Origin of the sequence: Pseudoalteromonas sp. SWYJ118, from assembly GCF_015864505.1 — a bacterium.
Classification (GTDB): Bacteria; Pseudomonadota; Gammaproteobacteria; order Enterobacterales; family Alteromonadaceae; genus Pseudoalteromonas; species Pseudoalteromonas arctica.
Genome location: NZ_JADYXC010000006.1, coordinates 1 through 57,671, shown reverse-complemented (window position 1 = coordinate 57,671; position 57,671 = coordinate 1). Strand labels below are relative to the sequence as shown.

Below are 57,671 nucleotides of genomic sequence, written 5' to 3'. Positions count from 1 at the left end.
GGCACCGATATTTATTGGGCGCGTCAGCAAATTGGTGAGCGTATTCAAAGTATTCGCTCCGACTTACCTAATAACGTAGAGCCAAACTTGGGTCCTATTGCCAGTGGTTTAGGCGAAATATTTACTTATAGTGTGCACGCCGCGCCTAATGCGTTAAAAGAAGATGGCACTGCTTACAACGCCGAAGACTTACGTACTTTACAAGATTGGGTTATTCGTCCGCAGCTTTTAAAAGTAAAAGGCGTAACCGAAATAAACAGCCAAGGTGGTTTTGAGCGCCAATACCAAGTAGCGCCAGTGCCCGAAAAACTCATTGCCTATAAGCTTACTATTAGCGATGTAATTAGTGCACTTGAGGTTAATAACAGTAACCGAGGCGCAGGCTATATTGAGCGCTTTGACGGGCAATATTTAGTACGCTCGCCTGGGCAGCTTAAAACGCTAGAAGACATAGCCAATACCGTTATAGCTAAGCGCGACGATGCACCTGTACGCATTAAAGATGTGGCTAACGTGCTTTTAGGCAAAGAGCTTAGAACCGGCGCGGCCACTTATAACGGCGAAGAAACCGTGCTCGGCACCGCCATGATGCTAATTGGCGAAAACAGCCGCATAGTGGCAAAAGCCATGGCTGATAAGTTAGTTGATGTGCAAAAAAGCTTACCCGCTGGCGTTATTGTTGAGGCAGTTTACGACCGTACAACTCTTGTTGATAAAACCATAGCAACCGTGCAAACCAACTTATTTGAAGGTGCCGTTTTAGTGATAGTTATTTTGCTATTACTGCTGGGTAATGTAACGGGCGCGCTTATTACGGCAATGGTTATTCCGTTAAGTATGTTGTTTGCCGTTACAGGTATGGTGGGTAATCGCGTATCGGGTAACCTAATGAGCCTAGGTGCAATCGACTTTGGTTTAATTGTTGATGGCGCTGTAATTGTAGTTGAAAACTGCCTGCGCCAATTAGGTATGGCTCAGCATAAACATGGCAGGCTACTTACCTTAAACGAGCGTTTAAATGTAGTGACCGCAGCCACCAAAGAAGTATTTACACCGGCTGTATTTGGCATTGTTATTATTATGCTGGTTTACTTACCTTTATTTGCACTAAGCGGCGTTGAAGGCAAAATGTTTCAGCCAATGGCATTTACTGTAGTTGCGGCGTTAATTGGCGCGCTTATATTTGGCGTTACCTTTGTACCCGCTGCTATTGCAGTGTTTGTTCGCGGTAAGGTTGATGAAACCGAAAACGCAGTCATGCGCGGCGTTAAAAAAGTGTATAAGCCATTACTTGGTATATCGCTTAAATTACCGTGGCTGATGGTGGGTATTGCCACTGCATTAGTATTAGTGCTTGGTTTTAAAGTTAAAAACATGGGCGCAGAATTTTTACCGAAACTTGATGAGGGGGATATTGCTATGCACGCGCTGCGCATTACTGGCACCGGTATTGAGCAATCTGTGCAAATGCAAAAAGAGCTTGAGCAAGCCATATTAGATCAGCCTGAGGTTGCTAACGTATTTTCAAAAATTGGTACTGCCGATGTAGCAAGCGATCCTATGCCGCCCAATGTTGCCGATACTTTTTTAATACTTAAACCGCAAGAAGAGTGGCCTAATCCAGCACTTACTAAAGCAGAATTGGTTCAGCAAATTCGTACCCGTGTTAACGATGTCCCTGGTAATAATTACGAATTTACACAACCAATAGAAATGCGCTTTAATGAGTTAATTGCTGGCGTGCGCGCCGATGTGGCACTGCGTATTTATGGTGACGACTTAAGCGTACTTAAAGAGTTTGGCGAAAAAGCCACAGGGCTAATGCGTAATATTGCAGGTGCTACCGATGTACGTTTGGAGCAAATGGAAGGATTGCCAACACTTTCGGTAACACCAATGCGCGACCATATGGCGTTATTGGGTTTAAGCGTAAACGATATTCAACAGACACTTGCCGCCGCTGTTGGTGGTGTGCAAACCGGACTAATTTACGAAGGCGATAAACGTTTTTCGTTATTAGTACGCCTTGATAAACGTTGGTCTAGCGATGTATCAGCACTTGCTCGTTTGCCAGTTGCTTTACCTAAAGATAGTAACCCAGAACTTGCGTTTGTACCGCTTGGCGAAGTGGCAACAATTAGCATTGAAAAAGGGCCTAATCAAATAAACCGCGAAAGCGGTAAACGTAACGTAGTGGTAACTGCCAATGTGGAAGGGCGCGATTTAGCAAGCTTTGTAAGTGATGCGCAAGCAAGCATGAATGAATCACTTAACTTACCAAGTGGCTATTGGCTTGAATACGGCGGCACGTTTGAGCAGCTACAATCAGCAAGTAAGCGATTGTCGTTGGTTGTGCCGGTCACTTTACTGCTTATATTTGGCTTACTGTATAGCGCCTTTGGATCGCTTCGTGATTCATTGATTATATTTAGTGGTGTGCCACTGGCATTAACGGGTGGTGTGCTTGCGTTATTGCTGCGCGATATGCCGCTTTCAATATCAGCGGGTGTCGGCTTTATTGCCCTAAGTGGTGTCGCGGTATTAAACGGCGTAGTTATGCTGTCGTTTATAAAGCAGTTACGAAGCGATGGTTTAAGTTTGTTTGATGCAATTCACAGCGGTGCATTACAGCGCTTGCGCCCAGTACTGATGACGGCGCTGGTGGCAAGTTTAGGCTTTATACCTATGGCGCTTAATTCGGGAACGGGTTCTGAAATGCAAAAACCTCTCGCGACAGTAGTGGTTGGCGGGATTATTTCATCAACTTTACTGACACTGTTAATATTGCCTGCGCTTTATAAGTTAGTACATTCTAAATTTACTAAAAAAGCAGAAGCTGAATTAGCTTAAATACTAGCTACTGATAATGTAATAAAAAAAGCAGCTGTACTTACAGCTGCTTTTTTATTTGGGTATTATTTAGCAAAAATACTACATTAATTATATTGAAAAAGATTATCCCAACGCTCATCTAATATCGTTTTTGCGTGTTCTAAATTGATTGCGCTATACACATCACTAGTGCACGTTACCAAACGCATACGTACCAGCTTTTCAAGTGCGTCGCTAATTTCAAAATCAAGATCGCACTGGTATTTGCTTTTAAACCAATGCTCTATTTGTTCATCAAGCGTTTGGGCGGTTAAGCCGCTTTCTGATTTTAGTAAAAAGGTATACGCAAGCAGGGCTTCTTTTATGTCTTCTTCTTCGGCAGCGTCAATAAGCGTGTGAAAAACACCCGCGTTATTATCAAGGTTTTTAAAGTAGAGGTTATCGCTAAGCGCTTTCATAAATTTAATTTTACGGTTTTTAAACTTACTCCATTCTTTAAAAATAAAGCTGCCAAATACTCCCATGCCAATAGCAAAGGTAATAAAATGTTGTTGGGTCATTTCTACAGCTTCACTTCTAAAACCACCCCAAAAAGCAAACAGAGCAAGCAATAATACGATTGATGCGCCAAGTTTAGTTATAAGTACCACTGCACCGCCAACTAAAGCCGATGAGCCAATAATTGCTTTATCAATAGGGCGCATGCGTACTTCGCTATTAGGAAATAGCATTTCGAGATCGGCCTTTGGCACATTTTGAAACAGCTTTACTATGGTTGAGCTTGGCTCAAATCCCATTGGCGTTTTATTTTTAGCTTCAAAATAAGCGCTGTCTTTAAAGCGAATAAACACGGCAACACGGTCGTAATTAGTAAAGTGCAGCGGTTTTTTACGAAGGCCCCAAAAGCTGGTAATGGTTTCAGTGAGTTGCGACTCGCCACGGCGATAAAAAACCACTTCTTCAAAGTCGTCAAATTCAACTTCAAGGCGCACCTTAAATAGTGACTCTTCGTTTAATGCATCTTGTAAGTCTTCATTGGTGATCACTTCAAAATTAGCGGCATTAAGCACCTTAGCAAAATCTTTAGCAAACTCATGTTGGCACTGCGCTTTTTGATCCGCCGATACTGGCGCTAACGATCGCGTGTCACTGTTGGGATCAAAAGGGGCGTAGTTGTTTTTAAGTGACTCAAGTGTTGAGTGATAATCGTAATGAATAAGGCTTGCTAGTAAATCGCAAAATTGTTTAAACGATGTTTTTTGTGTACTGCTTTTAAGCTCTTCGCTACACATATCAACAATATCTTGCTTTCTAAAGGGAATAAAACGCGCACTTTGCATAAATTAATAACTACTGTGATAGGGAATCTAACTGCATGGGCACATAATAAAATATTCTTATAAGTATTGCGAATTTGTTAATGATAAATAGCTGACTAACAAAGTTAAGTATTTTCAGGCTGTATTAACCTGATTGTGTAATGATTAAAGCCGTTCATACTTACTTTCGCCACGATAAGGAATGCATATGGCCATTCAAAAAAAGCTAAAAGAAAAAACGCGTAATTTTATTGACTCTAAGCATATGCTTAGCGGTATTACTGTGGCATCATTTTTAGAGTCAACCATAGTTCCTATTCCACTCGAAGCTGTATTAGTACCACTAATGCAAGCTCGTCGTGAAAAGCTATGGCTTATTGCGCTAATGGCTACTTTAGGCTGCATAGTGGGCGCATTGTTTGGTTATGCGTTGGGTTATTATTTATTTGATGCGGTTGGCGATTGGATTATTAATACGTTTTCGAGCCCTGAGCAATTTGAAAACGTTAAACAGCAAATGCAAGATCAAGGTTTTTGGTTTGTTATAACACTAGGCATAGTGCCTATTCCGTTTCAAATAGCGATGCTTGCAGCTGGCGCGACTAAGTACTCTATTTGGCTGTTTTTGTTGGCCTCGGGTATTGCGCGTTCTATTCGTTACTTTGGCTTAGCTATTATTGTTTATTATGCAGGTAATGAAGCTGAGCGAATCATTAGTAAACATAAAACTAAGGCAATGGTTTTAATAACCTTACTTGTGTTAGGAGTTTGGGGATTAAGTTTGGTGATTTAAGCTCATTATTAAAGGTTATTAACCAGCTTATTCTAATAAGCCTTTTTGGTAATGTGCTATAGTTTTTTAATATAGTATCGAAAAGCTTAGGGTTAATATGATTGAAACTGTAAAACTCACTATCAGGCTTTCTAATTTTTTTAAAATGAGCTGGAAAAATAAAACTGTAAGCCTATTTTTATTAGCTTATATTGTTATTTTTTCAGCCTACTCCCTAACTAACTTTCCTCCTTTACAAGTTCAAAATAATGTTTACGGTTTTACTACCGATTTTATTAATTTAATTGTTCTTATTTTTTTATTTTGGATGGTTCAGTGCTCCAAACTTTCAAAGCTTGCATATACATTTTCGACTCTCGGATTAATGCTTTGGTCCATGGGTAATACAGCTGATTTAATCGATGAGATAGTGAGACAGCCTTACTGGGTAAGTATTTATTTTGAAGATTTATGCAGAACCAGCGGCATGCTTTTAACTTCCTATGGTTTATTTAAAACGATGCGCTTTGTACAAAGTATTAATAATCGATTAGCGCGTGAGCTAATTATTGATGATTTAACCAAGGTACATAACAGACGTTATTTTTATCAGCACGCTAAAGATGCTCAGAACTCGCCTTACGTTATTTTAATTATCGATATAGACCACTTTAAAGCTATTAATGACGAATTTGGTCACGATGTCGGTGATTTAGTACTTAAAGAATTAGCAACCAAATATGACAATGCTTTTGTACATAATAATAAATTTTCTCGCTTAGGTGGTGAGGAGTTTGGTGGCTACTTACCTATAAGCAACATATTGCAAGCTTGTGATTTTTCACAGCAATTAATTACCATTGCGCATACTATTAATATTCAAAATATTCGCCACTTAACAGTGAGTATAGGTGTTGCAATGCAAATGCCTAATGAGCCTTTAGATAAAGTAATGAAACGCGCCGACCAAGCTTTATATTTAGCTAAAAAGAATGGTCGAGATCGTTTTGAAGTTGCCCCGTAAGCGTTTTTAATTATATAAAAACACGTCCTTATTGTTTGCACATTTACTACACTTTTTAACGTTTTCGTAAGGAAATGTCAGTGAGGGTAATGCTTTGTAAATCATGAAATTAAAATAGAATGTTTGGGTCATAATGGGGATATTAATAATAAGGAATAACCTTAATGACCAACTCCCTTTTAAAAGCTGCATTACCCTTAACTCTAATTACTGTTTTGTCGGGCTGTGGCTCTGATGATAGCTCAAGCTCAACAGGCTACATTCAAATGTATAATGGCTCGTATAACAGCCCATACACACGTCTATTTGTTGAAGAAACAGAACGTTCAGGCGCTGATTTTGCCGATGTAACTACTCGCCATAACTACAGCACAGGCACTTATGATGTAAGTTTTGAGTACCTAGATGCTAACGACAGCTATATAACAATTAGCGACCAAGAAATTTCTATTAAAGGTGACAAAACACAGTTAGTAGTAATGAGCGGCAATTTTGATGAGCCTACATTTACAGAGCTTAGCGTACCTATTACAAGCGATACGGGTGAGTTTAACTTAGGGTTTTATAATATTGCAGGGGAGGATACTAACTACGATATTTACTTAGCAACTGATGATGGCGTATTTGAAAGCGCGACACTTTTTTCATCGGCTCAATATTTAAGTGAGTTAGATCTGCAAAGCGTTGATGAAGGTTATTACACTATTTACATAACCGAAGCGGGCAGCAGTGATGTTGTGTACGAGTCGTCATCTGTTTATTTATACGACGAAGCAAGCTATGTAGCAATGATCCGCCCAAGTTACGCTACAGAAGAAGGCGGTATTACGCTTGATGTAGTAACCGATAACAACTACGTTACTGAGCTTAAACATCAATCTGCCCTGGGGCAATTACGTTTTATAAATACGGTTGATGACTACTCGCCAGTGAGCTTTTCTGCTACACGCGGTACAACTGTAAACACAACAAATATAGTCGCTAGTGACTCTTATACCGATTATGTTGAACTTTCGCCTAATAGTTACAGCGTAGCGATGTACGACGAAGAAGGTACAAAACTAGCTGATAACTTTTTAATGACGCTAGAGCGTGAGCAAAGTGCGGTGGGTATTTTTTATAACGACGTTGATAACGGTTTACGTATGTTGAGCGTTGAAGAAAACCTAACACCAAGTAGTTACAGCCATACGGTATCGGTTGTAAACCTAATTGAAAGCTACGCAGGGCAATCGGTTTCAGATGTAGATGTGTACTTTACACTTAACGGCGAAACGGTAGACGACACCAGTAACGTAGTCGATGGCCTAGATAAGTATGACCAAGAAGAGCAGGTTGTAGATAACGAAATTTACACGGTTTATGTTGTATATGAAGATAATGGCCAGCAAATTGTGCTTATTCAGCAAAGCGATATGGACTTTACACAAGAGGGTAACTACATATTGATTTTAGAGCATGATGAAACAACAAGCTCAGGTTATAAAATGACCCTAGAGCGCACTATTACCGATAGTGTTGAATAAATCTAAACATATTAAGTAGCATAAAGCCTAAGCACTTTAAGTACTTAGGCTTTTTTATTGAACAAAATTTACCTACTCATTAATAATTAGGTACACTCAGGGCATAATAATTAATAAGAGTGTGCCATGGATGATTTAGTTGGGTTAGCCGTCATAGTAATACTGGTTGTAGTTGCCGGTGCTATTTGCGGCTTAATAGCGCTAGTGCAGTTAAATGGATTAAAACAAGAAGTGGCTGTTTTAAGAGCCAAAATAACACATCTACAAACACATAAATCGATATCGCAAAGAGAACCTCAAAGTGAAGCATCTACGGCTCAGGCAGCGCTTTCAAGATCAGAGCCTATTGCTCATAAAGCACAGCCAAACTTAACGTCCCAAAACTTGTCGCCACCTGTAATAAATCAGCCATCAGCGCCTCCTAAAAAAGCCAAACCAGCTGAAGCATCAGCCATAGAATTACTATTTAATAAATTACGTGCAGGGTTTGAAGAGAACTGGATGACCTGGATAGGCGCAATAGCGCTTGCGTTTGGGGGCATATTTTTAGCTAAATATAGCCTAGAAGCGGGGTTACTATCGCCTGTAATGAGGCTGAGTTTAGGCGGCTTATTTGGGCTTGGCCTAATTGCAGCCGCGGCTTATTTACACCATAAACGCATTGTATTTGAAGGCTTTAATAATTACATACCCGCAGCGCTTGCAAGCGGCGGGTTTATTACCTGTTTTGCTTTAACGCTTTTAGCTTACAGTAGCTACGATATGCTTAGCTCTACCGTGGCATTTTTTGCACTGGCAGCTATTGCAATTAGCGCAAGTGCAATGGCGCTTAGGCTCGGCCCATTATTGGCTGTACTAGGTATTATTGGCGCTTATAGTGTACCAATATGGGTTAGCACTGGCAGTGGTAACTTGTTTGCATTATTTATGTATGTTGGCTTTGTAAGTTTGTCAGCCGCGTTAGTTGCACATAAAGTACAACGTATTTGGCTATGGTATTTACTATGGGCTGGGCACATTGGCTGGTATTTAGTTGGTTTTACGCTACTTAAAGTTAATACCGTTTGGTTAATGGGAACGTTTGCTCTACTGAGTATTATTGGGTTAATTGCTATACCGCGATTGGGCTTAAAATTGAATGTTATAGAGCACCGCCCACACAGTTTAAAACGCTTAATTAAAGTGCTTCCAGATCATGCATTATTACTCGCCTTTATAGCGCCCTTATTATTTACCATGCTAATAAGTCACTTTGATATGCAGTGGCAAACAATCGGTGTGTTGAGTATTGTACTAATGTTATTTTTAGTCCTTAAAAATAGCCGCTGGGATATTTGGCAGGGCGTAGCGTTAGTTATTTCAACACTATTAGTGATAGGCGCTCAGCGCACGCATCTTTCGCCAAACCTATTTGATGACGCCCTCTTTGTATTCAAAAATGAATACGGTTTGGGTTTATTACTCGGATTGTTACTTACCGCTTTTGGGCTTTATTACGGTAAAAAACAGATTAAGCGTTTAGCGTTTCATATTACGGGAGCATTTAGTGTATTTGTAATGATAGCGACTTTATATACGCTTATTCCTAATTCCGCGTTAAGTACTGCATATCCACTTTGGGCCGTTGTATTGTTTGTAGTCGCCGCTATTTTAATAAAGCTCGCGCAACATAATACAACGCTATTTCAGCGTTTTACTTATTGGGTAGGCGCTAATGCCAATATTACGTTAGCAATTACCATGCTACTAAGTGACAGCGGCTTAACCATTGCTCTTGCTGTGCAAGTGTTACTTATAAGCGTACTTATTAAGCGCTATAACGTGCCTATGCCGCATTGGCCTATAAAAGCCTTGGTTGCTGTGTTATTACTGCGCTTAACGCTTTCACCTTGGACGCCAAGTTACGATGCACTTACGGTATTTGGTTTGCATTGGAGTATTGTGGTTTATCCGTTATGTATCGCGTTATTTTTTGCCGCAGCTAAGTGCTTTGACTCATCAAAACTTAAAATATGGCTGGAAGGTGCAGCCCTTCATTGTTTAGCGCTTTTTATTACAACCGAAACAAGTTATCAGTTAGTAGGGCATTATCCGCAATTTGATTCACTTAACTTTTACGAACAAATACTCCTTACCTGTAACTGGCTGGCATTAGGGTGTGTGTATTTACACAGAGCAAAACTTGCCGGTACTTTAGCTAAGTTATACCAAGTGGCGGGCTTTGCACTTGTAGGGTTAGCAGGGCTTTTTGCTATTAAAACACTGCTTGACGACAACCCATTATTTGAATCACTTTACATAGGTGAGCTGCCAATATTTAACTGGTTATTACTATTGTGGTTAGTACCTGCAGGATTAACGCTTTGGCTGGCCAAGCTTGTAAAACCAATAAACGCTAAAGCTACGCCATTTATATTGGCCGTTGCAGGTGGGTTTATATTATTGGCAATAAACAGCTTTATTCGCCAATACTGGCAAGGGCCTTATATTTACTTATCAAAAGGGGCGAGCAATGCAGAGCTCTATAGCTACTCTATTATTTGGTTAGTATTGGGTGCGGGTACTGTTATTTTTGGTCATTTAAAAAATCAATTATTAATACAAAAAGTAGGCTTAGGCTTACTAGCTGCAGTTATTGTTAAAGTGTTTTTAATTGATATGGCTAACTTGGAGGGCTTACTTAAAGCGCTTTCGTTTATTGGATTAGGGCTTTCGTTGGTGGGGTTAAGTTGGTTGTTCCAAAAGCTTAGAAGCCGAGTAAATCCAGTTTAACTTTATGAATACTTTATAAAGCAAAGCCCAGTGAAGATACTGGGCTTTTTGTTTTACGCTATTACTTGATAGCTTTTAACTAGAGCACTTTTTACTAGAATACTTTTAACTAGATGACTATGTACTGTGATTAAGCAGTGCCTTTAGTTTGCCCGGTTTAATTGGTTTACTTAAATAATGAATATTAGCGGCTTTGGTTTCTTGTTTAAGCTCGGTGTCGCGTACTGCGGTAATTAAAATAGCGGGTACTTGGCTTTGCCAAATTTCGCGCAGGGTTTTAATTAGCGTTATGCCATCGCAGTCATTGCCTAATTGGTAGTCCATTAAAATAACATCGGGTGCACCGTTTTCTTTAGCATGCGCCAGTACATTATTTACATTATCAAATAGCGTGTAATTAGCTTGCCACTTTTTAAGTAAGCTTGCCATTGCAGCTAGGTTTTCAGGGTCGTCGTCTACGGCAACAATATTAATTGCTGCACGGTTTTCTATTAGGCTGTTTGTCGTACTTTTTTGTTGTACAAACGGCTCGTCACCATAAGGTACCTCAATGCTAAAACGGCTACCTTTATTTGGCTCAGAATGCACATCAAGCGGCAAACTTAATAAGTCAGCCATACGTTTTACAACACCTAAGCCTAAGCCTACGCCTTTGTTATCGCCCGACTCAACACGGTAAAAGTCGTTAAATATTTTAGCTTGCTCTACTTCGCTAATACCAGGGCCTGTATCCCATACTTCTATTCGTAAATTGTGCTTTCGGTTCCTACAGGCAATTAATACACGGCCATTATCGGTGTATTTAACTGCATTAGAGACCAAGTTTTGAATAATTCGGCGCAAATAGGTTATATCGCTATGCACAATTTGCTGGTTAGAACGCACACTAAGCTTAAGGCCTTTATCACTTGATAAAATAGCGTATTCACTTTGCAATGGCGCTAAAATATCTTCAATATAAAAGTGGCGAGGAGTTGGGGTCATAGCGCCTTGTTCTAGCTTGGCTATTTCAAGTAGTGCCGACATTAAATGCACGGTTGAATCGAGACTGTCGCCTAATTTTTCAAAGCTGTTTTGGTTAGTGCTGTCGAGTTGCTTTTCGTCAATGGCAGCAAGGTATAAACGTGCTGCGTTTAACGGCTGTAAAATGTCGTGGCTCGCCAGTGCTAGAAAGCGCGTTTTACTGTCGTTGGCTTGCTCAGCTTCTCGTTTGGCTAAAGTAAGTGCTTGCTCGGTTTGTACACGGCTATCTATTTGAGCTTGTAAGTCTCTATTAATGGTTTGCACTTCTTGAGTTCGCGCTTCTATGCGGTTTTCAAGATCCATGTTTACTTCTTCAAGCGCATTTTGCGTACTTATGTGATTGGTAATATCCGAAAAGCTGGTAACAAATCCGCCATCGGGCAGCGGATTACCAATCATTTCGTATACTTGGCCATTACGACGGTGGCGAATAAAGTGATGCGAGCTGCCGTATTTTAAATGCTGCACACGTTTTTCTACTTGGCGTTCTATTTCGCCAGGGCCACATTCACCACGGTTAGCGTTGTATCTAATAATATCTTCTATGGGTTGGCCTACTTCTAAAAATCCTTCAGGATAGCCAAACATTTCGCTGTAGCGTTTATTCCAAGCTACTAGCTTTAAATCTTTATCGACAACTGAAATACCATGGCTTAAATTTTCGAGTGAGGTAAATAACAGATTTTGATTAAATTGCAACGCTTGTGTGGTTTCGTCAAAAAAGTTTACAACTTCTTCAAACGCCATACGCTTACCCGACGATACCGTATGTATTAATGCTTGTGCGGAAGATGCGCCCAGCACGCCTGTTAACGCGCGTTCGCAGTAGGCTATAAATTCAGGCTCTGGGTGTGCGTTGTTATCGCTTAAGTGATGGGCGAGTGCGTAATGCGCCAATACTTGTTGGCTGCGCTGAATACCTAAAAAGGTTTGTAGTAGTATTTTAAAGTCGTAAACAGTGGCTTTTACGTCTTTATTTAAGCGCCTTGATAAAATAGCCTGATCTTTAGGGTTAACAAAAGCAGCTGCCTGAATCTTATCAATTAAGCGCTCCTCAGCCCCAAGTGAAAAACTAATATAACACCCAATATTGGCAAACAAAGCTATCAAGGTTCCACGCGTTATAAGCGTTTGTTGTAGCTCGCTATCAAGCGTTGCTCCGGCATCGAGTATTGGCAGCATTAAAAATAGTACCCAGCAAATAAAGCCCGCTACTAAACCTGCATAAACCCCATAAGCATGGCCTTTTCGCCAGTATAAACCGCCCACAATAGCGGGTAATAATTGAGTAACAAGTGAAAAAGCAACTAAGCCCATACTTGCCAGCGCGCTGCTATGGCCAAACCATTGTTGATAGAAATAGGCCAAAATTAATATGCCTGCAATAGCAAAGCGCCTTACAAGTAAAATTCGAGACTTATAACTGGTAGTAATTAAGTTGCGTTTAAATTTACGACGTAGCATTAGGGGTAATACCACATCGTTTGAAATCATCGTGCTTAATGTAAGCGTTGCTACCACTATCATTGCGGTGGCGGCCGATAAACCACCTATAAATACAAAGGTAGTTAAAAAGGCGTTGTCGTTAATTAACGGTAGGGCAAGTACAAAGCTGTCGGGTGAATAGCCGCTGCCAATTTCAGGATGAATTGCCGCAGTCGCAATAGGTAAAATCATTGCGGCAGTTAATAGTAAATACAGCGGGAAAGCCCAGCGAGCGGTAAGTAAGTGGCGTTTGTTTTGATTGTCGACCACGGTTACATGGAACTGGCGTGGTAAACATATAATAGCCGCCGCAGCCATTAAAGACTGGCCAATAAAGTTAAAACTAAAAAAGTTAAAGTCGCTCCAATGAGCCCAAATCGACTCGGTTACTTTATTTGAAGTAGGCTCTGGCATATTAAATAAGGTGTAAACAGCAAGGCCTGCTACAGCAATAAGTGCAATAAGTTTAATCATCGATTCAAACGCGACAGCAAGCATTAACCCAGAGCGATACTCTGTTACATCCACTTTGCGGGTACCAAAAAATATTGCAAATAAGGCCATAATTAATGTGGCAGAAAGCGCGAGCATATCGCCTGATATTTTATTACTGTTTTGCAAAAGTAAAAAGCTGGTACTAAGCGCTTTTAATTGCAGTGCAATGTAGGGAATAGTCGCCAGTAAGGCGATTACAGTAACCATAATAGCGGTAGTTTGGCGTTTGCCGTAACGAGCTGAAATAAAGTCAGCAATAGTGGTTATGTTTTGTTTTTTGCTTACCAGTACCAGCTTACGTAAAAACCCTTGGCCGAATAAAAACAGCAGCGCAGGGCCCAATAATATTGGCAAATAACTCCAACTGCTGGTGGCGGCTGTACCCACTGAGCCGTAGTAAGTCCAAGAGGTACAGTAAATCCCAAGTGAGAGTGAATACACAAAAGGGTGATGGCTAATACGCTTCGCCAAAGGGGTTGTTTTATCGCCCCAATTGGCGAGCCAAAACAGCACACCTATATAACTTAAAGCAACAATAATGAGTACGGCAGTCATGTTGTTATTAAACCTTATTATTTTAAATAGTCCCTCAACCCTATGAGGGATTAACACAATACCAGAACTGAGGTTAAGTGTGAGGCTTGAATTTAAAATAAAACTTTCATTTTATTTCTATCTTATTGAATATTAATAACAAAAATAAAATCATCTCAAGCATTAGACTAATGTCGCATTAATAACCAACTTACCAATTTAATAGTAAAGCCAATTCAAAAAATTAAGCTAACCAATTGAAATAAAATGAAAATGTATAAAATACGTTTGAATGATAAATACAGTTTACGTAAACGTTAACAAGCTGTTACGACTATGGTCTCAATTCAATATTTAACCAGCGTTGCTAAATTGGTAAGCGAAGATAAAAAACCACTCACCGCGATATTGCGGTGCTTAAAGGGGAAAACAAAAATGGCTTTTAAAGATGAAGAACAAGCAAAAGCTTATTGGGCAGAAAACATTTCGCTGTTATTTAAACTCTTAGCAGTGTGGTTTATCGTGTCTTTTGGGTTTGGCATATTACTGGTTGATGTACTTAATGAAGTACGTTTTTTTGGGTTTAAACTTGGCTTCTGGTTCGCCCAGCAAGGCGCGATTTATACCTTTGTTGCTTTGATTTTTGTGTACGTTTTCAAAATGAATACGTTAGATAAAAAATACGGCGTAGACGAATAGGAGCTAAGCAATGGATGTTCAAACACTCACGTTTATAATTGTTGGTTTAAGCTTTGCGCTTTATATCGGCATTGCAATTTGGGCTCGAGCGGGTTCAACTAAAGAGTTTTATGTAGCGGGCGGCGGCGTACCTCCTCTTGCTAATGGTATGGCAACAGCAGCCGATTGGATGAGCGCCGCGTCGTTTATTTCAATGGCGGGTATTATTTCGTTTGCAGGTTACGATGGCAGCGTTTACTTAATGGGGTGGACAGGTGGTTATGTACTATTAGCCATGTGTTTAGCGCCTTACTTACGTAAATTTGGCAAGTTTACTGTGCCTGACTTTATTGGCGACCGTTACTATTCACGCACCGCGCGTTTAGTGGCAATTGTATGTGCCATATTCATTTGTTTTACTTACATTGCTGGGCAAATGCGTGGCGTAGGCGTGGTATTTTCACGCTTTTTAGAAGTAGAAATAGAAACCGGTGTTTACATTGGTATGGTGATTGTATTCTTTTATGCGGTACTTGGCGGCATGAAAGGCATTACTTACACTCAAGTAGCGCAGTATTGTGTACTTGTATTTGCATACCTTGTACCGGCTATTTTTATCTCGATGATGATGACGGGTCACTTCTTCCCACAAACCGGTTTTGGTGCTACGTTAATTGGCAGCGATGGCGTGTACGTACTTGATAAACTAGACGGCTTAAGCGCTGAACTTGGTTTTGCACAATACACCGAAGGCTCTAAGAGCATGATTGACGTGTTTGCTATTACTGGTGCGTTAATGGTAGGTACTGCGGGTTTACCACATGTAATTGTTCGCTTTTTTACTGTACCTCGCGTAAAAGACACGCGTATTTCTGCAGCATGGACGTTAGTGTTCATTGCCATTGTTTATACTACAGCTCCTGCGGTTGCAGCCTTTGCTCGAGTAAACATGGTTGATACCATTAATGGTAAAGACGGTAGCGGTACAGCTTACGCAGAAGCACCAGGGTGGATTAAAAACTGGGAACGCACAGGCTTAATTACATTTGATGATAAAAACGGCGATGGCAAAATGTTCTACACGGCGGGTAAAATCACCGATCCGAATAGTGCTAACGAAGTAAACGTAGACCGCGACATTATGGTATTAGCTAATCCTGAGATTGCTAACTTACCAGCATGGGTAATCGCACTGGTAGCTGCTGGTGGTATTGCCGCTGCGCTGTCTACAACAGCAGGTTTACTACTGGTTATTTCGACCTCCGTTTCGCACGATTTACTCAAGCGAACCCTTAAGCCCGATATTACCGACAAGCAAGAGTTACTTGCAGCGAGGTTGGCAGCCATGGTCGCTATAGTTATCTCCGCGTACTTTGGTATTAACCCGCCTGGGTTTGTGGCATCGGTAGTGGCATTTGCGTTCGGCTTAGCGGCAGCGAGTTTCTTCCCAGCAATTATTATGGGTATATTCTCTAAAACAATGAACCGAGAAGGCGCAATTGCAGGCATGGTAACGGGTATTGGCTTTACCGCTGCGTATATTATCTTCTTCAAGTTTGTTAGCCCTGAGCTTAACAGCCCTGAAAACTGGTTCTTAGGTATTTCGCCTGAAGGTATTGGTCTAATTGGTATGATTATTAACTTTGCAGTTGCTGCAATTGTTCTTAAGTTTACTAAACCTACACCGGTTGAAATTCAAGAAATGGTTGAAAGCATTCGTAACCCTAAAGGGTCGGCTGAAGCGCACGACCACTAGGCTACAATTTATAGGCTAGATTTAAAAATCATAAAGCACCAAAAGCCCGACTTTAGTCGGGCTTTTTATTTGTTTAATAAGTAAGTACATTAGATTGGTACATCACCATTTAAAGAGCGAATACAATGAGTGTAGAACAACAAGAAATAGCCCAGTATGTATGTTTGCAAGCGCCTTTTAGCCTCCTTAACAGCAGTGCATGCGAGTACTTTGTAAATCACCTCGATGTTATTTACCTTACACGCGAAAACCAAGCGCAGTGGTTACAAAGTGAAAACCCTAAACTGTTTTTAATTCGCTCTGGTTTGTATGACCTAGTTGATGGTAAGGGTGATGTTGTTACACGCTTAGCGCAAGGTGACTATTTTGGTTTTCCGTCGCTGTTAACCGGTGAGGCAATTCAAAATAGGTTGGAAGTACAAAAAGAGGGCATAGTGTATATGCTCTCTCAAACGCACTTTGATTTTTTACGCAGAGAATATAAATCGTTTGAGCAATACTTTGTACGCGCTCATGCTAACCGGTTGCTGTCATCGCATTATAAAAGTAAAAACGATAGTTGGTCTGAACGTAAAATATCAGAGCTGATGACCCGCACCGCCATTACGCTTTCGCCCGATGCAAGTATTAGGCAAAGCGCTAAAAAAATGAAAGAGCATGGCGTATCGTCAATAATGATAACGCAGCACGCGCACTTAGTCGGGGTGGTAACCGACCGCGATTTACGAAACCGAGTACTTGCCGACGAGGTAGATCCACAAGACGCAGTAAGCAGTATTATGACAGCCAAACCTAAGTTTATATTTGAAAATAACAGGGTGTTTTCGGCGCTGCACTTAATGCTTAAATACAATATTCATCATTTACCCGTGCTTGACGAAAATCATAACCCAATAGGGATGATAACCAGCACCGATTTACTACGCCAACAAAAAAGCGACCCCGTACAGCTTATTGGGCGCATATATAAAGCGCATACTGTTACTGATTTAAAACGCTACGCAAAAGAAATCCCCGAACTTTTGCGTGGTTTTTCGTACAACATTGACGACATATCGCTAATTGGTAAATTACTCAGTGGTTTAACCGATGCGCTTACATCGCGCCTTATTCACTTATTTCAAGAAGAGCATGGCGCAGCGCCAACCAGCTTTAGTTTTATTTGCTTTGGCTCGCAAGCACGCGAAGAACAAACCCTGCATTCAGATCAAGACAACGGCTTATTACTCCCTAACGACTTAACCACCGAGCAACACGCTTACTTTAAAAGCATGGGAGAGTTTGTATGTGAAAACTTAGTTGAGTGCGGCATTAGGCGTTGCCCAGGTAATATTATGGCAAGCAGCGATGAGTGCCGTATGAGCGTAAACGACTGGAGCGAGCGCTTTTTTAAATGGATAAAAAGCCCCACACCCAATGCAATGCTTAACTGTAAGATATTTTTTGACCTGCGATTTATTGAAGGTTCAAACGCTTTATACACGGCTTTTTGCGAGCAACTAATTCGTATATCGCGTAACGACTTATTCTATGCCGCAATGGCAACCGACATAAGCAGCAACAGCGTGCCAATTGGTTTATTTAATAAATTTAAAACCGAAAAAACAGATCAAAATAATAAATACATAGATTTAAAAAAACGCGGCGTCGTAATTATAAATGACATAGTGCGGTTATACGCTTTAAAAGCTGGTATTAGGCGCGCCAACACGCAAGAGCGGTTGGACGCACTACTAAAACATAAACTGATCAGCAAAGAAGATATATACAACCTAAAAGACTGCTGGCGGTTCTTAACGCAGCTTCGCTTGAGTACACAAATAAACGAAGAGGGCTTACCGAGTAATTGTATTAATCCTAATAAATTAAACTCACTAGAGCGCCATCAACTAAAAGAAGCGTTTTACCTTGTTAAACAAGCGCAGCAAGCCGCCGCGTTTAAGTTTGCTCGCGGCAGTTTATAACGATGGATTACTAACATGGTAAAAAAGCTGCTCACTCGGTATTTAAAGCGCCGTAAATTACTAGGTAAAAATGCCTTACAACAACGTTATTTGGTGATTGATTTAGAGCTCACTGGCCTTGATGCAAAACAGCACGAAATTGTATCGGTAGCGTGGGTGATAATAGATAACCAATGTATAAAAATGAGCGAGTCGCAGCACCTTATAAATAAGGACGTAAAAAGCCTTGAGCAAAGTCCTGTTTTTCATGGAATTAGCGATGATGCTATAACAAAAGGACAGAGCTTGTGCAGTATATTAACGCAATTGAGCTGCCATTTTAGCGACTGTATTTTAGTGTTTCATAATGCCATGCTCGATTGGGGGTTTTTAAAAATAGCGCTTAAAAATGCCAATATAACAATACGGCCTAAACTGATACTCGACACACTGCATATTGAGCAAAAGCGCTTACTCCATCATTCAACTGAAATAAAACAAGATGATTTAACCCTTAATGCATGCCGCACACGTTATGAGTTACCAAGCTATCATTGCCATCATGCACTGACTGATGCACAAGCAACCGCTGAGTTACTGCTAGCCCAGTGTCATCAAATAAGCTGTGGCAAAGAGCTAAAAGTAGCTGAGTTGACGTAGGTTAGCTGTAGGCGGGGCTTTATGCCGGGCGAGATAAACTCCCGCCTACAATAAAGAGCAGTTTACTTTTATTGTTATCCGTATGACTATAGGTACAGTTACGTAGTCATTATTTAGCTAATTACTCCAAGGAACGAATATGAAACTCATTACTGCCATTTTCTTAACCTTATTCCCACTCATCACTTTTGCTAATTCAAGCTTACCTGCTAATCGCCATATTGCAGTGCAGGGTACTGCTGAGGTATTAGCAAAGCCCGATATGGCTAAGATTTCTTTTGAAGTAATAAGCTTTAAAGACAAATCACTTGATGCAAAACGTGATGTTGATGACCGAGTAAATTTGTTACTTAAAGGATTAAGCAAGTACGGTGTTAAGGAGACGGATGTTTCTGCTACAAGCCTGTTAACTTACAATGATGACGACAAGTTTAATGTCGAGAGCGGTACAGCAATTAATGCAGGATATGTAGCAACAAGAACACTTAAAGTAACATTAAGAAATATTGAAAAGTTGAATGATTTTATCGATTTTGCATTAAGTGTAAAAATTAATGAACTGACGAATATTGAGCTTATGTCTTCAAAAGCCGCGCAGTTAGAAGCTGAAGCAACACAAGGCGCAATAGATAACGCTATAGTTAAAGGGGGTAAGCTTGCTAAAGCATTTGGCGCAGAGCTTGGAAAAATTTACAGCATTAATTCAAATTCTAACCGTTCAAGTTATGGTTATGGCGCAGATAATTTTGAGAGAATAGTTGTAACCGGTTCTAAAGTTACTAGAAATCCATTTGAGCAAGGTAGATACCTGCAAGAAACTATTACATTTAAATCATCAATAAACGTGGTGTTTGATTTAGAAGTAAATGAATAAGTTAAAATTTTCATTTCAAATACATTTTCATAATGTAAGCTGGCTTTAAGTTTTTGATTAATTTGAAGGTAGCCATATTATGAGCGATGAAAATAACACGTTAAAAGCACAAACTGAGGCAAAAATAGCCGCAGGGCGTAAAGGTAATCCTGATTTTATGAAAGGTGTTGATGAAACGATTGCACAAGCAAAAGCGTTTCAGCAAGGTGCTAATGCACTTGATTTAAACCAAAGCGCACCAAGTTTTGAGTTACCAAATCAACATGGTCAATCGGTGCAGTTAACCGAGTTACTTGCACAAGGCCCTGTGGTTATTACTTTTTATCGTGGTAATTGGTGTCCGTACTGTAATTTACAACTGAAAGCACTGCAGTCACGTTTACCTGAAATTCATGCTTTAGGTGCGCAGCTGGTGGCTATTAGCCCGCAAGTACCCGATGGCTCAATGAGCGAAAACGAAATAAGTAAAATGGATTTTGTAGTACTGTCGGATCAAAATGCGGATGTAGCAGCAAGCTACGGCGTAGCATGGCAAGTACCTACATTTTTACTAGAGCATATGCGAGTAGACCGAGGCCTAGATTTAGAGTCGCTGAATAACGGAAATGGCAGTATTTTACCTATTCCTGCCACCTTTGTTTTAGATAAACAAGGTAAAGTGACTTGGCGCTATGTTGATGTTGATTACCGTACTCGCTCTGAGCCAGAAGATATAATTAATGCATTAAAAAAACTAGTTTAAAAAGCTTAATTTACAAGGCTTAATCTAAAAGCCCAGAGCCATTAAAGAGCTTGCAACGCGTAAGCTCTTTACTCTTAATTTAAAGTTTCTAATGCTACCCTCTTATAATCATACTCAAGGTCGATTACAATACAGCCATCTAAAAGGCGTATTGCCTTTATCTGCACGCTAAAAGAGTGGATTTTATATTTCATGGCAATCAAACTTGCAATTAATGGTTTTGGTCGTATTGGTCGAAATATTGTCCGCGCGTTATACGAGTCTGGTTTGAGCGACGATATAAAAATTGTTGCGATTAACGAACTTGCTGATCCTGAAGCTATTGCTCATTTATTAAAATACGACACATCCCATGGTCGTTTTTCTTTTCCTGTAAAACTTGGTGAAGACACCATTAGTGTTGCAGGCGATACCATTGCACTTTTTTGTGAAGAAAACCCAATTGAATTACCTTGGCAAACGCTCGATGTAGACGTTGTACTTGAATGTACGGGTGTTTATCACTCGCGTGAACATGCGCAGTTACATATTACCGCAGGCGCTAAAAAGGTGTTGTTTTCGCATCCGGCCGATAACGATGTTGATGCTACGATTGTGTATGGCATTAACGACGATGAGCTTAAAAACGAACACACAATTGTGTCTAACGGCTCGTGTACAACTAACTGTGTTGTGCCGGTTATTAAAGTATTAGATGATGCATTTGGTATTGAGTCGGGCGCTATTACAACTATTCATGCGTCGATGAACGATCAACAAGTGATTGATGGTTATCATCATGATTTACGCCGTACTCGCGCTGCAAGCCAATCAATTATTCCAGTTGATACAAAGCTCGCCCGTGGTATAGACCGTATTTTACCTAAATTTAAAGGCCGTTTTGAAGCCATCGCCGTACGTGTACCGACTATAAATGTCACGGCAATGGATTTAAGTGTAACGGTTAATACCGATGTAGATTTAAACGCAGTAAATAACGCACTTAAAGCACAAGCAAAAGACCGCTTAGAAGGTATTTTAAGTTATACCGAAGAGCCGCTTGTGTCGGTTGATTTTAATCACGACCCACATTCTTGTATTATTGATGGCACACAAACACGTGTTAGTCACAAACGACTGATAAAGTTATTAGTATGGTGTGATAACGAATGGGGTTTTGCTAATCGTATGCTCGACACAGCGCGTGCTATGATGGCAGTGAATAAGTAATTTATTAATATAATAATTTTAAACGTATTTTTCAGGTTCAGTATCGTTAACTAAGGAGATGTTCATGTCGGTCATAAAAATGGCAGATTTAGATTTAAACGGCAAACGCGTATTAATTCGTGAAGATTTAAATGTACCAGTTAAAGCAGGTAAAGTGACGTCAGATGCGCGTATTCGTGCAGCACTACCTACTATTAAATTAGCGCTTGAGATGGGTGCTAAAGTAATGGTTATGTCACACATTGGCCGTCCTACGGAAGGGGAATATGATGAAGCGTTTTCGCTAGCACCTGTCGCTGATTACTTAAACGATGCCCTTGAGCAAACTGTACGTTTAGAAAAAGATTATCTAAACGGTGTTGATATTGCTGATAACGAAGTGGTTGTTTTTGAAAATGTGCGCTTTAACAAAGGCGAGAAGAAAAACGACGAAGCGTTATCTAAGCAACTTGCAGCACTGTGTGATGTATATGTAATGGATGCATTTGGTACGGCTCACCGTGCGCAAGCATCTACGCATGGCGTTGGCTTATTTGCTGATGTGGCATGTGCAGGTCCATTGTTATCAGCTGAACTAGAAGCGTTAGGCAAAGCACTTGATAACCCAGCTCGTCCATTAGTGGCGATTGTTGGTGGTTCTAAAGTTTCAACTAAGCTAACCGTTTTAGATTCACTTTCTAAAATTGTTGACCAATTAGTTACCGGTGGCGGTATTGCAAATACCTTTATTGCTGCATCAGGTAGCCCAGTTGGTAAATCGCTTTACGAACCAGATTTAATGGATGAAGCTAACCGCTTATGTGCAGCAGCGATTGCTAATAATGGTGAAATTCCGGTACCGACTGACGTAGTTGTTGGTAATGAGTTTTCTGAATCTGCTGTAGCTACGCTTAAAGATGTAAGCGAAGTAACAAGCGACGATATGATTTTTGATATTGGTCCTGATACAGCGAGCAAGCTTGCAAAAATTATTGCAAATGCGGGCACTGTTGTATGGAATGGCCCTGTTGGCGTGTTCGAGTTTGACCAATTTGGTAATGGCACACGTGCTATTGCACAAGCAATTGCTAACTCAAATGCGTTTTCAATTGCTGGTGGTGGTGATACCTTAGCCGCAATTGATAAATACGGCATTGCCGATAAAGTTTCTTATATTTCTACTGGTGGTGGTGCGTTCTTAGAGTTTTTAGAAGGCAAAAAACTTCCAGCAGTTGAAATGCTAGAGTCGCGCGCTAAGTAATTTTAGTAGCGTAAGGTGAGGGGGTAATAGCCCTTACCGACAATTAATTATTAAATACCTCTCACCCTAATTTAATAGTTAATTTAGACGGAATATTACTGCAAAGCAGTGGTTTTTCGTGGCGTTGTTATAACGCCAAACTAACACATCCGTTCAAACTAGATGGTAGGGAACTACTGTCGATAAATTGGAGAATACCCAATGGCTTTAATCAGTATGCGACAACTTTTAGATCATGCAGCAGAGCATGGTTACGGCGTACCTGCTTTTAACGTTAACAATCAAGAGCAAATGCGCGCAATAATGGAAGCGGCTGACAAAACAAACAGCCCAGTAATCGTTCAGGGATCAGCTGGCGCACGTGCTTATGCTGGTGCTCCATTTATTCGTCATATGATTTTAGCAGCCGTTGAAGAATGGCCACATATTCCCGTTGTTATGCACCAAGATCACGGCACATCGCCAGGTGTATGTCAGCGTTCAATTCAGCTTGGTTTTTCATCAGTAATGATGGATGGCTCGTTAATGAGCGACGGCAAAACTCCTTCAAGCTACGAATACAATGTAGAAGTAACGCGCGAAACTGTTGCTATGGCGCATGCTTGTGGCGTATCGGTTGAAGGCGAGTTAGGTGTACTTGGTTCACTTGAAACAGGTGAAGCTGGCGAAGAAGATGGTGTTGGCGCAGAAGGTATACTAACCACTGAGCAAATGCTAACAGACCCTGAAGAAGCGGCTGACTTTGTAAATAAAACACATGTTGATGCACTTGCAATTGCATGTGGTACTTCGCATGGAGCTTATAAATTTACTCGCCCACCAACAGATGACATTTTAGCGATTGACCGCATTAAAGCGATTCATGCACGTATTCCTAACACGCATTTAGTGATGCATGGTTCATCTTCAGTTCCTCAAGAGTGGTTAGAAATTATTAATCAGTACGGTGGCGAAATTCCAGAAACTTATGGTGTGCCAGTTGAACAGATTGTTGAAGGCATTAAGTTTGGTGTTCGTAAGGTAAATATTGATACCGATTTACGTTTAGCATCTACCGGTGCTATTCGCCGTCATATGGCGCTTAACCCATCTAACTTCGATCCACGTAAATACCTAGCTGAAGCTACAAAAGCAATGACAGAGATTTGTGTTGCGCGCTATAACTCGTTTGGTACTTCTGGTCAGGCTAGTAAAATTAAGCCAATTTCACTTGATGAAATGCACCTTAAATACTTAAGCGGCGAACTAGACCCTAAAATTAGATAATAGATCAATTTATAATTGATCATTTAAGCCAGTAACTTTGTTGCTGGCTTTTTTAATGTCAGCCCTTTTTATATTGCAGGTTACGGCTTCTATTGATCAGATCGCTGTACTATCAACGCCGTACTTTGGGATCACGCATTTACTAACACAGCCTTTTCGGATCATTACTTTACTAAGCCAAATACACTTTTTCGCTATTTTAGGCTCTGAGATAATTTGATCGTTATTTATTTGTATAAACAATCAACAACTTATGGCTTTGACTAGGTACAACTCTGATCTGAGAGTGGATCGGCTTGGTAAAAATCTGATCCTTTATTTTGGGCTTAGTAAAATTTAGATCTATTTTTAAACGTATTGATTGTTACACAGGCGGGTTTGTTAATTTTAAAATAGCTTTAAAGCTACTTTTAAACGATCGATCTGTAAAAATGTCTTGGTTAGTAAAACAATGATCCCAGCTGATTTTGTATTATTTAATGATTTAATTAGCGACAAAAAGTAGATAATTTCAAAAATTAGCTATTTTATAAATTTATCGTAAATCTCTTTTTATTACGTTAAATATTAAAAAGGTTTTAAAAATATGACGTTAATGAGGTTTTTTGTCACTAATTTGTGTTTTTTTTACCACCATTTTAATTTACACGTTACACTTTCATAAAAATGTCATACTTAGTCATAATAATGAAAACTAATTCGATAGCGTAAGAGATAAATTGGAATGTCACGTAAAGTACTAGTCGTAGATGACGAAGCTCCTATCAGGGAGATGTTGGTTTTTGTTTTAGAGCAAAATGGATTTCAAGCAATTGAAGCAGAAGATTACGACTCTGCTATTGCAGCTATGGTTGAACCTTACCCAGATATGGTTTTACTTGATTGGATGTTACCTGGTGGAAGCGGTATTCAAATTGCTAAAAAGTTTAAGCAAAACGAACACACCCGCCAAATCCCAATTATTATGCTTACAGCTCGCGGCGAAGAAGAAGACAAAGTACGCGGCCTTGAAGTAGGTGCAGATGATTACGTCACTAAGCCGTTTTCTCCTAAAGAGCTTATGGCACGTATTAAAGCGGTTATTCGCCGTGTATCGCCAACCTCATTAGAAGAAGCTATTGAAGTACATGGCCTGCGTTTAGACCCTATTTCGCATCGTGTTACCTCAGAAGGTAACGAGCTTGATATGGGGCCAACCGAATTTAGATTACTGCACTTTTTTATGACTCACCCAGAGCGTGTTTATAGCCGTGAACAACTGCTTGATCATGTATGGGGAACTAATGTTTACGTAGAAGATCGCACGGTTGATGTGCACATTCGTCGTCTGCGTAAAGCAATTGGCCCACTTGGACATGACCGTTTGGTGCAAACTGTACGTGGTGCTGGATATCGTTTTTCAAGTAAGCTGTGATCAGCTTAAAGCTTAGCTAATGTATGAAATACGCATGTATTACTACTCTAAGGTAAAGTGAGTGTATGTATCGAGTTGTTAATAAGCAGGCGTTAGTAAAGCGCCTGTTTATCTATTTTTTACCCTTACTATTAATTGGTGTGCTAGTTGGCGCGCCATTTTTGCTTTTATTTTTAGGATCTTTTTCCCTCCTTATTTGGCACTACCATCAACTTTATCGTTTGAGCGATTGGCTACTTAATCAACGTAGCTTTAATCCACCTGAGGGCGAGGGTGCATGGGAGCAAGTGTTTGAAGGTATTTATCATCTACAGCACCGTAATCGTAAAAAACGTAATGAGCTTGCTGATTTAATTCGTCGCTTTCGCGATGGGGCTGAAGCAGTACCTGATGCGGTAGTGGTACTGCAAAATGATTTAAGTATTGTGTGGTGTAATCAACTAGCGCTTAAAGTGCTTGGTTTGCAGTGGCCAACCGATCATGGTCAGCGTCTTGATAATTTAATTCGCGAACCTAAGTTTGCTAAATACATGCACAAAGGTGAATTTGACGACGCGCTTGAGCTGGATAACGGCCATAGCATTGAGCAAGTACTAGAATTTAGGGTAATGCCTTATGCAAGCACGCAACTTATGGTTGTTGTGCGTGATGTAACGCGCTTAAAACAGCTAGAACAGATGCGTAAAGACTTTGTAGCCAATGTGTCACACGAACTACGTACACCGCTTACAGTGGTTACTGGGTATCTTGAGATGATGGATGGCGACATGATGCCGCCGCCAGCAATGTGGAACAAAGCGCAAAATACTATGCTTGAACAATGCAAGCGCATGGATAGCTTAGTCAGCCAATTACTATCGCTTTCGCGTATTGAAGGTGCTCGTCGCCAAGACAATGATAAAGCCATAAACGTACCGCAATTACTTGGTTATATTCACACTGAGGCAAACTCAATTAATCAAGACAAAGGCCATGAGCTTATTTTTAATATTGATAAAACCCTCGATATTAAAGGCTCTGAGGATGAACTGCGTAGTGCGTTTTCTAATTTAGTATTTAACGCCATTCATTACACTAAACCCGGTGGCAAAGTGGAAGTATGTTGGCAGCGCAAAAACAATAAAGCGTGTTTTAGTGTTACCGATAATGGTGATGGTATTGCGCCAGAGCATATTAACCGTTTAACTGAGCGTTTTTATCGTGTTGATAAAGCCCGCAGCAGAACAACAGGTGGCTCAGGCTTAGGGCTCGCGATTACAAAACATGTACTAACGCGCCACGATAGTAAATTAAATATTAGCAGTGAAGTTAACAAAGGTTCGTGTTTTTCTTTCGAATTTTCAATAGATAAGACAGTTTCGCTAGCTAAGTAATTAGGCTGAAAAGCAAAGTCATAAAAGTGTCATTTAAGAGTAATGTAACTGTCATGTACTCACTTTAGAGTGGGCAGCAGTTAGAAAATGGGACGAACAAACCGGAGAACCCTACATGAAATTTAAAAACTTAGTTGCCGCAATGGGTGTGGCTGTTACAACTTTCGTATCTGCACAAGCAGTTGCTTTAGATCAAGATATTCCTGAGTATCAAAAAATTAGTGGTGTTTCAGGTAACTTCTCATCAGTAGGTTCTGACACTTTAGCCAACATGATGACGTTCTGGGCTGAAGAGTACAAACGTATTTACCCAAATGTAAATATTCAAATTCAAGCGGCAGGTTCTTCTACTGCGCCACCGGCACTTACCGAAGGTACAGCTAACCTAGGTCCAATGAGCCGTAAAATGAAATCTAAAGAAATCGAAGCGTTCGAAAAACGTTACGGTTATAAGCCAACAGAAGTTCGCGTAGCTATTGATGCACTTGCTGTATTTGTACATAAAGATAACCCAATTGAAGGTCTTCGTATTGACCAAGTAGATGCTATTTTTTCATCTACTCGTAAATGTGGCGCACCAGAGCAAGTTAATCGTTGGAGCGATGTCGGCCTAACAGGCGATTGGGCTGCTAAAGACGTTCAGCTTTATGGACGTAACTCAGTGTCAGGTACTTATGGCTACTTTAAAAAGAAAGCACTGTGTAAAGGTGATTTCCGTAATAACGTAAATGAGCAACCGGGTTCTGCATCGGTAGTACAGTCAATTTCATCTTCATTAAATGCAATTGGTTACTCTGGTATCGGCTATAAAACATCTGGCGTACGTACAGTACCGCTTGCTAAAAAAGGCGATAACTTTGTTGATGCAACACTTGATAACGTTGCGCAAGGTAAATACCCGCTATCGCGCTTTTTATATGTTTATGTGAATAAACACCCGAATAAGCCACTATCACCTATGGAAGAACAATTTTTAAGAATGGTACTTTCAAAAGATGGTCAGCAAATTGTAGAAAAAGATGGTTATGTACCACTTTCTGCAAAGCTAGTAAAAACAGAACTTAAAAAGCTGGGTTTGAACTAATACCAATTGCATTAAATTAGTGAGTTATTATAGCGATAAGAAAATAGCGCAATAACAAGGCTAAAATTATGATACATAGTTGTTCTATATAAATAATTTTTAACGTAGTTAGTGAGTTATTTAATACACTAGAATGGTCATGTTTTTAATAAAATTGGTATGATAAACCATAGGCAATAAAAAACCGCTCACTGAGCGGTTTTTTTATGCCTAAAACTAAAAACTTTAAGGAATTAAATATTACCTAATTTTTCGGCTTGTGCTTTACATTGATTATAGCTCTCAACACATTTACCAGAGCATACTTGCTGCTTTAAGCCCTCAGCAGTTGTTTGCTGTTCACATGTACTTTCGCATTGGTAATTTTGTTGAGCACACTGATTCATTTCAGGGTTTTCAACTTGGTTTTGGCAACCTACTAATAGTGCAAAAGTAAGGGCGACTACGCTTGTTTTTATTAAAGTGTGCATGCTTCTTATCCTTAAAATGGAGTCGCAATAATATTAAATTTCGACTTGAATATTGTCGATCAATCTAACACCACCAAAATAGGCTGCGGCTAAAATAACAAATTGAGTATCTTCGATTGTAGCAGTTTTTAATGTATCTCGTTGAGCAATCTCAAAATAATCTGGCTTTAGGCCAGCTTGCTCTAAGCTCTGTTTAGCTAAGCTTTCAAGTTTTACGAAGTCTTTTTCGCCGCTTTTAAGTTGCTCAGCGCATGTATTAAGTGCTTTAAATAATACGGTTGCAGTCGCTTTTTGCTCATCAGATAAGTAACCATTACGCGAGCTCATAGCAAGGCCAGAAACTTCTCGCATTGTAGGTACACCAATAACTTCGACCGGAATTGATAGGTCGCGCGCCATGGTTTTAATTACTTGCAGTTGCTGAAAATCCTTTTCACCAAAGCAGGCGTAATCGGGTTGTACAAGATTAAATAATTTTGTAACTACCGTGGCAACACCTCTAAAGTGACCAGGGCGTGAGCCACCACAGTAACCTAATGAAATATCAGGCACATCTACAAAGCTCTGTGCGCCAAGTCCATTTGGATAAATTGTCTCTACACTTGGGGTAAATACAATATCAGTGCCTAGTTCTGCAAGGCCTTGTTTATCTTCGTTTAGTGTACGAGGATAGTTATCTAAATCTTCGTTAGCACCAAATTGCATTGGGTTAACAAAAATACTTACAACGACTTTATCGGCTAAGTTTTTTGCTTTTTCTACTAGCGAAAAATGCCCACGATGCAAGTTGCCCATTGTTGGCACGAGTGCCACGCTAAGACCCGCTTGGCGCCACGCTTTAATTTGACTACGTAACGATCTGATTTCAGTAATTGACTGCATTATTTAAACTCGTGTTCAGCGCTTGGAAACGCGCCATTTTTAACGTCTGTACAATACTTTTGAACGGCTGCAGGCATATTGCCTGTTTCGAGCAAAAAGTTTTTAGAAAATTTAGGAATGTAACCTGCTGAAATACCAACAAGGTCATGCATTACCAGTATTTGGCCGTCAGTTAAACTGCCCGCACCAATACCAATAGTTGGGATGCTCAGGGCGTCTGTAATGCGTTTTGCCAATGCACTTGGAATACACTCAAGTACTAATAATTGCGCGCCAGCAGCTTCTAGTGCTTTTGCGTCATCAATCATTTTTTGTGCTTTGTCTTCTTCGCGACCTTGTATTTTAAAGCCACCAAATACATGTACTGACTGTGGTGTAAGGCCTAAATGCCCGCAAACTGGAATACCTTGTTGAGTAAGCGTTTTAATGCTCTCGTAAAGCCATTCTCCGCCTTCAAGCTTAATCATGTTTGCGCCAGCGCGCATAAGCTCAGCTGCATTTTTACAAGTATCACTTACGCTTGAGTAGGTCATAAAAGGTAAGTCAGCAATTACAAATAATTCGCGGCTACCAGCGCGTACACAGCGGGTATGATATGCAATATCTTGATTGGTTACGCCAAGGGTGTCATCGCCGCCTTGTAGTACCATGCCCAAAGAGTCGCCCACTAAAATAACTTCAACGCCGTTATCATGAAATAACTTTGCAAAACTAGCGTCGTAGGCTGTTAATGCAGTAATTTTGTTATTTTCTGCTTTCATTTTATTTAAAGTAGAAACGGTTATTTTAGACATAATATCCTCGCAGGCAAAAGCCTAGGTTAATTACAGAGGTAATTGTTGTAAGTCGTTGAGCGGTAAATTATTTGCAATGGTTTTTAATGCAATGCCGCTAGGTAAAATAAGTTCAGGTGCAAGCTCTAATAGTGGATAAACCACAAACTCGCGATTATTCAAACCATAATGAGGCACAGTTAAGCGCACCGTATTTATAATTTGATCATCAAATAATAGAGTATCGATATCAAGTGTGCGTGGACCCCAACGCTCAGCCTTTCTTACTCGACCATGCTCAAGTTCAATACGTTGCGTTAAATCAAGTAATTGCTCTGGCTCAAGGGTCGTTTTAATGCACGCTACTGCATTGATATAGTCTGGTTGATCTTGTGGGCCCATAGGCTTACTTGCATAGTAATGCGATACGTTTATAAATTCACAATTAGGCAGCTTTTTAAGCGCGATTACCGCGTTATCAAGCTGCTCTTTTGGTGAGTTTAGGTTGGCACCTAAACCCAAATAAACACAGTACATGTTATTACTCAGCTGGCTTTTTAGTAGGTCGACGGCGCTTTCGCGGCTTAGGACCACCTTGGTGGCCTAAGTTTTTAACCATCTCTTTTTGGCCGTTTATATCTTGGCTTAAGTATTGTGTCCACCACTGGGCAAGCTCAGTATGCTGTGTTTCGCCCGCGTCTACGCGTAAGAGTAAAAAGTCGTAGGCGGCTTTAAAGCGAGGTTGCTGCGTTAGTCTGTAAGCACGTTGGCCTGCGCGTTTATCCAAACGATGCTGAATATGCCAAATATCGCGAGCACCTAAAGTAAAGCGTTTAGGAACCGCAATGTGTTGTGAGTTATCGCTTAGTACTTTATTCATTGCTTGTGCGAAAGCATCGTATTCTGCAAGTTGCTCTTGGCTTTGAATCTTTTTAGTACGTTCAAGCAGCGGGAACCAAAGTAGTGCGGCAAAAATAAACGCTGGTGTTACTTTTTTATCGGCATTAATACGTTTGTCGGTATTTTGAAACATTTGCTGAATAAGCGTGTGTTCTAAGCCACTTGGGTTTTTATCTAAGATTTTATCAAGCTCAGGAAACAGTGAGCGGAATAAGCCGTACTTACGCAGCATTAAAAAGTTAGCTTCGGCCTTGCCATTTAAAAACAGCTTAAGAATTTCTTCAAATAAACGTGCCGGCGGAATGTTATCAAGCAAACTTGCAAGCTCGCTAATTGGCTTTTCACTTTTAGGCGCAATGCTCATATCAAGTTTAGTAGCAAAGCGAACTGCACGTAACATACGAACAGGATCTTCGCGGTAACGCGTTTCAGGGTCGCCGATTAGCTCAATTTGTTTAGCTTTAATTGCCGCTAAGCCGTTGGCGTAATCGTGAATACTAAAATCTTTGATTGAGTAATAAAGTGCATTGATTGAAAAGTCGCGGCGTTCTGCATCTTCTTCAATACTGCCAAATACGTTGTCACGTAGTAATTGGCCTTCATCGCTTGATTGGCTTATTTGATTTTTGTCTTCTTGCGCTTCGTGGTGGCCACGCATAGTCGCCACTTCAATAATTTCACGGCCAAATACAATATGTGCTAAACGAAAGCGACGACCAATAAGGCGACAGTTTCTAAATAGTTTTTTTACTTGATCTGGCGTGGCATTAGTAACTACGTCAAAATCTTTTGGCTGTTGGCCTAACAATATATCGCGAATACAACCACCAACAAGGTAGGCATCGTAGCCACCGTCTTTTAAGCGGTATAATACTTTGATTGCATTTGGGCTAAATTGTTTGCGAGAAATACCATGCTCACCACGAGTGACAACAATAGGTTCACTGCTTACAGAAGCGCTTTCGGCACTGGTATTCGGGCCGATTATTTGTCGGCAAAATTGAAAAAGCTTGGAAATAATAGTCTGTCTCCTAGAAGGTGTGATTGACTCTGCATCGCAATCAAAAGTTACAGCAAATGGGGCGGTTATAGCCCAGTACAAGCTGTTTGACGTAATTAGCATATATTTAGGCGGCTATCATATACCAGCAGGGTTTAAAAATTAAGTTGATGTGTTGAAATTAAGCCGTTTTTAGCTATTTTATTTACTTAAATGTGTAAATTGGACTTTCTGACTACGTGGATGCTGAGAAATTTGTATTTCGGATACTTGTGGTACCTGTTTTAAGCTAAAGTTTTTAATTCCCCAAGCGATTAATTGTTCAATATTTAAATCGATTAAATCAGCTATAACAGGCAATCCTAAAAATTCAAATGCACTAATTAAAGCAGGCTTTGGATTTTGTTTGCTAATGGCAGGAGCATAATTTTGTTTAGACAATTTGAAACCAGGCTTGGCAACCGCTAAAGGTAAATGAGCAAATTCAGGCACAGGGCTATCGAGTTGTTTAAATAAACTAATTTGCCGAGCGGTTGGCTCAATTAAATCAGCACCTCTTACAATTCGATTAATCTCTTGATCAATATCATCAACGACCACAACAAGTTGATATGCAAATAAGTCATCGCTGCGTTTAATTAAGTAATCTTCATGGGAAAGGGCGCTATTTACCGTTATATCACCTTGAATTAAATCATTAAATTGAGTCGTTGGATGTTGCTGAACTAAGCGAAGCGCACCGGATTGAGTATTATGATTAAGTGCTTGGCAATCCCCCTGATAAATACCGCCAATGGCTTTTATTTGTTTGCGAGTACAGGTGCAACCATAAACAAGTTTTTGTTTTAAAAGTGAGTGGGTAATATCTTGGTATAAAGGCAGACGCTGCGTTTGATATACAACAGGTTCGTCCCAGTGAAGGGCGTAGGCATGTAAGGTATTAAGAATATCGGAGTCGGCGTTTTTAACCACGCGCGTAGTGTCAATGTCTTCTATACGAACTAACCAATCTCCTTGGTTAGCTTTTGCATCTAGATAACTACCCACAGCCGCTACAAGTGAGCCAAAATGTAATGGCCCAGAAGGAGACGGTGCAAAACGACCGCGATATTTACGCATAGGCGCAGTAACGGCTGTAGGAGACATAACTAATTAATAAGTATTAATTAGCCGCGTCCAGATTGCTTTTCTTTGATTTCTGCAAGTGTTTTGCAGTCTACGCATAAATCGGCAGTAGGACGTGCTTCTAAGCGACGTATGCCAATTTCGATGCCACAAGACTCACAAAAGCCAAAATCATCTTCTTTAATCAAATTAATTGTTTTTTCAATTTTTTTGATTAATTTACGTTCGCGGTCACGAGTACGAAGTTCTAAAGAGAACTCTTCTTCTTGTGCAGCGCGGTCAACTGGGTCAGGAAAGTTAGCAGCTTCGTCTTGCATGTGTGATTTAGTACGATCAACTTCGTTACGTAAATCATTACGCCAAGTTTCTAAAATCGCTCTAAAATGAGCACGTTGTGCATCATTCATGTACTCTTCGCCTGGTTTTTCTTGGTATGGTTCTAAACCGGCTTGAGCCAATAAACCATGTTTCTTTTGGTCTGGCATAACTCTCTCCTAAATCCTTAATTTAATGCCTCAGCATTAGCCGGCGGTATAAATAACAGAATCTTATATCCTAGGCAAATTTATTTTTAATTAATCGAATTAGCTTCAACCATGCTTACTGAGTAAAAAGTGTATTAATAGTTTATTTACACTTTTAATTAATTCACATATTCGCTTTCTAAAACTTGCCTTGTTATATGGGCAAAAGCTTTAAAAACAAGTTAATTTTTATAATTCACTTTGTATAACTTTATTTAATTTGAGTACTTTGCTTATTTTGTAAATTACGCTTAGTTCAATCCCTTGGTTTAATACACTATTGTGCAAATACTATTTTTTTATGAAGTAAAACTTCATTAGCAGAAATTGTGGCCTTGTATGCTAATACTTCAACGCCGGCTATTATTGCTTGGCTTAATAGCGTGGCGTATTTTTTATCAATATGCGCAGCTGCACTTACTGTATTTATTCCTTCATGCAAAACAGCGAACAGTAATACTGCTCGGTGGCCTTGTTCGATCATTTCTATTAGTTCGCGAATATGCTTTTGTCCGCGCAGTGTTTGCGCATCAGGAAAGTAGCCTTGCCCGCTTTGTGGTGCATCCTCGCTTAATAATGTGACTGATTTAACTTCTACGTAGCAATCAGGCTTATTTTCGTCTGTGAGTAAAAAGTCGATTCTGCTGTTTTCGCTGCCGTACTTTACTTCGCTTTGCAATTGACTGTAGTCGAGTAGCTCGCTTATTACATTATTGTTTATTGCTTCTTCTACTACTTTATTAGCCACTGCTGTATTTACACAAATAAGCTGAGATAAGTTATTTTGCGTAAGCTCTAATGAATGCGGGTATTTTCGTTTTGCGTTATCGCTTGTTGAATAAAAAGCAGCAAAACCCGGCTCTGCGCATCCCGTCATTTTACCTGTATTAGCACAGTGGGCGGTAAATTCACTGCCATCACTTAATTGTAAATCAGCTAAAAAGCGTTTGTAGCGTTTTAATAAGGTGGCAGGTTGCAGAGTTGGCGTGTACTTCATGATAACTTCCAAAGCGTAAATACTGCACAGCAGTGTGGTTTATGTTATTTATCTCAAGCTGTTGGGAACTTAAGCGCTCTATAGTAAACTCGGTGGCACATTTAAGTGCAAGGGTATTCTAACATGAGTGAAAAATTTGTTGTTCAACTAAGCGAACAAGCAGCAGCGAGTCATTGGGGCGATAATGCGTCATTGTCTTTTAATGAGCGCGGTGCAACTGTTCATTTGTCTGAGCAAGAAACATTGAAAAATGTTCAAAAAGCTGGTCGTACTATTGCAATCCAAGGTATTAAAAACGTTGAATTAGCAGGCGATGCTTGGTGTACAGAAAGTCAGTGGGCTTTTTATCAAGGCTTCGTAACACCAAAATCGTTAAATGGTGTTGATTTTGTTGATAACGCACAATCAGATATTAAAGAACTTGCTCACTTAAAAACGTCAGCAATTTGGGCACGTGAAATGGTTAACGGGACTGCCGATGACATTTACCCAGAAAGCCTTGCTGAAAAAGCGGCTGAGTTTATTCAATCATTAGCGCCTGAGCATGTAAGTTACCAAATTATTAAAGGTGATGCGTTACTAGAACAACAGTGGATTGGTATTCATGCTGTTGGTCGCGGTAGTGTTCGCCCGCCAGTATTGCTTGAGCTTGATTACAACCCAACAGGCGACGAAAATGCACCAGTAAGTGCAGCGCTTGTAGGTAAAGGTATTACGTTTGACTCAGGTGGTTACTCAATCAAATCAAGCGAAGGTATGCTTGGTATGAAGTGCGACATGGGCGGCGCTGCAACAGTAACTGCAGGTTTAGCATTGGCTATTAACCGTGGTATTGAAAAACGTATTAAACTGTTTTTATGTTGTGCTGAGAACTTAATTTCGGGTCATGCATACAAATTAGGTGATATTCTTACTTATAAAAATGGCACGACAGTTGAAATTGTAAACACCGATGCTGAAGGTCGCTTAGTACTTGCAGATGGCCTAATGGCCGCAGGTGAGACTGGCGCTCCACTTATTATTGATGCAGCAACACTAACTGGCGCAGCGCTTGTTGCTGTTGGCCAAGAGTACAATGCATTATTTGCACTTGATAAAGAACTTGTACGTGAAGTTGAGAGTTTTGCATCTCAAGAAATGGAAGCTGCTTGGCCACTTCCTCTTGAAAAATGGCATCAACAAAACTGCCCATCTCCTTATGCTGATACGGCGAATAGCCGTGCACAAAAAGGTGGCGGTTATGGCGGTGCATCGAATGCTGCAGGCTTTTTATCGCGCTTTGTGCCAAACGATGGCAAAGGCTGGGTACACATCGATTTAGCGGCTGCATTTAACATGGGCAGTACAAGTCAATGGGCAGCGGGTGCAACAACTCAAGGTATGCGTACAGTTGCTCGTACTTTACAAGAAAAAGCATAATATTTACTAAATTACGCTTTTTACGCTAAAAATAGGCACCCTTGGGTGCCTATTTTTTAATTTACAGGCAAGCAATTTTATTTCATTTACGGTAAAATCAGTCGCCAATACCTGTTTGAGTTTAATTTTTGCTTAACTCTAAGCTGCGCTCAAATCTTATATCCACCACTGGGGTTTCTAATTATGTCAGATAAGTGCTACATCACAGCTCAACAGCTGCTTGAAGATTCGTTCCGCGTAGCGGCACAAGTATACCAAGATGGCTTTCGTCCTGATTTTATTATTGGTATTTGGCGAGGTGGTGCACCGATCGGTATTGCTGTTCAAGAATATTACGATTACAAAGGCATTGAGACTGACCACATTGCAGTACGTACATCGTCTTATTACGGTATTGGTAAACAGTCGAAAGAAATTAAAGTACACGGCTTACATTACATTGTAGAGAACGCAAATGCAGGTGATTCATTATTAATTGTTGATGATGTATTTGACTCAGGTCGTAGTATTGTTGCATTAAAAGAAAAGCTTTCAGAGCTTATGCGCTTAAACTTGCCACGTGATATTCGTATTGCATGCCCGTACTACAAGCCAAAAAACTCAAAAGTGGACACTGTTCCAGATTATTATATTCATGAATCTGAAGAGTGGTTAGTGTTCCCGCATGAATTATCGGGTTTAACACCGGATGAAATTATTGCTGGTAAATCTGATCTTGCGAAAATTCATGACATTTTGCTAGAGAAGTAATTAGTAATTTGCATAAATAAAAAAAGGCCGTTAAGGCCTTTTTTTATTTTAAAGCTGAGCAAAGCTATCTACGTATTCACTTAGTTTTGGTATATCGACTGCTTGCAAGCCATCGTTACTTCTAAGTACCAAGCCTTTTTCTACGAGTTCTGTAACAACACGTCTGTAAGCTCGCTCAGTGGTAGCAAAACGTTCGGCTTCAGCATTTACAGTTGGGTAGGCTCTAAGTAGCGTAGGGTTGTTGTTCTCGGCCCTTAGTAAGCAATCTTTAGCTATGTTATAGCTAAGTGGTAGTAATAACTTATCTAAATTGATTTTTTGGTTTTCCTGAAACTTAGCCGCAATAGTTTGTGCTGTGTATAAGCTTAGTTCTGGTTTTTCAAGCAGTAGAGCACGCCAATGCCTTAATTCAATAAGGTTATAAGTTACATCGCTAAAGCACGTTACCGTATAAATACACGGATTATTATTTAGCGCTTCTATTTCACCAATAAGGGTGTTGTTACAATCCAATTGTCCTAACAGCAGGCGTCGTCCATTACCTACGTCGTAACTAAACGACACAGTGCCACTGCGTACAAGCACAAGCTTGCTTAAAGGCTGATCTTGATGGATCAGAACTTCTTTTTTTGATTGTTGATAGCTGCTACCGGCAAAGGTTAAAAGCTGATCAACAAGGTAACTAGAAAAATGGTATTGAAACATCAATGTGCTCTTCGGACATTTGTCCTATTTATTACATCTTAATGACGATAGCATTAAGACACTAAGAATTTACGCTAACTTGCTACTAATATTATTAGCTTTGCTAAGAGTATTATTTTACCTTCATTTCCCGTGTAATGATTTAAGAATTTGCTGGTATTTTCCGGCAAACTTTTTCAGGTTTTTTAAGCAGGTTAGCTTTTTTATTTTGTTGTAACTTTGCAATACTTACAAGTGCCATAAGATAGCAGTACATGTAATGCTAACCTAAAGGCTAGGAGAGAACAATTGAGTTGGGAATATTTAGGTTATATTGCATCAGCTTTATTGGTTGCATCGTTAACAATGACAGATGTAGTAAAACTGCGTTGGTACAACATGTTTGGTTGTATTGTATTTACTGCATACGGTGTTGCCATTGGCGCAGTGCCTGTTATTTTTACCAACGGCTTATTGTCGCTTGTAAATTTATATCACATTATAAAAATATATCGCCAACCTAAAGTTGAAGACGCTAAAAGCTAAAATAAGTTATCTGCACAAAGTAAGTTAATGGTTTTAATTAAAATCAAAAACTTCAGCTTTTGTGCAGTCCAGCTTGAAGCGTATATAGATAATCTCATATCACTCTACATACTTACCTCTGAACCATGCTGTATTCTCCTACTTAAAAGATGATTACCTTAGGTTTTAATACGTCGATCGTTAGCTAAATACTGTTCGCGGTTTAGATATAAATAAGTGCTTCTAAATTTCATAAAAAAATCCGATAGCAGTAAACTGCTATCGGATTTTTATCTGTTATACCAACCTACTTACATATGCTATTTAATTCATTAAATTGCTTAAATATCTATGCAGGTAGGCACTATGGTATTTACGCTTTTTTCTAAATCTTCAACGTCACCTAAACCTGCAGTTAGCTCTTCAAGTAATTGCTTTATTTCTTCAGAAGCTAAAATAAAGTCAGCATCAAGTTTTAAAGCCATATCTTCTTTAGGAATATCTGCGTTTTCTTCTTTTAGAGTTTCAGAGTAGCTTAAACGTTTGATAGAGCCATCGTTTTGCAGCATAAACTTAAGACGCTCTTGCCAATCAAGTGCAAGTTTAGTTACGCGTTTACCACTTTCTAAATGCGATTTAACTTCATCACACGATAGATCATGACCTTTAAGCTTTACTTGTGCGCCGCTGTCGTCTGCTTCTTCAAGTTCAGCGTCTGAGCCAATAGCAAAACCTTCTGGTGTACTAAAGTTAGTTAACCAATCAGTTAAAAATACATCTAGGTCGTAGTTAGCAAACGCAGGTACAACCGGAAGCGTTCCTAACGATTTACGAAGTAGTGCTAGTAGCTCTTCTGCTTTATTAAAGCTGCCACTATTTACAACAACCCAACCGTTTTCTTGGTCAATAAAGGCAAATTGTAAGCTCGACTTTTTAAATGCTTGAGGTAGAAGAGTATGAAGAATGTTTTCTTTTAATTCGTCTTTTTCTTTCTTTTTAACTGGGCGGTTTTCTTCAGCTTCTATCAGATCAATTTTCTCAGCAACTAGTTCATTAATAACAGAAGCAGGGAGTACTTTTTCTTCGCGTTTAGCGCAAACTAGAATACTTTTTTGAGAAAAATGCGATAGCGTATCGCCATGTTTTCCAAACGCTTTTGTCCAACCAAATGTTGCAAGCTCTTGACCAGTACATGGGCGAAATAAATCTTGCTCTAATGCTTTATCAAAGTCTTCTTGAGTATATGAAACGTCTTGCTTAAAGCGGTAACAAATAAGGTTACTAAACCACATAGGGGAATTGATCCATTTGAAAAATTTGTACAATCATAGCAATAAAAACAGCATCTCGAAATGACTGATTTGTTACTGTTGAATATGAACAAATTTAATGCATATACTTTTATTTATTCATATTTATCAAAAATAGGCAGTGGCTTAGCCATGTTCTTCGGAAATTGAATATAGTAACGCAGACCTTTGCCCGGTTCACTCGTTGCATCAATAGAGCCACTAAGGGTTTGCTTGACCAAATTAAGCATTATATGGGTGCCTAATCCGCTACCGCCTTCATCGCGTTTGGTAGTAAAAAATGGGTCAAATAATTTTTTTAATTGCTCGTTAGTAACACCGTTACCGTCATCTTTGTAATCAATAGTTAAGTTAGTGTCATCAGCGCTTATTTTAATATCCATTACACCGTTGCTTTTACCTTCAAAGCCATGAATAAGTGAGTTCATAATTAGGTTAGTAAAAATTTGGCTTATAGCCCCTGCAGGGAGATTTAAAACTAAATCATCAGGACATTCTAATTTTATAGTATGGGATGTCTTTTTTAGTTTTGGGTGCAGTGAGCGTATTACTTCGTTAGTGTAATCTTTAAAGTTAATGGTTCTTACTGCTTCACTGGCTTGATCGACCGCTATTTGTTTAAAGCTAGCTATAAGCTCCGAAGCTCTATCTAAGTTAGTGGTTAGTAAGCTTGTGCTTTGCTTTGCTTCGTTAATAAATTCTTCTAGTGCTTTTGGCGAAAGTGTTTTTTCGGTATAAGCATTTTCGAGTTTATTTAAGCGTTCTTGTAAAAATGATATTGCCGTTACACCTATCCCAATAGGGGTGTTTATATCGTGTGTAATACCTGCTACAAGTCCGCCTAGCGCAGCCATTTTTTCTGTGCCTAGTAAACGTTCCTGTGCAAGGCTTAACTCTTCTATATAGCGCTGAGATTCAGTTTGCTTTGTAATTAACTCTAGCTCTGTGCTGCGGCGTAAGTCTACTTCTTCGGTGAGGACAATTTTTTGCTTTTCGAGTTCGTATTTTTGCTGCTGTAAATCCATCATTGCTTGGCTTAAGTTGGATGTTTTACGGGCTACGTCTTGTTCAAGTTGTATGTTGTGTTGATCAAGCTTTTCGTTACTTATAATGAGTTCTTTTTGGGTGTGTTCAAGCTCTTTTCTATACTGAACCACTTTATCTATTAGTTTGTTAAATGACTGCTCCATCACTTTTAGTTCATTATGTTCTTCTGTTTCTATTTCTATATGTTGACCTTCTAGCTCGTCTAGTTCTAAATTTTCTAGTTGCTCAGTGAGTTCTGCTAAAGGGTCTGTAAGAAGTTTTCTAAATGCCATTAAAAATAAGATGATCAAAAAGGTGGTTTTAATCATCGCATTACCAATCAAAAAGTAGATTGATACCATAATGCGGCTAAAAACAACTTCTCGACTTGAGAATAAGGTAACGTCACCAACTTGAGTAGCACGACCTGAAAATTCAAAAATAAGTGGAAAGGTATAACCAAATAAACCCGATTTTGCGTCTTCTAAAATAACCTCTTCTTGTACTAACTGTTGGTTATATAGCTTATGTATATCAAGAGAGCGCCCTAGCTGTGAAATAATTTCGCCGCTGTCGTCTCGAACAATAATCCCTTCAATCATGGGGATGGCGAGTAAACCTTCTGCTGTTGTAATTGTTTGCTTGGTATTAAGCTCCCAAATTGCACGTGTTAAGCTGCGACTAAAGGTTTTTTGTAAGGTACTAAGTTCATCGCGAATATAGTCTTTAGTATTGACGTATTCAGCAAGCACTTGTCCACAGGTCACTACAAAGGTAAGCAAAAAATAGACGGATAAAACGCTAGTCAGTAGCTTCTTAGAAAGACTTTTTTGTAACATGAGTGACTTGTTCATCCTTTATTATTTTTGTAACGTTACGATAGTAATTTAAAAGTTAGTCAATAAACCTCTAAAAATAAATAAAAAAGTTAAAATTTAATAAGATAAATCCAAAAAGTGAGCGTGTAGTATCAAAGTATTTAAACCAAGGTATAAATTAATAAATTCGTTATCTGTTATGTATTGTAGGCTTAATTAGTATTTGCTTTGGTTAATTATATCTTAAACGGATTTATTCTATATTTATCATTGTATTAAATTATTAATGCGCTGAGTGCTTGGAGGCGTGTTAAAGTGTCTAAAATGCAATGGAAGGCATTAGTTTAATAACCTTTTAATAACTTTGATGGTTGTGTAGTAGTAAACATGATGAAATTTTCGATATTAGTCTGTGACGATTCTGCAGTTGCCCGTAAACAAGTCGTGCGGTGTTTAAATGAATGTATAGACGCTCAAATACAACAAGCTACAAATGGAGCGCACGCTCTAGAACTTTTACGAGCACAAAGCTTTGATTTATTGTGCTTAGATCTCACCATGCCCGAAGTTGATGGTATACAAGTACTCGAGACTATAAAAATAGAAAAAATAGAGTGCTTTGTTTTAGTTATTTCTGCCGATATACAAGAAAAAATGAAGCAACGAGTCGCACAACTTGGCGCAATAGACTTTATCGATAAACCTATCAATAAATCTAACTTAAACGAAATATTGCATAAATTTGGCATTCATTAGGTTTTTTCATGTTAAAAAAGGCTGTTTTATCTTTTAATTTAGGGTTGACAGCATAGCCTTTGTTAAGGCAGTCTTAACATATGAAAACAATTAATCGCGTACTGACCATTATTATTACAACCATCATTCTTACTGGATAGTGGCATAGGTCGGTGCAATAAATTTAAAGGCCTGTGTTCACTTAGAACACAGGCCTTTTTTCGTTTTATGGGATGAGGAACATAAACAATGCGAGTTTTAAAATTTGGTGGGTCTTCGCTTGCCGACTATGCATGCTTACAACAGGTAGCTCAGCTAGTTAAAGCACAATTAAAAGATGAAATGCTTTTGGTACTTTCTGCTCCAGGTGGAATGACCGATTCGCTAGTTGCACTTGCAAGTGCTGCAGAACAAGGCTCTGACTTTTCGCAGCAATGGCAAGCATTAGTTAGCCGCTGTGAAGGTTTGAAAGCTGACGTTGAAAAAAGTGGTGTAGTAGTTACAAGTTGGCCAAACTTAGGCGAGCTTAAAAATAAACTAGATGGCGTATCACTTATACAATGTTGCCCTGATCAAGTTCGCGCATTTGTAATTAGCTTCGGAGAGCGCGTTAGTGTTTCTTTAATGCAGGCTTTATTGAACTCGCACGATGCAAGATACTTAGAAGCAACAAGCTGTATCGCTTCAACTGGCGGTTATATCGACGCCGAGGCTGATTTAGTAACAAGTAAAGCGCGCTTTCAAGCTGTGCTTAAAGAAAGCCCTGCAACTATCTATATCATGCCTGGTTTTACGGCGAGTAATGATAAAGGTGAGCTTACAACGCTTGGCCGTAATGGCTCAGATTACTCAGCAGCCATTGCAGCAGCATGTTTAGAAGCTGAGATTTGCCAAATTTGGACTGACGTTGATGGTGTATACAGTGCTGATCCTCGTTATATTAAAAAAGCGACTAAAGTAGATTTTTTATCTTATAAAGAAGCGATGGAGCTTTCTTATTTTGGTGCAAAAGTACTTCACCCTAAAACAATTTTACCGTGTGCTAAAGCAGGCGTGCCGTGCGAAATTAAAAATACGCATAACCCAGACGCACAAGGCTCATTAATTGGTAACGATTATTCATCAGATGAGCCAGTAAAAGCGCTTTCGAGCCTACAAGACCTTGCAATGCTAACTGTCTCAGGGCCAGGCATGAAAGGCAAAGTAGGTATGGCGTCTAAGGTATTTAACGCGCTTGCTCACGATAACGTATCAATTGTATTGATCACGCAGTCATCATGCGAATTCAGCATTAGCTTTTGTGTACACGAAACAGACCTAGCACTTGCACTTGATGCGCTACAAACTGCATTTGAACTTGAATTACAAGCAGGGCTTATTGAGCCTGTACAAGTGCAGCGCAATTTAGCCATTGTTACTTTAGTGGGCGACAACATGCGCGCGCACCGTGGCTTAGCGGCTAAGTTTTTTGCATCGCTTGCACAAGCGCAAGTAAATATTGTGGCAATTGCACAGGATTCTACAGAAAGTGCTATTTCAGCAGTAATTGATGGCGAACTTTGTAACGACGCCGTAAAAATATGCCATGAAAACTTTTTCACGCATGTGCCGTCAATTGATGTGTTTTTACTAGGTTGTGGCTTAGTAGGGCAAGAGCTTATTAATCAGCTTGAGCGCCAACAAGCGTGGCTTGAAAAACGTAATATTAAACTCAACTTGTATGGTGTTGCTAACTCTCGCCAATTACACCTTGATAGTGAAGGTATTGCTTTTGGTGATTGGCAGCAAAAATTGGCCTCATCTGAGCAGGCGTTTGATTTAAAACTAGTAGAGCAGTTTGTTAAGCAAAATCATTTAGTAAACCCTGTGCTTGTTGACTGTACGTCGTCGGATGCACTTGCTGCGCAGTATGTAGACTTTTTAAATGCAGGTTTTCATGTGGTTGCTGCCAATAAAAAAGCAACAACAAGCTCATACACGTATTACCAAGATTTAATTGCAGCAACGCAAAAGAATAATCGTAAATTTTTATACGAAACGAACGTTGGTGCAGGCTTACCAGTAATCGACAACTTACAGTCATTATTTGGTGCCGGTGATGAGTTATTAGAGTTTAGCGGTATTTTATCAGGTTCACTTTCGTATATGTTTGGCGCACTTCAAGATGGTTTATCACTTTCTGAGGCAACTATTAAAGCCAAAGAAAGTGGCTTTACTGAGCCAGATCCTCGTGATGATTTATCAGGTACCGATGTAGCACGTAAGTTATTGATCATCGCTCGCGAAGCCGGTATGAAATTAGAGCTAAGCGATATTGAAGTTGAGTCAGTATTACCACCAGGTTTTGCACAAGGTGATAGCGTTGATGAGTTTATGGCAAAACTACCAAGCTTAGATGCTGATTTTAACGACCGTATCAAAAGCGCTGCGAGCGAGGGTAGGGTACTTCGCTATGTAGGCACAATTAAAGAAGGCCACTGTAAAGTAGGTATTGAAGCGGTAGATGCAAAGCATGCGCTTAGTGTCATTCGTGATGGTGAAAACGCACTGGCTATTTTAAGCCAATACTACCAGCCACGTCCGTTTGTAATTCGTGGTTATGGCGCCGGCTCGGAAGTAACAGCCGCGGGTGTATTTGCTGATATTTTAAAAACGTTATCGCGCTAGGAGCTCGTTATGATTGAAGTATATGCTCCGGCGTCTATTGGTAATTTTGCAGTGGGTTTTGATGCACTTGGCGCAGCGCTTGCGCCAATTGATGGCAGTTTGTTAGGTGATGTAGCCGTTGTAAGCGCAGCACCAAGCGACGAATTTATTTGCACAGGCGAGTACGCTCACAAGTTACCAAGTGATGCTAATGAAAATTTAGCGTACCAGTGCTTAGTGCATTTTAGAGCGCATGTTGCGCCTACTATGCCAAGCGTAAAGCTCGAGCTTAAAAAGAACTTACCAATTGGCTCTGGGCTTGGCTCTAGTGCATGTTCGGTCGTGGCTACTTTTGCTGCCCTTGATAAGTTTGCAAAAACTAATTTAAGTCAGGTTGAGCTTATTGAACTGATGGCTGACTTTGAAGCTGTAGTAAGTGGCGGTCGTCATTACGACAACATCACGCCATGTTATTTAGGTGGCTTGCAGTTAACAGGTGATTTAATTCCTGATAAATCGATTGCACTGCCTGTTGATGAAAACTGGTACTACGTTGCTGCGTTTCCTGGTTTTTCACTCAACACTGCAAAAGCGCGCTCTGTTTTACCAAAAGAGTTGAACATGCATGCAAGTGTTGAGTTTGCTCAGCGTTTGTCGGCATTTAGTAGCTTGCTGTTAACTAATCGTTTTGACGATGCGCTAAGCATAATGAAAGATGAAATAGCAGAACCTTACCGCGCACCGCTTATAAAAGGCTTTAGTGAAGCCAAAGCAAGCTTGCCAGCGCTGGGCGCTGAAATAGTCAGTATTTCGGGCGCAGGACCAACCTTATTTAGTGTGTGTAAAACACTTGAAGCTGCACAGCAATGCGCGCAGTGGTTAGAAACCAATTACATTAACGAGCAAGGCTTTTGCCACATTTGTAAATTAGATAACGACGGCACGCGTCAATTAACAGTTTTATAGGATAGGTAGTCATGCAATTACATAATTTAAAAGATAGCTCACAAAAAGTGTCGTTCGTTGAAGCCGTAAAAACAGGTTTGGGTCGTAATCAAGGTGTGTTTTTCCCTGAATCCCTTGCCCCACTGTCCGATGTTGATGCATTGCTTGATATGGACTTTGTTACACGCAGTGGTAAAATATTATCTCACCTAATTGGTGATGAGCTGCCAAGCGACACTGTGACACAAATGGTTAAAAATGCATTTAACTTTCCAGTTAAGCTGGTGGAAGTTGAAGAGAATACATACTGCTTAGAGTTGTTTCATGGTCCTACACTTGCGTTTAAAGACTTTGGTGGTCGCTTTATGGCAGAGTGTTTAACGCAGTTTAACAAAGACGAGAAAGTAACTATTTTAACAGCAACATCGGGCGATACCGGTGCAGCTGTAGCGCATGCTTTTTACAATAAACCAAATATCGATGTTGTTATTTTATACCCTAAAGGCAAAATTTCACTTGCTCAGCAAAAGCTATTTACTACGCTAGGTAACAATATTCATTGTTACGCAGTTGAGGGCAGCTTTGATGATTGCCAAGAGCTAGTTAAAAATGCCTTTTTAGATGAAGAAGTTAAATCAACACTTGGGCTTAACTCAGCTAATTCAATTAATATTAGCCGTTTAGTTGCTCAGGTTTGTTACTACTTTGAAGCCATCGCACAGCTACCAAAAGAAAAACGCGCAACAGCACATATATCAGTACCTAGTGGTAACTTTGGTAATGTGTGTGCCGCAATGATTGGTGCGGTTATTGGTTTACCTGTTGGCAAATTAAGTGCAACAACAAATCAAAATGATACTGTGCCGCGCTTTATGCTTGATAAAAACTGGACGCCAAACGCAACGCTTGAGTCGCTTTCAAATGCGATGGATGTAAGTAAGCCAAACAATTGGCCGCGTGTACAAACAATGTTAGATAATAACTGGTTTAGCTACGATAATTTTTATTCAACAAGCGTAAACGAGCAAGACACGCAAGCCGTGATGAAAAAAATTCAACAAACTGGCTATGTTGCGGAGCCTCATACTGCTATTGCTTACCAAGGTCTTGTTGAAAATCGGGCACCTGGTGCAGCGGGTATCTTTTTAGCGACAGCTCATCCTGCTAAGTTTAAAGAAAGCGTAGAGGGTATTCTAAATATTGAATTAGGTATGCCAAAACCACTTGCTGATGCACTAGCAAAACCATGCCTAGCAAGCGATATGAACGCCGATTACGACGAGTTACGTACCGAAATGCTCGCTAAATTAGGCTAAGTTAAATTAAAAGGAAAAGCGGCTTGAGCCGCTTTTTTTATAACTTTATACGGATGAATACACTTAGTTATATTTACTAATTAAATGTAGTGAATATAATTCATTTAAAATTATTATGGCTTTATAAAAAAATATCATCTTAAAAGAGCTGTGAAATAGTTTCAATCCCTGTTTAAATATCCTCAACTTAAGAGCGTAGGCAAAGAGTCGTTTAAAGCGTACAATAAAGCCTCTAAAAAACACCATACACGTTGCCCTAGGAGACCCCAATGTTAGAACGTAGCATGAATATTTCGGATTTTGATCCAGAGTTATTTGACGCGATAACCAAAGAAACTGCTCGCCAAGAAGAGCATATCGAACTAATCGCTTCAGAAAACTACTGTAGCCCACGCGTACTAGAAGCGCAGGGTTCACAGCTTACAAACAAATACGCAGAAGGTTACCCAGGCAAACGTTATTATGGCGGTTGTGAGCATGTAGATGTTGTTGAGCAATTAGCAATTGACCGTGCTAACGAATTATTTGGTTCTGACTATGCTAACGTACAGCCACATGCTGGTTCGCAAGCAAATGCGGCTGTTTTTCTAGCATTGTTAGATGCAGGCGATACTGTATTAGGTATGAGCTTAGCTCATGGTGGTCACTTAACTCACGGTTCTCACGTAAGCTTCTCTGGTAAGCTTTACAATGCAATTCAATACGGACTAGATGAAGCAACGGGCGAAATTGATTACGCACAAGTTGAAGCGCTAGCACTTGAGCATAAACCAAAAATGATTATTGGTGGTTTCTCAGCGTACTCAGGTATTGTTGATTGGGCTAAGTTCCGTGAAATTGCTGATAAAGTAGGTGCTTACCTGTTTGTTGATATGGCTCACGTTGCCGGCTTAATTGCGGCAGGCGTTTACCCAAGCCCAGTTCCTCATGCACACGTTGTAACAACAACTACGCATAAAACACTTGCAGGCCCTCGTGGTGGTTTAATTATTTCTGCATGTGGCGACGAAGCTATTTACAAAAAGCTTAATAGCGCTGTTTTCCCTGGTGGCCAAGGCGGTCCTTTATGTCATGTTATTGCAGCAAAAGCAGTGGCATTTAAAGAAGCACTTCAACCAGAGTTTAAAGTATACCAAACACAAGTTGTTAAAAACGCAAAAGCAATGGTTGCAGTTATGCAAGAACGTGGCTACAAAATCGTTTCTGACAAAACTGAAAACCACTTATTTTTACTTGATTTAATCGATAAAGATATCACTGGTAAAGATGCGGACGCTGCCCTAGGCAACGCTAACATCACAGTTAATAAAAACTCAGTGCCAAACGATCCACGCTCACCATTTGTAACATCTGGTTTGCGTATTGGTTCTCCTGCAATCACTCGTCGTGGTTTTACAGAAGTAGAGTCAAAAGAGCTTGCTGGCTGGATTTGTGACGTACTAGATAACATCACTGATGAATCTGTACAGGCGCAAGTTAAAGAAAAAGTAAAAGCTATTTGTGCAAAATTACCTGTATACGCTTAATTGCATAAGCAGTAGTAATTTAGATCACAACTGTTTAGTTTTTTGCTAAGATAAAAGGCCGCTATTTAGCGGTCTTTTTTGTTTTAAAACGGAAGTACCGAGTTATGCATTGTCCATTTTGTACCGCAAAAGATACTAAAGTAATTGACTCACGCCTTGTAGGCGGAGGCCATCAAGTTCGCAGACGTCGTGAATGTAATGATTGCCACGAGCGCTTTACTACATTTGAAGGCGCTGAACTGGTTATGCCTCGCGTTGTTAAGCAAGATGGCAGCCGGGAACCGTTTAACGAGGATAAGCTTTTAAATGGCTTAAATCGCGCACTCGAAAAACGCCCAGTGAGTACAGAGCAAGTAGATGAAGTTGTAAATATAATAAAATCACAACTACGCGCAACGGGTGAGCGAGAAATTTCAAGCCATTTGGTGGGCGAATGTATTATGGAAGCACTTAAAAAACTCGATAAAGTTGCGTACGTAAGATTTGCTTCTGTTTATCGCTCGTTTGAAGACATACGCGAATTTGGCGAAGAAATTGCCCGTTTAGGGGAGTAACAATGCAAAGCCAAACTATTTTTACCGAACAAGACGAAATGTATATGGCACGCGCCATAGAACTTGCCAAAAAAGGGCGGTTTACTACAACGCCTAATCCTAATGTTGGCTGTGTATTAGTTAAAAACAATCAAATAATTGGTGAGGGTTTTCATCAATTAGCAGGCCAAGGGCACGCTGAAGTAAACGCGTTAGCTATGGGGGGCAACAGTGCACAAGGCGCTACCGCTTATGTAACGCTCGAACCTTGTAGTCATTATGGGCGTACGCCACCGTGTGCTGAAGGCTTAAAAAAGGCAGGCGTAGTAAAAGTAATTGCTGCTATGGTTGATACAAATCCACAAGTTGCAGGCAAAGGCCTTAAAATACTGAGCGACGCCGGTATTGACGTTGCTTATGGATTACTTGAATCACAAGCTCGCGCACTTAACGTTGGCTTTTTTAAGCGAATGGAACAAGGCTTACCTTATGTGACCTGTAAAATGGCAGCAAGCATAGATGGTAAAACAGCGCTTAAAAATGGGCAAAGTAAGTGGATCACAAGTTCCGCAGCTCGCCAAGATGTACAGTTATACCGAGCGCAAAGCTGCGCTATTTTAACCGGTGCCGATACCGTGTTAGTAGACGATGCTAAACTTAATGTGCGACTAAGCGAGTTGCCTTGCACGTTACCTACCGATTTACCGCTTCGCCAGCCCGTGCGTGTTATAATTGACTCTCAAAATCGCTTAACACCTGACCTTGCTTTATTTAAAATCCAAAGTGATGTAATTATATTTACGACTAAGGTTGATAAATCCCTGCAATGGCCGCATTTTGTAAAGCATATTGAAGTAAGTGAAAGTAACGGTAAAGTTGATTTACAGGCTGTTTTAGAAAAGCTTGGGCAACTGCAGTTTAATAATGTTTGGCTTGAGAGCGGAGCAACACTTGCTGGTAAAATGACAGAGCTTGATTTAGTTGACGAGTTTGTTTTTTATTTGGCGCCTAAATTAATGGGCCATGATGCAAAAAGTTTAGTTAATTTTCCTGAATTGACGAGTATGCAAAACACCGTTAATTTAACATTTAATGAATGTGCGCGCATTGGTGACGATTTACGTATCACCGCGTTAAAAGCTCATTAAAACCACTTAATAAAAAAGAGTAGCGCTATGTTTACTGGAATAATAGAAGCCACAGGCAAAATTGCTTTATTACAAAAAAAACAAGGCGACTTAGCTATTCGCATTCAAAGTGCTGATCTTGATATGAAAGATGTAAAGCTAGGCGACAGCATTGCAACCAATGGTGTTTGCTTAACCGTAGTTGATAAACATATTGACGGCTTTAGTGCTGATTTATCTAACGAGACGATTGGTTTAACCGGTTTTGCTCACTATGCTTTAGGGCAAACGGTTAATCTTGAAAAAGCCATGCAACCAGTTTCGCGTTTGGGCGGTCATTTAGTATCTGGCCATGTTGATGGCATTGCGACTATCACAAGTATTGCAGCAAATGCGCGAGCAACAGAATATTGGCTTACAACCGACGAAAATTTAATGAAATACATTCCGTACAAAGGTTCGGTATGTATTGATGGTATAAGCCTGACAGTAAACGCTGTAGAGGGCAATAAATTCAAATTAACAATTGTCCCACACACGAGTGAGCAGACCACAATTGCTCATTTTAAAGTAGGTACTCAAGTTAATTTAGAAGTCGATCAAATTGCACGTTATTTAGAGCGCCTTATAAAAGGTGCAGAGCAACCAACGGGCTCTGATATTTCGATGAGCTTACTCGCAAAAGCGGGTTTTATTAAATAACGAAACTGATAACTTACACGAGCAAATTTATGAATTTACACAGCGCACAAGAAATCATCGATGATATTAAAGCCGGTAAAATGGTTATTTTAATGGATGATGAAGATAGAGAAAATGAAGGCGATTTAATAATAGCTGCTGAGCATATTAGCGCTGAAGCGATTAACTTCATGGCGACTCATGGCCGTGGTTTAATTTGTTTAACCATGACACAAGATCGTTGTGAGCAACTTGATTTACCGTTAATGGTTAAAAACAATGGTGCTGCATTTTCGACTAACTTTACAATGTCGATAGAAGCATCAAAAGGTGTTACAACCGGTATTTCTGCTGCTGATAGAGCGCGCACAGTGCAAGCGGCTATAGCAAAAGGCGCAGTGCCAACTGATATTGTTCAGCCTGGTCATATTTTTCCAATTATGGCACAACCTGGTGGCGTATTAACTCGCGCAGGACATACTGAAGCTGGCTGTGATTTAGCACGTTTAGCTGGGCTTGAAGCATCATCAGTTATTGTTGAAATACTCAATGCTGACGGCACCATGGCGCGTCGCCCTGATTTAGAAGTGTTTGCTAAAGAGCACGATATTAAAATTGGTACTATTGCTGATTTAATTGAATACCGTAACTTAAATGAAACGACAATTGAGCAAGTTGCAAAATGTAAGTTGCCTACTGTTCACGGTGAGTTTGATTTAGTGACTTACAAAGACACAATTGACGGCCAATTACATTACGTATTGCTTAATGGCGACATAAAAGAGCAAGAACCGACAAATGTACGTGTACATTTGCAAAGCACTTTTAACGATATCCTACTTTCAGACAGAAGTGCTGACCGCAGCTGGGGCCTTTCTGAAGCAATGGCCTATATTGCTAAAAATGAAGGTGCTTTAGTTATTTTAGGTAAGCAAGAAAGCACTGAAGAGTTAGAGGCAACTGTAAAAGCATTTGCAGCAGCTGATGTTGGCGAAAGCGTTACGCCACGTAAATTCAAAGGTACATCTCGTACTGTTGGCGTAGGTTCGCAAATACTTGCAGATCTGGGAATTAAACAGATGCGTTTAATGAGTCGTCCTAAAAAGTATCATGCACTTTCGGGCTTTCATTTAGAAGTTGTTGATTACATTGAGCCACAATAAGCATCACGCTTAAACTAGGCTATTATTTTATTTTTATGGTATGATGCGCAGCAATTTTTGCGCAATCGCAACCGCTTGAACTTATTTTTAGGGTTATCAAATGAAAATTATTGAAGGTAGTAAGTACGCTCCAGGCAAGAAATTTGCCATTGTCATTTCTCGTTTTAATGACTTTATTGGCAGCAGCCTCCTTGCAGGTGCTGTTGATGAGCTAAAACGCACTGGCGGCGTATCTGATGACGACATTACCGTTATTTATGTACCAGGCGCGGTAGAATTACCTTTAGCGGCTAAACGCGTTGCGGCAAAAAAAGAGTATGATGCAATCATCGCATTAGGCGTAGTGATCAGAGGTGGTACACCACACTTTGACCTAGTTGCTGGCGAATCAAACAAAGGTCTTGCGCAAGTATCACTTGAGTATGATATCCCGGTTGCATTTGGCGTATTAACCACAGAAAGCATTGAACAAGCAATTGAGCGTGCTGGCACCAAAATGGGCAATAAAGGCGGCGAAGCTGCTTTAGGCGCGCTTGAAATGGTTAATGTGTTAGATAAAATTTAAGTTTAAGGAATTTTTGTGAAACCAGCAGCAAGACGTAAAGCACGTATCTTAGCACTCCAAGCCGTTTATTCTTGGCAAATAAGTGGCAATTTAATTGCCGATATCGAACAACAAATGTTGATCGAAACAGACGTTACTAAAATTGATGTTGAATACTTTAAAGACCTAGCGACAGGTGTTGCTGTAAATTACAAGCAACTAGATGAAGCTGTATCGCCACATTTAACACGTCCGTTTAATGACTTAGATATGGTTGAGCGCGCAATTTTACGTTTAAGCAGCTATGAACTTAAGTTCCGCGACGATGTACCTTATAAAGTTGCTATCAACGAAGGTATCGAGCTGGCCAAAATATTTGGCGCTGAAGACAGCCATAAATTTGTAAACGGTGTACTTGATAAAGCTGTTAAGCATTTACGCAAGTAAGTAACCGTTAAAGAGGGGAGCCGGCATAGGCCGGCTTTTTTGTGTATGAAGGAATTTGAATTAATTAACCGCTACTTTAAAGGTCGCGGGATCACCCGTCGTGATGTAAACCTAGGTATAGGGGATGATTGCGCTTTAGTAACCGTTCCACAAAACTGCCAACTTGCCGTTACAACAGATACTCTTGTTGCTGGCGTACACTTTTTTGATGATATTTCCCCTCGTGCATTAGGCCACAGAGCGCTTGCTGTTAATTTAAGTGATTTAGCGGCCATGGGCGCTGAGCCAACGTGGGTTTCAGTTGCGTTAACCTTGCCAAGTATTGACCCAAAGTGGATTGAAGAGTTTACTGAAGGCATGCATGAAATTGCAGAATACTTTAATGTGCAAATTATAGGTGGCGATACTACTCAGGGTCCATTAACTATCACTATTTGTGCAAAAGGGACTGTACCAGAAGGGACTGCACTTCGCCGTAGTGGTGCGAAAGTGGGTGATTGGATTTATGTTACAGGTCCGCTAGGTGACGCTGGACTTGCAATTGAGTCTCGCAAACAAGGTATAAGTATTGAGCCAGAGCATTTAAAGTACTTAAATAAGCGCTTTGACTTTCCAACACCGCGTGTTGCTGCTGGGCAGGTATTGCGAGGCCTTGCATCATCGGCTATTGATGTATCGGACGGTTTAATCGCTGATTTAAGTCATATACTTGATATGTCGCAAGTAAATGCAGTTGTGAATATTGAAAGTATTCCGACTTCAGATGCAATGCAAGCAAGCCTTGATTTTAATCAGCAGCTGCCATTTATTCTAAGTTACGGTGATGATTACGAATTGATTTTTACTGTACCTGATAGCAATAAAAGTATGCTAGATATAAAACTGCGTCAATATGGTGTAGATGCAACATGCATAGGCCAAATTAAAAGTGGCGATGGTCAAATTGAACTTTTACACAACGGTGAAAAGTTTGATTTTAAGCAGCAAGGTTTTGAGCATTTTGCAAAGGAGCTGGTTTGAACAAAAACCGAAAGTTTAATCTAAAGCGCCCACATCAGTTTTTTGGTTTGGGTTTTGGTACTGGGTTAGCCCCTAAAGCACCTGGTACATTTGGCACTTTTGCTGCACTGCCATTCATTCTTATGACTATGTATTATCCGCTATGGTTGCAAATTGTGTTTGCCGTAGTGATCAGTATATTTGGTATATGGGCCTGCGGTAAAACGGCTGATGATTTAGGCGTGCACGACCATCCTGCTATTGTATGGGATGAAGTGGCAGGTTATTACATTACAATGATTGGTGCAGCACTTAGCTGGCAAACATTACTCGTTGGTTTTTTGTTATTTCGCTTTTTTGATATAGCAAAACCTGGCCCAATCCGTATGCTAGACAAACGAGTACATGGTGGTTTAGGTATTATGGCCGATGATATACTTGCGGGCGTTTTTTCGCTTATATGCTTACAGGCGCTAATAAAAGTGGGTTTACTACCCTTTTAATTTTTTATATTTGATTTGTTTAACTAGGTGGCAGCAATATGATGCGATTTTTACTGGTTTGTGTACTGATGTTGTGCGCGACACCAAGTTGGGCTTCAATTAGTGATTACGTAGTTAAGCAATGGAATATAAAAGATGGTCTACCTTCGCAATCACTTAAAAGCGTAGTACAAGACCAGCAAGGCTATATGTGGCTTGGTACTCAGTTTGGCTTAAGCCGTTTTGATGGCACAACATTTACAAACTACAACACGCAAAATAGCCCGTTCTTGCCTAGTAATGGTATTAATAAACTTTTAGTCGATTCTAGTGGCTTATTATGGGTAGGTACTAAAAGTGGCTTGGTAGTTATTAATCCTGCCACATTTGCAGCACAAGAGTTTAATATTAAAGGTCCAGTAAGAGATATTCTTGAGGACTCCAAAGGCAGCATATGGATTGCGGCTAATGGTTTATACTATGTAGATAGAGGGCAAGTTGATTTACGCACTCAAGTAAATGGCCCCCTACCTATTGTTAATGCTACCGTAATTACCCAAATTGTTGGCTCTGTTAGCCAAATGGCACTCTCTCCAGAAGGTATTTGGCTAGTTAATGATCGTCATTTATTACGCCTTACTAAAAACTCATCAGATTTCTCTAAACTACGTTTAGAGCTTACCGCTAAAATATCGTTACCAGAGCGCTTAGCGCAAACCATAGTGCACGATTTATCATTCTTAAACGGTAATTTGTATATAGCCTCTGAGCTAGGTGCATACTTTTTAGATTTAGATGACGAACTAAGACCTTTTCCTTTACCAAATGCAAATAACTCAGCCGTTTATAAGTTTATGAGTGATACCGATGGTGGCTTATGGGTTTCGACTTATGGACGTTTATTATTTAGAGATAAAACCGGTGAGTGGCAATGGGTAGAACCAAGCCAACTTGATCAAAGCATATGGTTTGCTGATATTTTTAGAGATGATAAAAATAACGTTTGGTTAGCAAGTTTTAGTGAAGGCTTATGGCTTGCCCATGAAGGGCGGGTAGAAAGGCATTCAGCAGTTTCAGATATGACCGAGTCTGTTATGGCTATTAGCCAAGCTCCAGATGGAAAACTGTGGGTTGCTAACAAAAGCGGCATTGGTTATTTCGATTTAGATAAAAGTTTTATTAATTTAGTTCCAAGTAGTAAATATGGATACGCGTCAGTACACGATCTACAATTCGATGGTGAGCGATTATATATAGCCACGGGGCGCGGCTTATTTGTTTTTGAAAACAAGACACTTTATACCGTCCCTGGTCGAGCGCTTCGCGATAACCCGGTATTTGCAATAAGTCGCTCTAGTAAAGGCGGTTTTTGGATTGGTACCGGACGCGGTTTATATCGATTAAATTATGCTGGTTTAACGCCTTTTGCATATAACGCTTTTTTAGGTAGTAAGTTTATTACCTACGTATTGGATAAAACAAACTTTGGTGTGATTGGTACTAGTAAAGGCGCATATTACTTTACAGACCGTGGCATTGAAAAAATTGGTGACCAAACAACACTTGAAAGTGCATACGTAACTAGCGTGCTACATATAGATGGCGTGGGTATTTTAATCGGCTCTCTTAACGATGGGCTTTTTTACAGAAGTACGCAAGGGCAGTGGCGTCAACTCGATGCAGCTAATGGTTTACCGTATGGGTCTATATTTAGCCTAGAATATGATGAAAAGTTAAAACATGTTTGGGTAAGCACCATGAAAGGTGTTTACAGAATGCCTGTAGAGCAATTTAAAACAGAGATAAAAAGCTTAAAAGTTGAAGAAGTGATTTCATCTTTTGACCGTCAACTCGATGGTAAAGCGAATCAATGTTGTAGTGGACTTGGGCATGATGCGGTAGCAGACACCGGCAATTCTATTTGGTACCCAAGCTTACAAGGTGTTGTTGAAATACCTAAAAATGTAGAGCTATTTGGTGTGCTTGCATTAAAGCCAACAATAGAAACAATAACAACACCACTTCGTCATTTAACCACCGCTGCGCTTGGTAAAAAACCATCATTAGAAACAGACGAGCGTGATATAACGCTAACTTACACAGCTATTGATTATTATGCACCAAACAGTATTGAATTTAGATATAAACTAAGTGGCTTAGATAGTGACTGGCGCTATGCTAATACGCGACGTGAAGCTATTTATACTAACTTGCCTCCAGGCTCGTTTTTGTTTCAATTAGAAGCGAAGCGCCAAGGTGAAGACTGGACTAAAGCGCAAGAAGTAGAATACGGTTTTGTAGTGCCTGAGCGCTTTGACGAAACTATTTACTTTAGGCTTTTAATTACCAGTGGCTTTATTTTGCTTTTCTACCTTATTTTTTGGGTGTTTAGAGCGCAAGAGCGTAGAAAACAAGAAGCATTAGAGGGCTTGATCACCGAGCGTACCTTAGAGCTTCGTCAAGCTAATGATAAATTAGGCCAAGTGAATTCACAGCTTAAATTAGTTAGTCACTCAGATGAGTTAACAGGGCTGCGTAGCCGTCGCTTTTTGTTTGATCAACTCCCTAAAGATATTGAACACTTTCAACGTAATTCACAATCGCTGCAGGCACAAGGCAAGTCACTGGTGCTGGTAATTATTAACTTTGATAATTTCAGCCGTATCAATGATGCCTATGGCCCAATTGCAGGTGATAGCTGCTTACAGCAAATGGCTGCATTATTAAATTCGCGTACGCAGGGCTCTGACTATGTGGCACGTTGGAGTGGTGATGAGTTTTTACTATTATTACGTGATTTTAAATGCAATAAAATAGACAGCTATGCTTCAGATCTTTGTAAAGTAATAGCGGCTAATTTATTCCAATTACCAAATGGAAAAACAACTAATATCACGGCATCAATTGGTTGGTCATTTTATCCATTACCACTTTTGGGTGGGCAGGTAATTAGCTGGGAAACATCTATTAACCTAGCTGATATTTCACTACACCAAGTTAAAAAGCGCGGTGGTGATGGTGTTGCAAATATTACGTTTGATGATCAGCTTGATGCATTTGAGTTTGAACAAAATTCTAACGTTGATCAACAATTAGGTATTTTACAAAGCAATGGCCTAGCTGATATTAAAGTGTGGATGCGCTGATCAGCAATATTTGATATTAAAAAAGGAGCCTAGGCTCCTAATGCCGATCAGTTAAGAAAATGACCGGTTGACCGATCCAAACGATCATGCAAAATCCGTAGTTAGGAAACTAACTACGGATTTTTTTGTGAATATAGAACAAGCACTGCAAGCAACA

At 40.0% G+C, this 57,671-nt stretch carries 47 protein-coding genes (1 of these 47 running past the window's edge); 34 read left to right on the top strand and 13 right to left on the bottom strand.

From position 1 onward, the window contains the following. Positions 1-2,850: the 3' portion of an efflux RND transporter permease subunit gene (locus I6F48_RS08195; protein WP_197119217.1), read on the top strand. Its footprint begins 297 nt before the window's first position; 2,850 of the gene's 3,147 nt are visible here — the last part of the coding sequence; the start codon falls outside the window, past its left edge; the stop codon is at positions 2,848-2,850. An 86-nt stretch (positions 2,851-2,936) separates the two neighbouring features. Here I6F48_RS08195 and I6F48_RS08190 read toward each other — a convergent pair whose 3' ends face one another. Beyond that, a complete protein-coding gene (locus I6F48_RS08190) occupies positions 2,937-4,172 on the bottom strand; it encodes a TMEM143 family protein (protein ID WP_010554605.1) in 1,236 nt (411 codons plus the stop codon). A gap of 187 nt (positions 4,173-4,359) precedes the next feature. Here I6F48_RS08190 and I6F48_RS08185 point away from each other — a divergent pair, with 187 nt between their 5' ends. The 4 genes from I6F48_RS08185 (at position 4,360) to I6F48_RS08170 (ending at position 10,245) form a co-directional block, all read left to right on the top strand. Next, the gene (locus tag I6F48_RS08185; protein WP_010554604.1) at positions 4,360-4,944 is read left to right on the top strand and encodes a YqaA family protein; all 585 of its coding nucleotides are present in this window, start codon (positions 4,360-4,362) and stop codon (positions 4,942-4,944) included. A gap of 97 nt (positions 4,945-5,041) precedes the next feature. Then, positions 5,042-5,947: a GGDEF domain-containing protein gene (locus I6F48_RS08180; RefSeq protein ID WP_197119216.1), complete on the top strand. Its 906-nt coding sequence runs from the start codon at positions 5,042-5,044 to the stop codon at positions 5,945-5,947. Positions 5,948-6,111: 164 nt separating this feature from the next. Further along, positions 6,112-7,473 carry a hypothetical protein gene (locus tag I6F48_RS08175; RefSeq protein ID WP_165727296.1) on the top strand — a complete coding sequence of 454 codons (1,362 nt, stop codon included), beginning with the start codon at positions 6,112-6,114 and terminating at the stop codon, positions 7,471-7,473. A gap of 126 nt (positions 7,474-7,599) precedes the next feature. Next, the gene (locus I6F48_RS08170) at positions 7,600-10,245 is read left to right on the top strand and encodes a DUF2339 domain-containing protein (RefSeq protein ID WP_197119215.1); all 2,646 of its coding nucleotides are present in this window, start codon (positions 7,600-7,602) and stop codon (positions 10,243-10,245) included. A gap of 117 nt (positions 10,246-10,362) precedes the next feature. Here the strand turns inward: I6F48_RS08170 and I6F48_RS08165 are convergent, their stop codons facing one another. After that, the gene (locus tag I6F48_RS08165; RefSeq protein WP_197119214.1) at positions 10,363-13,803 is read right to left on the bottom strand and encodes a PAS domain-containing hybrid sensor histidine kinase/response regulator; all 3,441 of its coding nucleotides are present in this window, start codon (positions 13,801-13,803) and stop codon (positions 10,363-10,365) included. A 414-nt stretch (positions 13,804-14,217) separates the two neighbouring features. Here I6F48_RS08165 and I6F48_RS08160 point away from each other — a divergent pair, with 414 nt between their 5' ends. The 12 genes from I6F48_RS08160 to I6F48_RS08105 all read left to right on the top strand — a co-directional run bounded on the left by I6F48_RS08160 (position 14,218) and on the right by I6F48_RS08105 (position 28,021). Further along, positions 14,218-14,481 (top strand): DUF4212 domain-containing protein, encoded by a 264-nt coding sequence (locus tag I6F48_RS08160; protein WP_007377498.1) that lies wholly within the window; start codon positions 14,218-14,220, stop codon positions 14,479-14,481. A 10-nt stretch (positions 14,482-14,491) separates the two neighbouring features. Then, positions 14,492-16,216, top strand: a complete 1,725-nt coding sequence (locus tag I6F48_RS08155; RefSeq protein ID WP_007587184.1) for a sodium:solute symporter family protein — start codon at positions 14,492-14,494, stop codon at positions 16,214-16,216. 125 nt (positions 16,217-16,341) lie between these two features. Then, a complete protein-coding gene (locus I6F48_RS08150; protein WP_197119213.1) occupies positions 16,342-18,180 on the top strand; it encodes a DUF294 nucleotidyltransferase-like domain-containing protein in 1,839 nt (612 codons plus the stop codon). A 15-nt stretch (positions 18,181-18,195) separates the two neighbouring features. After that, positions 18,196-18,819, top strand: a complete 624-nt coding sequence (locus I6F48_RS08145; protein WP_165741136.1) for a 3'-5' exonuclease — start codon at positions 18,196-18,198, stop codon at positions 18,817-18,819. A 139-nt stretch (positions 18,820-18,958) separates the two neighbouring features. Beyond that, positions 18,959-19,693, top strand: a complete 735-nt coding sequence (locus tag I6F48_RS08140) for an SIMPL domain-containing protein (RefSeq protein WP_165741135.1) — start codon at positions 18,959-18,961, stop codon at positions 19,691-19,693. A gap of 79 nt (positions 19,694-19,772) precedes the next feature. Continuing rightward, positions 19,773-20,435: a peroxiredoxin-like family protein gene (locus tag I6F48_RS08135; protein ID WP_165741134.1), complete on the top strand. Its 663-nt coding sequence runs from the start codon at positions 19,773-19,775 to the stop codon at positions 20,433-20,435. Between the two features lie 192 nt (positions 20,436-20,627). Further along, complete coding sequence (gene epd, locus I6F48_RS08130) at positions 20,628-21,644, top strand: erythrose-4-phosphate dehydrogenase (protein ID WP_007587176.1); 1,017 nt, start codon at positions 20,628-20,630, stop codon at positions 21,642-21,644. Between the two features lie 64 nt (positions 21,645-21,708). Continuing rightward, positions 21,709-22,884: a phosphoglycerate kinase gene (locus I6F48_RS08125; protein ID WP_165727303.1), complete on the top strand. Its 1,176-nt coding sequence runs from the start codon at positions 21,709-21,711 to the stop codon at positions 22,882-22,884. Positions 22,885-23,085: 201 nt separating this feature from the next. Then, positions 23,086-24,150 (top strand): class II fructose-bisphosphate aldolase, encoded by a 1,065-nt coding sequence (gene fba, locus I6F48_RS08120; RefSeq protein WP_007377491.1) that lies wholly within the window; start codon positions 23,086-23,088, stop codon positions 24,148-24,150. Positions 24,151-24,874: 724 nt separating this feature from the next. Then, positions 24,875-25,564 carry a phosphate regulon transcriptional regulator PhoB gene (gene phoB, locus I6F48_RS08115; protein WP_006791869.1) on the top strand — a complete coding sequence of 230 codons (690 nt, stop codon included), beginning with the start codon at positions 24,875-24,877 and terminating at the stop codon, positions 25,562-25,564. A gap of 65 nt (positions 25,565-25,629) precedes the next feature. Continuing rightward, the gene (gene phoR, locus I6F48_RS08110; protein ID WP_024608321.1) at positions 25,630-26,937 is read left to right on the top strand and encodes a phosphate regulon sensor histidine kinase PhoR; all 1,308 of its coding nucleotides are present in this window, start codon (positions 25,630-25,632) and stop codon (positions 26,935-26,937) included. Positions 26,938-27,052: 115 nt separating this feature from the next. Then, a complete protein-coding gene (locus I6F48_RS08105) occupies positions 27,053-28,021 on the top strand; it encodes a PstS family phosphate ABC transporter substrate-binding protein (RefSeq protein ID WP_010554592.1) in 969 nt (322 codons plus the stop codon). A 233-nt stretch (positions 28,022-28,254) separates the two neighbouring features. Here I6F48_RS08105 and I6F48_RS08100 read toward each other — a convergent pair whose 3' ends face one another. The 8 genes from I6F48_RS08100 to sfsA form a co-directional block, all read right to left on the bottom strand. Further along, positions 28,255-28,491, bottom strand: coding sequence for a hypothetical protein (locus tag I6F48_RS08100; RefSeq protein ID WP_007587168.1), 237 nt, complete (start codon positions 28,489-28,491; stop codon positions 28,255-28,257). Positions 28,492-28,524: 33 nt separating this feature from the next. After that, positions 28,525-29,373 (bottom strand): pantoate--beta-alanine ligase, encoded by an 849-nt coding sequence (gene panC / locus I6F48_RS08095; RefSeq protein WP_007587167.1) that lies wholly within the window; start codon positions 29,371-29,373, stop codon positions 28,525-28,527. Next, positions 29,373-30,167: a 3-methyl-2-oxobutanoate hydroxymethyltransferase gene (gene panB / locus I6F48_RS08090; RefSeq protein WP_007587166.1), complete on the bottom strand. Its 795-nt coding sequence runs from the start codon at positions 30,165-30,167 to the stop codon at positions 29,373-29,375. The genes panC and panB overlap by 1 nt, the downstream gene beginning before the upstream one ends. A 30-nt stretch (positions 30,168-30,197) precedes the next feature. Further along, a complete protein-coding gene (folK, locus tag I6F48_RS08085; protein WP_024593696.1) occupies positions 30,198-30,683 on the bottom strand; it encodes a 2-amino-4-hydroxy-6-hydroxymethyldihydropteridine diphosphokinase in 486 nt (161 codons plus the stop codon). Positions 30,684-30,687: 4 nt separating this feature from the next. Then, positions 30,688-32,169 carry a polynucleotide adenylyltransferase PcnB gene (gene pcnB / locus I6F48_RS08080; RefSeq protein WP_007587164.1) on the bottom strand — a complete coding sequence of 494 codons (1,482 nt, stop codon included), beginning with the start codon at positions 32,167-32,169 and terminating at the stop codon, positions 30,688-30,690. 78 nt (positions 32,170-32,247) lie between these two features. After that, on the bottom strand, positions 32,248-33,192 hold the full coding sequence (gene gluQRS / locus I6F48_RS08075) for a tRNA glutamyl-Q(34) synthetase GluQRS (RefSeq protein ID WP_197119212.1): 945 nt from the start codon (positions 33,190-33,192) through the stop codon (positions 32,248-32,250). Positions 33,193-33,212: 20 nt separating this feature from the next. Further along, on the bottom strand, positions 33,213-33,656 hold the full coding sequence (dksA, locus tag I6F48_RS08070) for an RNA polymerase-binding protein DksA (protein ID WP_002962671.1): 444 nt from the start codon (positions 33,654-33,656) through the stop codon (positions 33,213-33,215). A gap of 316 nt (positions 33,657-33,972) precedes the next feature. Next, positions 33,973-34,692: a DNA/RNA nuclease SfsA gene (gene sfsA / locus I6F48_RS08065; RefSeq protein WP_007587160.1), complete on the bottom strand. Its 720-nt coding sequence runs from the start codon at positions 34,690-34,692 to the stop codon at positions 33,973-33,975. Positions 34,693-34,815: 123 nt separating this feature from the next. Between sfsA and pepB the strand changes: the two genes are divergently transcribed. Together pepB and I6F48_RS08055 are read left to right on the top strand one after the other, a co-directional pair. Then, positions 34,816-36,111: an aminopeptidase PepB gene (gene pepB, locus I6F48_RS08060; protein WP_007587159.1), complete on the top strand. Its 1,296-nt coding sequence runs from the start codon at positions 34,816-34,818 to the stop codon at positions 36,109-36,111. Positions 36,112-36,294: 183 nt separating this feature from the next. Then, on the top strand, positions 36,295-36,861 hold the full coding sequence (locus I6F48_RS08055) for a phosphoribosyltransferase (protein WP_007377478.1): 567 nt from the start codon (positions 36,295-36,297) through the stop codon (positions 36,859-36,861). Between the two features lie 48 nt (positions 36,862-36,909). Here the strand turns inward: I6F48_RS08055 and I6F48_RS08050 are convergent, their stop codons facing one another. Beyond that, positions 36,910-37,566 carry a Crp/Fnr family transcriptional regulator gene (locus I6F48_RS08050; RefSeq protein ID WP_002962665.1) on the bottom strand — a complete coding sequence of 219 codons (657 nt, stop codon included), beginning with the start codon at positions 37,564-37,566 and terminating at the stop codon, positions 36,910-36,912. Between the two features lie 288 nt (positions 37,567-37,854). On the opposite strand from I6F48_RS08050, the gene I6F48_RS08045 reads away from it, so the two are divergent. After that, on the top strand, positions 37,855-38,091 hold the full coding sequence (locus I6F48_RS08045; protein WP_002962663.1) for a YgjV family protein: 237 nt from the start codon (positions 37,855-37,857) through the stop codon (positions 38,089-38,091). Positions 38,092-38,411: 320 nt separating this feature from the next. On the opposite strand, the gene rdgC is transcribed toward I6F48_RS08045, so the two are convergent. Then, a complete protein-coding gene (rdgC, locus tag I6F48_RS08040; protein ID WP_197119211.1) occupies positions 38,412-39,362 on the bottom strand; it encodes a recombination-associated protein RdgC in 951 nt (316 codons plus the stop codon). A gap of 113 nt (positions 39,363-39,475) precedes the next feature. After that, on the bottom strand, positions 39,476-41,245 hold the full coding sequence (locus I6F48_RS08035; RefSeq protein WP_024593692.1) for a sensor histidine kinase: 1,770 nt from the start codon (positions 41,243-41,245) through the stop codon (positions 39,476-39,478). Between the two features lie 366 nt (positions 41,246-41,611). Between I6F48_RS08035 and I6F48_RS08030 the strand changes: the two genes are divergently transcribed. The 14 genes from I6F48_RS08030 (at position 41,612) to I6F48_RS07965 (ending at position 57,514) form a co-directional block, all read left to right on the top strand. Further along, entirely contained in the window at positions 41,612-41,980 is a 369-nt protein-coding gene (locus I6F48_RS08030) for a response regulator (RefSeq protein ID WP_024589756.1), read from the top strand. Between the two features lie 228 nt (positions 41,981-42,208). Further along, the gene (thrA, locus tag I6F48_RS08025) at positions 42,209-44,626 is read left to right on the top strand and encodes a bifunctional aspartate kinase/homoserine dehydrogenase I (protein ID WP_165722047.1); all 2,418 of its coding nucleotides are present in this window, start codon (positions 42,209-42,211) and stop codon (positions 44,624-44,626) included. Positions 44,627-44,635: 9 nt separating this feature from the next. Next, complete coding sequence (gene thrB / locus I6F48_RS08020; RefSeq protein ID WP_165741379.1) at positions 44,636-45,571, top strand: homoserine kinase; 936 nt, start codon at positions 44,636-44,638, stop codon at positions 45,569-45,571. An 11-nt stretch (positions 45,572-45,582) separates the two neighbouring features. Then, complete coding sequence (gene thrC, locus I6F48_RS08015; protein WP_165741378.1) at positions 45,583-46,866, top strand: threonine synthase; 1,284 nt, start codon at positions 45,583-45,585, stop codon at positions 46,864-46,866. A gap of 269 nt (positions 46,867-47,135) precedes the next feature. After that, positions 47,136-48,392 (top strand): serine hydroxymethyltransferase, encoded by a 1,257-nt coding sequence (gene glyA, locus I6F48_RS08010; RefSeq protein WP_165727306.1) that lies wholly within the window; start codon positions 47,136-47,138, stop codon positions 48,390-48,392. A 104-nt stretch (positions 48,393-48,496) separates the two neighbouring features. After that, on the top strand, positions 48,497-48,946 hold the full coding sequence (nrdR, locus tag I6F48_RS08005) for a transcriptional regulator NrdR (protein ID WP_006794272.1): 450 nt from the start codon (positions 48,497-48,499) through the stop codon (positions 48,944-48,946). A gap of 2 nt (positions 48,947-48,948) precedes the next feature. Next, positions 48,949-50,073 carry a bifunctional diaminohydroxyphosphoribosylaminopyrimidine deaminase/5-amino-6-(5-phosphoribosylamino)uracil reductase RibD gene (ribD, locus tag I6F48_RS08000; RefSeq protein ID WP_165727307.1) on the top strand — a complete coding sequence of 375 codons (1,125 nt, stop codon included), beginning with the start codon at positions 48,949-48,951 and terminating at the stop codon, positions 50,071-50,073. A 27-nt stretch (positions 50,074-50,100) separates the two neighbouring features. Continuing rightward, positions 50,101-50,754 (top strand): riboflavin synthase, encoded by a 654-nt coding sequence (locus I6F48_RS07995; protein WP_166419234.1) that lies wholly within the window; start codon positions 50,101-50,103, stop codon positions 50,752-50,754. A 29-nt stretch (positions 50,755-50,783) separates the two neighbouring features. Continuing rightward, positions 50,784-51,896, top strand: a complete 1,113-nt coding sequence (gene ribBA, locus I6F48_RS07990; protein WP_165739809.1) for a bifunctional 3,4-dihydroxy-2-butanone-4-phosphate synthase/GTP cyclohydrolase II — start codon at positions 50,784-50,786, stop codon at positions 51,894-51,896. Positions 51,897-51,996: 100 nt separating this feature from the next. Further along, positions 51,997-52,461, top strand: a complete 465-nt coding sequence (gene ribH, locus I6F48_RS07985) for a 6,7-dimethyl-8-ribityllumazine synthase (protein ID WP_007587130.1) — start codon at positions 51,997-51,999, stop codon at positions 52,459-52,461. Between the two features lie 15 nt (positions 52,462-52,476). Continuing rightward, positions 52,477-52,887, top strand: coding sequence for a transcription antitermination factor NusB (nusB, locus tag I6F48_RS07980; protein ID WP_024599862.1), 411 nt, complete (start codon positions 52,477-52,479; stop codon positions 52,885-52,887). Positions 52,888-52,932: 45 nt separating this feature from the next. Beyond that, positions 52,933-53,907, top strand: a complete 975-nt coding sequence (gene thiL / locus I6F48_RS07975; protein WP_165739811.1) for a thiamine-phosphate kinase — start codon at positions 52,933-52,935, stop codon at positions 53,905-53,907. After that, the gene (locus tag I6F48_RS07970) at positions 53,904-54,389 is read left to right on the top strand and encodes a phosphatidylglycerophosphatase A family protein (RefSeq protein ID WP_197119210.1); all 486 of its coding nucleotides are present in this window, start codon (positions 53,904-53,906) and stop codon (positions 54,387-54,389) included. Before thiL ends, I6F48_RS07970 begins: the two co-directional genes overlap by 4 nt. Positions 54,390-54,427: 38 nt before the next feature. Beyond that, positions 54,428-57,514 carry a ligand-binding sensor domain-containing diguanylate cyclase gene (locus I6F48_RS07965; protein ID WP_024589765.1) on the top strand — a complete coding sequence of 1,029 codons (3,087 nt, stop codon included), beginning with the start codon at positions 54,428-54,430 and terminating at the stop codon, positions 57,512-57,514. Positions 57,515-57,671 lie beyond the last annotated feature (157 nt).

Bases quoted from the DNA above. Each gene is read 5' to 3' on its own strand.
- thrC (WP_165741378.1), top strand. From the start codon at position 45,583: ATGCAATTACATAATTTAAAAGATAGCTCACAAAAAGTGTCGTTCGTT.
- pcnB (WP_007587164.1), bottom strand. From the start codon at position 32,169: ATGCTAATTACGTCAAACAGCTTGTACTGGGCTATAACCGCCCCATTT.
- panB (WP_007587166.1), bottom strand. From the start codon at position 30,167: ATGTCTAAAATAACCGTTTCTACTTTAAATAAAATGAAAGCAGAAAAT.
- thrB (WP_165741379.1), top strand. From the start codon at position 44,636: ATGATTGAAGTATATGCTCCGGCGTCTATTGGTAATTTTGCAGTGGGT.
- folK (WP_024593696.1), bottom strand. From the start codon at position 30,683: ATGTACTGTGTTTATTTGGGTTTAGGTGCCAACCTAAACTCACCAAAA.
- gluQRS (WP_197119212.1), bottom strand. From the start codon at position 33,192: ATGTCTCCTACAGCCGTTACTGCGCCTATGCGTAAATATCGCGGTCGT.
- I6F48_RS08180 (WP_197119216.1), top strand. From the start codon at position 5,042: ATGATTGAAACTGTAAAACTCACTATCAGGCTTTCTAATTTTTTTAAA.
- glyA (WP_165727306.1), top strand. From the start codon at position 47,136: ATGTTAGAACGTAGCATGAATATTTCGGATTTTGATCCAGAGTTATTT.
- ribBA (WP_165739809.1), top strand. From the start codon at position 50,784: ATGAATTTACACAGCGCACAAGAAATCATCGATGATATTAAAGCCGGT.
- I6F48_RS08145 (WP_165741136.1), top strand. From the start codon at position 18,196: ATGGTAAAAAAGCTGCTCACTCGGTATTTAAAGCGCCGTAAATTACTA.
- I6F48_RS08105 (WP_010554592.1), top strand. From the start codon at position 27,053: ATGAAATTTAAAAACTTAGTTGCCGCAATGGGTGTGGCTGTTACAACT.
- I6F48_RS08125 (WP_165727303.1), top strand. From the start codon at position 21,709: ATGTCGGTCATAAAAATGGCAGATTTAGATTTAAACGGCAAACGCGTA.
- I6F48_RS08035 (WP_024593692.1), bottom strand. From the start codon at position 41,245: ATGTTACAAAAAAGTCTTTCTAAGAAGCTACTGACTAGCGTTTTATCC.
- phoR (WP_024608321.1), top strand. From the start codon at position 25,630: ATGTATCGAGTTGTTAATAAGCAGGCGTTAGTAAAGCGCCTGTTTATC.
- I6F48_RS08155 (WP_007587184.1), top strand. From the start codon at position 14,492: ATGGATGTTCAAACACTCACGTTTATAATTGTTGGTTTAAGCTTTGCG.
- I6F48_RS08150 (WP_197119213.1), top strand. From the start codon at position 16,342: ATGAGTGTAGAACAACAAGAAATAGCCCAGTATGTATGTTTGCAAGCG.
- panC (WP_007587167.1), bottom strand. From the start codon at position 29,373: ATGCAGTCAATTACTGAAATCAGATCGTTACGTAGTCAAATTAAAGCG.
- ribH (WP_007587130.1), top strand. From the start codon at position 51,997: ATGAAAATTATTGAAGGTAGTAAGTACGCTCCAGGCAAGAAATTTGCC.
- nrdR (WP_006794272.1), top strand. From the start codon at position 48,497: ATGCATTGTCCATTTTGTACCGCAAAAGATACTAAAGTAATTGACTCA.
- I6F48_RS08160 (WP_007377498.1), top strand. From the start codon at position 14,218: ATGGCTTTTAAAGATGAAGAACAAGCAAAAGCTTATTGGGCAGAAAAC.
- rdgC (WP_197119211.1), bottom strand. From the start codon at position 39,362: ATGTGGTTTAGTAACCTTATTTGTTACCGCTTTAAGCAAGACGTTTCA.
- sfsA (WP_007587160.1), bottom strand. From the start codon at position 34,692: ATGAAGTACACGCCAACTCTGCAACCTGCCACCTTATTAAAACGCTAC.
- I6F48_RS08140 (WP_165741135.1), top strand. From the start codon at position 18,959: ATGAAACTCATTACTGCCATTTTCTTAACCTTATTCCCACTCATCACT.
- epd (WP_007587176.1), top strand. From the start codon at position 20,628: ATGGCAATCAAACTTGCAATTAATGGTTTTGGTCGTATTGGTCGAAAT.
- I6F48_RS07965 (WP_024589765.1), top strand. From the start codon at position 54,428: ATGATGCGATTTTTACTGGTTTGTGTACTGATGTTGTGCGCGACACCA.
- dksA (WP_002962671.1), bottom strand. From the start codon at position 33,656: ATGCCAGACCAAAAGAAACATGGTTTATTGGCTCAAGCCGGTTTAGAA.
- fba (WP_007377491.1), top strand. From the start codon at position 23,086: ATGGCTTTAATCAGTATGCGACAACTTTTAGATCATGCAGCAGAGCAT.
- I6F48_RS08050 (WP_002962665.1), bottom strand. From the start codon at position 37,566: ATGTTTCAATACCATTTTTCTAGTTACCTTGTTGATCAGCTTTTAACC.
- I6F48_RS08185 (WP_010554604.1), top strand. From the start codon at position 4,360: ATGGCCATTCAAAAAAAGCTAAAAGAAAAAACGCGTAATTTTATTGAC.
- I6F48_RS08135 (WP_165741134.1), top strand. From the start codon at position 19,773: ATGAGCGATGAAAATAACACGTTAAAAGCACAAACTGAGGCAAAAATA.
- pepB (WP_007587159.1), top strand. From the start codon at position 34,816: ATGAGTGAAAAATTTGTTGTTCAACTAAGCGAACAAGCAGCAGCGAGT.
- I6F48_RS08055 (WP_007377478.1), top strand. From the start codon at position 36,295: ATGTCAGATAAGTGCTACATCACAGCTCAACAGCTGCTTGAAGATTCG.
- I6F48_RS08165 (WP_197119214.1), bottom strand. From the start codon at position 13,803: ATGACTGCCGTACTCATTATTGTTGCTTTAAGTTATATAGGTGTGCTG.
- ribD (WP_165727307.1), top strand. From the start codon at position 48,949: ATGCAAAGCCAAACTATTTTTACCGAACAAGACGAAATGTATATGGCA.
- I6F48_RS08190 (WP_010554605.1), bottom strand. From the start codon at position 4,172: ATGCAAAGTGCGCGTTTTATTCCCTTTAGAAAGCAAGATATTGTTGAT.
- thiL (WP_165739811.1), top strand. From the start codon at position 52,933: ATGAAGGAATTTGAATTAATTAACCGCTACTTTAAAGGTCGCGGGATC.
- I6F48_RS07995 (WP_166419234.1), top strand. From the start codon at position 50,101: ATGTTTACTGGAATAATAGAAGCCACAGGCAAAATTGCTTTATTACAA.
- I6F48_RS08030 (WP_024589756.1), top strand. From the start codon at position 41,612: ATGATGAAATTTTCGATATTAGTCTGTGACGATTCTGCAGTTGCCCGT.
- I6F48_RS08170 (WP_197119215.1), top strand. From the start codon at position 7,600: ATGGATGATTTAGTTGGGTTAGCCGTCATAGTAATACTGGTTGTAGTT.
- I6F48_RS08100 (WP_007587168.1), bottom strand. From the start codon at position 28,491: ATGCACACTTTAATAAAAACAAGCGTAGTCGCCCTTACTTTTGCACTA.
- thrA (WP_165722047.1), top strand. From the start codon at position 42,209: ATGCGAGTTTTAAAATTTGGTGGGTCTTCGCTTGCCGACTATGCATGC.
- I6F48_RS08175 (WP_165727296.1), top strand. From the start codon at position 6,112: ATGACCAACTCCCTTTTAAAAGCTGCATTACCCTTAACTCTAATTACT.
- phoB (WP_006791869.1), top strand. From the start codon at position 24,875: ATGTCACGTAAAGTACTAGTCGTAGATGACGAAGCTCCTATCAGGGAG.